This window comes from Pantoea sp. 18069 (assembly GCF_902706035.1).
Lineage (GTDB): Bacteria > Pseudomonadota > Gammaproteobacteria > Burkholderiales > Burkholderiaceae_C > Comamonas.
Genome location: NZ_CACSJA010000017.1, coordinates 56,909 through 111,335, shown reverse-complemented (window position 1 = coordinate 111,335; position 54,427 = coordinate 56,909). Strand labels below are relative to the sequence as shown.

The window sequence follows — 54,427 nt, the reverse complement described above, 5'->3', positions numbered from 1 at the left end:
GCCCCCCCACCCCATCCGCTGGCCCGCCGAGGCCCTGTGGCAGGCCGTGAGCCCGCTGCTCGAAGGCTTTAGCGTCGAGATCCTGCCCGAAGTCGACTCGACCAACACCGAACTGATGCGTCGCGCGCGCGCCGGCCGCTGCGAGCCCATCCTGCTGGTCACCGAGCAACAGACCGCGGGCCGCGGGCGGCTGGGCCGCCAGTGGGTCAGCGAGATCGGTGATTCGCTGACGTTTTCCCTGGGCCTGCCCATGGCCCCGGCCGAATGGTCGGGCCTGTCGCTGGCCGTGGGCGTGAGCCTGGCGCAGAGCCTGCAGCCGCAACTGCCCGCCGCGGGCGAAGACCGCTTGCGCCTGGGCCTCAAATGGCCCAACGACCTCTGGCTCGAAGGCGACCGCAAGCTCGGCGGCATCCTGATCGAAACCGCCAGCGGCATAGGCCTCGCGGGCCCGGACCGCTATGTGGTGATCGGCGTGGGGCTGAACGTGCGCGCGCCCGATGGCCAGGGCCTGTCGACCACGCCGGCCAGCCTGCGCGAAGTCGACCCCGCGCTCGACGCGCCCACGGCCCTGGGCCGTATCGTGCCGCCGCTGGTGCGCGCCTTGCAGGCGTTTGCCCGGCATGGCTTTGCGCCCGTGCGCGCGCAGTTCGCCGAACGCGATCTGCTGGCGCAGCGCGAAGTCAACCTGAGCGACGGCCAACGCGGCCTGGCCCAGGGCGTGGGCCCCGACGGCGCGCTGCTGGTGCAGACCGCCGCCGGCCTGCGCGCCGTGACCAGTTCGGACATCAGCGTGCGCCCCCGGCCCGCGCCTCTTTCCTGACAGAAAGCCTCCCATGCTGCGCATCGCCCTGTTGATCCTGCTGCTGGCCAATGCCGGCTATTTCGCCTGGAGCCAGGGTGCGTTGGCCAGCCTGGGCTGGGCGCCCCAGCAGCACAGCGAGCCCGAGCGGCTGCGCCAGCAACTGCGCCCCGAAACGCTGCAGCTGCAGCAACCCGCGGCGCCCGCACCAGAGACCATGGCGGCACCGGCTGCCCCACCTTCCCCGGGCGCACCGACTGCGGCCCAGGACGGCCCGGCCCAGTGCCTGCAGGCCGGCATCTATGACGATGACGCATCGGACACGCTGCGCCGCGCGCTGGTGCTGCAATTGCCCGAAGGCAGTTGGAACCTGGCACCGTTCACCCAGTCGGGCCGCTGGATGGTCTACATGGGCAAGTTTGCCGACAACCAGGCGCTGGAGAAGAAGCGCGCCGAACTCACGGCGCGCAAGCTCGACCATGACCGCGCGGGCGGAGTGCTGGAGCCCGGGCTGTCCCTGGGCCGCTTCGCGAGCGAGGAAGCCGCCACGCGCGAACTGACCCAGCTCGTGCGCCAGGGCGTGCGCAGCGCGCGCGTGGTGCAGGAGCGCCCCGACAAGCACGGCTTCGTGCTGCGCCTGCCCGCGGCCACGCCCGCGCTGCGCGCGCAGCTTGAAGCGCTGCCGGCGTTCGCGGGCAAGCCCTTGCGGGCTTGCACCCCCTGAGCGGCTTACGCCGGATGGCCGGCCCCCGCGCCCCACGGCAGACGAAAAAAAGCCCGGAGAAACCGGGCTTTTTTGCATGCGCAGGGGCCGCTCAGGCGCGTGGATCGAGGACCATCAGGTCTTCGACCAGGGCCTGCAGATCCTTTGTCAGGCGCAGATAGCCGGCCTGGTCCAGCGCCAGCGTCTGCTCGTCCATGTAGAGCTTGCGGTTGATCTCGATCTGGATGCTGTGGCGGTTGTCTGCCGGGTTGCCGTAGCGGCGCACCAGCTCCACGCCCTTGTAGGGGTGGTTGTAGTCGACGCTGTAGCCGCGCGCGCGCAGGAAAGCGCAGATGCGCTGCGACAGGCGCGTGTCGGCGGTCGTGCCGTCGCGGTCACCGATCACGAAATCCGCATGCACCAGGCCCGGGTGCAGCGTCGCATGGCTGGCCGCGACCGCAGGCATCGAATGGCAGTTGATGTGGATGCTGTAGCCATGGCGCGCATGGGCGGCGTCTATGGCCTTGGCCACGGCCGCGTGGTAAGGCTTCCAGCAGCGCTCTATGCGCGCCAGCAGTTCGTCCACCGACAGCACGCGGTCATAGATCGGCACGCCGGCATCGGTGAACTTCCAGATCAGGCCCTTGCCCAGCCGCACCTTCTGCAGCACCACCTGATCGTCGGTGACAGGCAGGGGCCAGTCGCCATCGATCATGCCGGTGTCGATTTCCGTGGTGTCACGGTTGGCATCGAGGTAGATGCGCGGGAAATGCGCCTCGACCCAGCTCACGCCCAGCGCCGTCGCGAACGCATAGATCTTTTCGACATGCGTGTCTTCGGCCTGGCGCAGGGTGGCCAGCGGCAGGCAGGAGCCGAAGTCGTCGGGGTACCAGGTGCCGCTGTGCGGCGAATCCAGCACCACGGCGCTGGTGCCGGGGACGCTGGTCACCATCTGGGCCGCAGCGGGCGCGTGGGCCACGCCTGCCACTCCGGGCTGGGCGTGCTGGAAACGTTGGCTGATCAATTGCAGGACGGGATGCATAGGCAAGCTGGAAGTAAGGAGAATCAGTCGATTTGAATCTTGGCGTAGGCGGCGACCTGCTTCATCTTCGCGATCTCGGTCTCGATCTGCTTGGTGAATGCCACGGTCGTCGTGCCCGTGGGGTACAGACCCTGGGCAGCCATGCGTTGCTTGACCACGTCTTCCTTGAGCGCGGCGGCCACGGCCTTCTGCACGCGTGCGACCTGGGCGGCGGGCATGGACTTGGGCGCAACCAGACCGAACCACGAAGGATCGTTGATGTCCTTGTAGCCGAGTTCGGCATAGGTCGGCACATTGGGCAGCACGTCCAGGCGCTCCGGCCAGCTCACGGCGATCGCGCGCAGCTTGCCGGAATTGATCTGCGCCAGCGACGAGGCGACCTGATCGAAGTACACGTGAACCTGTCCGCCGAGCACGTCATTGATGGCCGGGCCGGCGCCGCGGTAGGGAATGTGCAGCATGTCGGTGCCGGTGGCACGCTTGAACAGCTCGCCCCACATGTGGCCGATGGTGCCGTTGCCGGGCGTCGCATAGCTGACCTTGCCGGGGTTGGCCTTGAGGTAGGCAACGAGTTCGGCCATGTCCTTGACGGGCAGGGCCGTGGGGTTGACCACGATCACGCCCGGTGCCTTGACCATTTCGGTCACGCCGACGAAGTCCTTGGTGGCGTCGTAGGGCATCTTGGTCAGCACGGCGGGGTTCACGCCATGGGTCGACAGCGTGGCCACGCCCAGCGTCAGGTTGTCGGTGGCACGCGCCACTTCGGCCATGCCGATCGAGCCGCCGGCACCGGCGCGGTTCTCGATGACCACGGGCTGGTTCAGGATGCGACCGAGCACGTCCTGCAGGTTGCGCACGACCATGTCGGTGGAGCCGCCCGGGGGAAAAGGCACCACGATGCGCAGGGGCCGGCTATTGTCCTGCGCAAAAGACATTCCTGGAACGACAGTTGTGGCGGCGATGGAGGCAATAAAGTGACGACGTTGCATGGTGATATTTTCCTTTTCGATAAGAAAGATTAACGGAATTCGCCACGAAGACAAAGCAATACCTGTGCCTGTTATCATTCCAAATTGGAATATATTCAAGCTTTATGAGCATCCCTCGCCATTCTCTGTGATTGATATCCATGACCAGTTTGCGCCGCCTCAATCCTCCCGTACACCTGTTGCGGGCTTTTTCCACCGTGGTGCGTTTCGGCGGGGTTTCGCGGGCGGCCGAGGCGCTGCACCTCACGCAAAGCGCGGTCAGCAAGCAGGTCCAGGAGCTAGAGAAATGGGTGGGCGTGACGCTGTTCGAGCGCAACCGCAAGCGCCTCACGCTGACCCCGGCCGGCGAACGCTATGAACGCAGCGTGCGTACGCTGCTCTCCCAGCTCGAGGCCGCGACGCTGGAGCTGATCACCAGCGATGACCGCAATGGTGCGCTCTACCTGTCGGTGCTGCCCACTTTCGGTGCCAAGTGGCTGATCCCGCGGCTGCCGCAGTTCCAGCAGCGCGAGCCCCAGGTCACGCTGCATTTCGTGCCCTATGTCCACGGCTATGACTTCGAAAGCCCGACGCTCGACTGCTCCATCCTGTTCGGCGACGGCCACTGGCCGGGCGCGCGCGCCCACTATCTGGTCGGGCAGCAGGTCGCGCTGATCGCGCCGCCCGCAAGCAGCCCCGGCGCCTTGCGCCTGCGCACGCCCGAGGACCTGATCGCCTGCACCCGGCTGCGCCATGTGACCATTCCCGACGCCTGGGCGCAGTGGAGCCTGGCCCATGGCGTGACCGGCATGCGCGCGCTCGACGGCCCGCAGTTCGACCAGTTCCAGAGCATCATCCGCGCGGTCATGGCGGGCATGGGCGTGGCGCTGGTGCCGCGTTGCCTGGTGCAGGACGAAATCGCCTCGGGGCTGGTCACCGAACCTTTGCCCGGCCATGGCTACACCAGCCACCTCGGCTACTGGTTCTGCTACCCCGAAGGCCGCTCCCACCATGGTGCGCTGGGCACGTTCCGCAACTGGCTGCTGGAGTCGGCCGCGCAGTCCAGTGCGGCCATGATCGCGGCCAGCGAGGCGGGCCGCGCAGCCTCGGCCCAGGCCGCCGCGTGATGCGCCGCAGCCGGCTCAGCGCGCCGAAAGCAGCAGCGGCAACGCCGCAAAGCGCACGCTGAAGCGCGCGCCGGGCGGCATCTGCTGCGCGCGCGCGGGCTCGAGCGACACCTGGGCGCCATGCAGGCGCGCAATCTCCTGCACGATGGGCAGGCCCAGCCCCGAGCCGTCGGCCTGCGTGCCCAGCGCGCGGTAAAACGGCTGGAACACCAGCGCGCGCTCGGCCTCGGGAACGCCCGGGCCGGTGTCCTCGACCTGCAGCACCAGCATCCGGTCAAAGGTGTCGGTCAGCAACCGCACCGTGACCACGCCGGGCTGCTCGGGCGTCGACGGCGTGTAGTTGATGGCGTTGTCCACGAGGTTGCGCACCAGCTCGGTCAGCAGCGTCGGGTTGCCGTCCATCCAGACGCCGGGCGCACCCGGTTCGGCGCCGTCGTAGCCCAGGTCCACGCACCTGTCGAGCGCACGCGGCACCGAGTCGCGCACCACGTCGATCACCAGCCGCGCGAGATCGCAGCGCTGCTTGGCCAGCGCCGCGCCCGTGCCTTCGACGCGCGCGAGCGCGAGCAGCTGGTTGACGGTATGGCTGGCGCGCATGCTGGCCCGGCCGATCTGCTGCAGCGAGCGCTTGAGCTCCTGCGTGCTCGTGCCTTCGCGCTGCGCCAGATCGGCCTGCATGCGCAGGCCCGCCAGCGGCGTCTTGAGCTGGTGCGCGGCATCGGCCAGAAAGCGCTTTTGCGTCGCCAGCGACTCGCCCAGCCGGCCCAGCAGGTCATCGACGGCATTCACCAGCGGCGCGACCTCGAGCGGCACGTCCTGGAAATTGAGCGGCGACAGGTCATCGGGCTTGCGCGCGCGAATGCGCTCCTCGAGCCGGTGCAAGGGCGTGATGCCGCGCGCCAGCGCCATCCAGACCAGCATCACCGCCAGCGGTAAGACAACGAATTGCGGCAGCATCACGCCGCGGATGATTTCAGCGGCCAGCGCACTGCGCTGATTGCGGGTCTCGGCCACCTGCACCAGCGCCCGCTGGCCTTCGCCCCCCAGTGGCACCCAGACCGCGGCCAGCCGCATGTCCACGCCGCGCAGCTCGGCGTCGTACAGCTGGACTTCGCCATTGTGCCGCTCGGTATCGGTCCACGGCGGCCTGGGCAGATCCGGCTCCCCCCCGACCAGCCGGCCCTGCGGGTCTAGCACCTGGTAATACACATGGTCCGACGCACTCGCGCGCAGGTTATGCTTCATCGCATGCGCCAGATTGAACTGCGGCTGGCCTTGCTGCACCAGCCCGGCGAGTTCGCGCGCGCCATACTCCAGTGCCCGGTCATACGGCTGGTTGGCCAGCCCCTGCGCGACCAGCCAGGTCAGCGCCAGGCTCACGGGCCACAGCAGCAGCAACGGCGTGAGCATCCAGTCCAGGATGCCGCCGAACAGCGAATATTGCTCGCGCTGGAAGACTTTCATGCGCCCGGTCCGCGCATGTTCAATCGCGAATCTTTTCCAGGCAATATCCCAGGCCCCGCACCGTCGCAATCCGTATCGGCCCATGCTCGATCTTCTTGCGCAGGCGGTGGATATAGACCTCGATGGCGTTGTTGCTCAGCTCCTCGCCCCACTCGCACAGGCGCTCGACCAGCTGGTCCTTGCTGACCAGGCGGCCCGCGCGCTGCAGCAGCACTTCGAGCAGGCCCAGCTCGCGCGCCGAGAGCTCGACCATCTTGCCGTCTATCGTCGCCACGCGGCCCGACTGGTCATAGACCAGCGGCCCGTGCTTGATGGTGCTGCTCGCGCCGCCCATGCCGCGGCGCGTGAGCGCGCGCACGCGCGCTTCGAGCTCCTGCAGGCTGAACGGCTTGGCCATGTAGTCATCGGCGCCGAAATCCAGCCCCTTGACGCGCTCCTCGACGCTGTCGGCCGCCGTGAGAATCAGCACCGGCAGGCCGTCGCCGCGCCCGCGCAGCCGGCGCAGCACTTCGAGGCCGTGCATCTTGGGCAGGCCCAGGTCGAGGATCAGCAGGTCGAACTCGCTGCTGGTCATCAGCACCGATTCCGCCTCGCTGCCGCTGGCCACATGGCTGACCACGGCGCCCGACCCGCGCAGGCTGCGCAACAGGCCATCGGCAAAGACCTGGTCGTCTTCTGCAATCAAAATGCGCATGCGACTTCTTTCCTGGATGGGCGCGGCGGTGCACGACCGCCAGGTCCGGGTTTTGTCGCCATTCTAGGGGCGGACCGTGGCGCTACGCCAGGGGGTTTTCGCCTGGATTACGCAGGTCGGCCGTGGGCGCCGGCATAGGCTTCGAGCCCCAGCGCGACCACGGTCGCCACCTCGTCACCCACTTCGGCGCGAAACTCGGCCTCGGCCTGGGCCACGGCCGCTTCGAACGCCTGCAGCCAGCTGAGCCCCGTGGGCGTGAAGCGCAGCCAGCGCGTGCGCCGGTCGCGCGCATCGGCTTCGCGCGTGACCAGGCCCCAGGCGATGCACTGCTCGACCAGATCCGCCATGGCCTGCTTGCTCATGCCCGCGCGTTCGGCCAGGTCGGTCAGCCGGTCGCCGCCCAGCGACAGATGGCGCGTGATATGGATGTGCGCGGCGCTGACCTGGTCGCGCGCCGCCAGGTTGGACAGCGCCAGCGGCACTTCGACCGCATGCGCCATGAGCTGCATCACGCGCGCATCGAAGCGGCGCATCGCATGCCCGAGCAGCCGGCCCAGATGGGTCTGGCGCCAGGCGTCGGACGCCGGCGCAAGAGGCGCCGGCGCGGAGGTGGAATGGGAAGACGAGGCCATGCCTTATTGTCAGGCAAACTGACTAAAAATCATCTATACACGCCGAGACAACGCCCATAAACTACTGTTCAAGCATCCAGCCTGGCAGTAACAACAGACAGACGGTGCTATCCAAATCATTGCTTTCTAGGAGTTTTTCATGGACGTCACCACTGTCAAGGGCACCAACCCCGCCATCGCCGCCAACACCGAAAAGGCCAAGGCCCTGCAAGCCGCATTGGCGCAGATCGAAAAGCAGTTCGGCAAGGGCACCATCATGCGGCTGGGCGAAGGCGAAGTCATCGAAGACATCCAGGTCGTGTCCACGGGCTCGCTGGGCCTGGACATCGCGCTGGGCGTAGGCGGCCTGCCGCGCGGCCGCGTGGTCGAAATCTACGGCCCGGAATCGTCGGGCAAGACCACGCTCACGCTGCAGGTGATTGCCGAAATGCAGAAGATCGGCGGCCAATGCGCGTTCGTCGACGCCGAGCATGCGCTCGACGTGCAATACGCACAGAAGCTGGGCGTGCAGCTGTCCGACCTGCTGATCAGCCAGCCCGACACCGGCGAACAGGCGCTCGAGATCGTCGACAGCCTGGTGCGTTCGGGTGCCGTCGACCTGATCGTCATCGACTCGGTCGCAGCGCTCACGCCCAAGGCCGAAATCGAAGGCGACATGGGCGACGCCCTGCCCGGCCTGCAGGCCCGCCTCATGAGCCAGGCGCTGCGCAAGCTCACCGCGACCATCAAGAAGACCAATTGCATGGTCATCTTCATCAACCAGATCCGCATGAAGATCGGCGTGATGTTCGGCTCGCCCGAAACCACCACCGGCGGCAATGCGCTCAAGTTCTACGCTTCGGTGCGCCTGGACATCCGCCGCACCGGCACGATCAAGAAGGGCGATACCGCGATCGGCAACGAAACCCGCGTGAAGGTGGTCAAGAACAAGGTCAGCCCGCCGTTCAAGACCGCCGAGTTCGACATCCTGTTCGGCGAAGGCATCTCGCGCGAAGGCGAAATCATCGACATGGGCGTCGAAGCCAAGATCCTCGACAAGTCGGGCGCCTGGTACGCCTACCGCGGCGAGAAGATCGGCCAGGGCCGTGACAACGCGCGTGAATTCCTGCGCGAGAACCCCGACCTGGCGCACGAGATCGAAAACCGGGTGCGCGAAGGCCTGGGCATCTCGCTGCTGGCCGGCACCGCGCCCGCCCCGGCCGCCGGCAAGCCGTCGAAGGCCGACAAGGCCGCGGACAAGGCCGAAAAAGCGGACAAGGCAGAGAAGGCCGCCGCTGCCGGCGAGTAAGCAACGCCAGCGCGCAGCCTGCCGCTGCGCGCCGGTGGCTGACCGGCATCCACTGACTCCAGACCCATGGGCTTTGCCACTCTTTCCCTCAAAGGCCGCGCGCTGCGCCTGCTGGCCCAGCGCGAGCACTCGCGCCTGGAGCTAGAGCGCAAGCTCGCCGGCCATGTCGCCGAAGGCGACGACCTCGCGGCCGTGCTCGACGAACTCGAAGCCAGGGACTTCATCAACCCCGAGCGCGTCGCGCAGTCCGTCGCCTACCGCCGCGGCAGCAAGCTGGGCACGGCGCGCGTGGTCCAGGAAATGCGCAGCAAGGGCCTGGACGACGATACGGTGCGCGCCGCCACGCAAGAGTTGCGCGCCACCGAATGGCCGCGCGCCCACGCCATCTGGCGCCAGCGCTTCGGCGCGCCGGCCGACAGTCCGCAGGACAAGCTCAAGCAGATGCGTTTTCTCGCCAGCCGCGGATTCTCCGGCGAGATCGTGCGCAAAGTGGTGGCCGGCCAGGTGCCCGAGGACATCGCCGACCAAGGCTGAAGAAACGCGTCCGCAGCATGCCGGATAAGGCCGTGCACTGCCGGCGGGTTTTCTTTTCAGCGCTTGTATCGCCATACCCGACGAAACTGGCACGGCCCAAGCCAGGGGCAGCGAGCAAGGGCCGCCCCGCAGCGATGCTGCCGTCCCCCTCCACCGCAGGTTGAGAGGGGGAAGCGGCGAAGCCGCTCAGGGGGTGAATTCTTATATTCCCAGCATCAACTGCAGATTCTGCACCGCCGCGCCGCTCGCGCCCTTGCCCAGGTTGTCCAGGCGGGCGATCAGCACCGCATGGCGGTATTGCTCATTCGCAAACACGCGCAGTTCAAGCTTGTTGGTATTGGCCAGCGTATCGGCGGCGAGCTTGCCGTCGTCGGTGGGCGGCAGCACCGACACCCATTGCTCGGGCGTCGCGGTGCGCGCGTAATGGCTGGCCAGCGCGTCGTGCAGGTCGGCGGCCTTGGGCGCGCCGGGCAGCAGGTCGAGGTGCAGGGGCAGCTGCACCAGCATGCCCTGGGCGAAATTGCCCACGGCGGGAATGAACAGTGGACGGCGTGTGAGGCCCGTATAGCGCATGATTTCCGCGATGTGCTTGTGCGCCAGGCCCAGGGCGTAAGCCTCATAAGGCGCGGCGGTGCCGGCCTCGTAGGCTTCTATCATCGGGCGGCCGCCGCCCGAATAACCCGACACCGAAGGCAGGCTCACGCCGAAATCCGCAGGCAACAGGCCCGCATCGACCAGCGGGCGCAGCAAGGCAATGGCGCCGGTCGCGTAGCAGCCGGGGTTGGACACGCGCGTCGCGGTCTTGACGGCCTCGAGCTGGCCGTCGCACAGCTCGGGAAAGCCATAGACCCAGCCCGGCGCGGTGCGGTGGGCCGTGGAGGCATCGATGATCTTGATGCTGCGGCCGGTTTCCTGGGCGATGGCATCGACCATGGCCACGGTCTCTCGCGCGGCGTCATCGTGCAGGCACAGGATCACCAGGTCCACGCCGGCGACCAGGGCGCGCTTGGCCACCGGGTCCTTGCGCAGTTCTGGCGCGATGCTGATCAGCTCGACACCCGGCATCGCCTGCAGCCGCTCGCGGATCTGCAGACCCGTGGTGCCGGCTTCGCCGTCAATGAACACTTTGGACATGGAAGAACTCCTGCAATCGTTCCCGGCCTTGCGCTACGCGGGCAGCGCAAAAGCCAGTATATAGGTTAGTAGTTTTACACCAGGGATGGTGCATCGCAGCATGATACATTTCCGGATTGCCATGTCCCACGCCCGCGGCCAGACAGCATTATGGCAACCGGGTAAACCACCATTCCTGAGAGAGAGACAGCTCATGAAGATTCATGAATATCAAGGCAAGGAAATCTTGCGTACGTTCGGCGTGCCCGTTCCGCGCGGCATTCCTGCATTCACCGTACAAGAAGCCGTCGAAGCGGCGCAGAAGCTCGGCGGCCCGGTTTGGGTCGTGAAGGCCCAGATCCACGCGGGTGGCCGCGGCAAGGGCGGCGGCGTCAAGGTCGCCAAGAGCATTGAAGACGTCAAGCGCATCTCCGGCGAAATCCTCGGCATGCAGCTCGTGACGCACCAGACCGGCCCCGAAGGCCAGAAGGTCCGCCGCCTGTACATCGAAGACGGCGCTGACATCCAGCAGGAATACTACCTGTCGGCCGTGACCGACCGCGCCACGCAAAAGGTGGCATTCATTGCCTCCAGCGAAGGCGGCATGGACATCGAGGAAGTGGCCCACGCCACGCCTGAGAAGATCATCACCGTGATGGTCGACCCCCTGCAAGGTTTCACCCAGGCCAATGGCGAAGAACTCGCCAAGGGCATCGGCATGCCTGAAGATTCGGTGGCCTCGTTCATCGACATCTGCCAGAAGATCTACAAGTGCTACATGGACACCGACGCGTCGCTGGTTGAGATCAACCCGCTGAACCGCGACGGCAAGGGCACCATCACCGCCCTGGACGCGAAGTTCAACTTCGACCCCAACGCGCTGTTCCGCCACCCCGAAATCGTTGCCTTCCGCGACCTGGACGAAGAAGATCCGGCCGAAGTCGAAGCCTCGAAGTTCGACCTGGCCTACATCTCGCTCGACGGCAACATCGGCTGCCTGGTCAACGGCGCCGGCCTGGCCATGGCGACCATGGACACCATCAAGCTGTTCGGCGGCGAGCCGGCCAACTTCCTGGACGTGGGCGGCGGCGCCACTCCCGAGAAGGTCACCGAAGCCTTCAAGATCATGCTGAAGAACCCCAAGGTCGAAGGCATTCTGGTCAACATCTTCGGCGGCATCATGAAGTGCGACACCATCGCCACCGGCGTGATCACGGCCTGCAAGGCCGTGAACCTGCAAGTGCCGCTGGTGGTTCGCATGAAGGGCACCAACGAAGTGCTGGGCAAGAAGATGCTGGCCGAATCCGGCCTGCCCATCATCTCGGCCGACACCATGGCTGAAGCTGCCACCAAGATTGTTGAAGCCGTCAAGTAATAGACCCTGGAGATAGCAATATGTCGATCTATATCAACAAAGACACCAAAGTCATCACCCAGGGCATCACCGGCAAGACAGGCCAGTTCCACACCGAAAAGTGCCAGGAATACGCGAACGGCAAGAACTGCTTCGTCGCGGGCGTGAACCCCAAGAAGGCCGGCGAGTCGATCTTCAACATCCCAATCTTCGGTTCGGTCAAGGACGCTGCACAGCAAACCGGCGCCACCGTGTCGGTGATCTACGTGCCGCCCGCAGGCGCCGCTGCCGCGATCTGGGAAGCCGTCGAAGCCGACCTGGACCTGGCAATCTGCATCACCGAAGGCATTCCAGTCCGTGACATGCTCGAAGTGCGCAACCGCATGAAGGCCAAGGAAGCCGCTGGCGGCAAGCGCACGCTGCTGCTGGGCCCCAACTGCCCCGGCCTGATCACGCCCGACGAGATCAAGATCGGCATCATGCCCGGCCACATCCACAAGAAGGGCCGCATCGGTGTGGTCTCGCGCTCCGGCACGCTGACCTATGAAGCCGTGGCCCAGCTGACCGAACTGGGCATTGGCCAGTCGTCCGCTGTCGGCATCGGTGGCGACCCGATCAACGGCCTCAAGCACATCGACGTGATGCAGGCCTTCAACGACGATCCGGACACCGACGCCGTGATCATGATCGGTGAAATCGGCGGCCCCGATGAAGCCGAAGCCGCCCTGTGGTGCAAGGCCAACATGAAGAAGCCCATCGTCGGCTTCATCGCCGGCGTCACGGCTCCCGCAGGCAAGCGCATGGGCCACGCCGGCGCGCTGATCTCCGGCGGTGCCGACACGGCCGATGCCAAGCTCGCCATCATGGAAGAGTGCGGCTTCACGATCACCCGCAACCCGTCCGAAATGGCGCGTCTGCTCAAGGGTCTGATCTGATCCACGGCGCCTGACGCCCCCTGGGGCCGCGCTCTCGCAGCGCAGCCCGCAGGACAAAGGATGGATGCTTTTCGCGCTGCAATGGCGCGCAGGGCACCATCCTTTTTTTCGTTGGGCTGCGCAACAAGTGGAACCATTGCTGCACACAACAGCCTAAGGGTCATTGCCTGCCCCGGGACAATCGCCACAATGCCCACCACCCGGCTGCATCCTTTCCTGCCTTCTTTACCCATCTGCCCGTGCTTCTGCGCTTTTGCCGCCCCTCCCCGCCACCGCCACAGTGGTGCTACGCATTTGCGCAGCGCAGCGACTGCGGCATGGTGCGCACCAACAATGAAGATGCCGTGCATGTCGAGGTAGCGCCCGCCTGGTCCGTGGCAGTGCTTGCCGACGGCATGGGCGGCTACCGGGCCGGAGAAGTCGCCAGCGCACTCGCGGTGCAATCCATTGCGCAGTCGCTGCAGCGCAGCGCGCTGAAATCCGCGACGCCGGCCCGGCCGCCGCGCATGGCGGCGGTGCACCGGGCGCTCGAGCATTGCGTGCAGGCCGCGAACACCGCAGTGCGCGCGCATGCAAGCCACCACGCCGAGTGCCAGGGCATGGGCACCACGGTGGTCGCGGCGGTGTTCACGCAGGGCCGGCTGGTCCTTGCCCACCTCGGTGATTCGCGTGCCTATCTGTGGCGCCGCGGCACGCTGGCGCAGCTCACCAGCGACCACTCCTGGCTGCAGGAGCAGCTCGATACCGGCCAGATCAGCGCCGATGCGGCGGCGCAGTCCGGGCTGGGCCATCTGATCACGCGCGCGCTCGGCGTCTCCGATAGCGCGCAACCCACGCTGCGCGAAGAGCCGCTGGAAGCCGGCGACCGCATCCTTCTTTGCTCCGACGGACTCAGCGACCTGCTCAGCGCAGGCGAGATCGCAGCGCTGCTGGCCATGCCCGAGCCGCTGGCGCGCCAGGTGGAGCAGCTGATCGCGCGTGCCAACGCGCTGGGCGGGCATGACAATATCAGCGTCATCCTCGCCAGCGTCGAGGCCGCGCCCGCGGACTGATCCACAGGCCGGCGATTCCCGGAAAAACCCTCTAAACTCCCGTGTTGGCTGCCGCCTTCGCCCAAGGCTGCGCGCGCCAATCACCCGCAGGAGTCCCGTGCATGCCCAGCCTGGTCATTTCAATTGACGGAGCCGTCATCAAGGAAGTCGCGCTGACCAAGGAGCGCACCACGCTCGGGCGCCGGCCTTACAACGACATCGTGATCAGCAACCTGGCCGTCAGCGGCGAGCATGCGCTGCTCCATTGCACGGCCGGCCGCGTATCCATCGAAGACCTGCACAGCACCAACGGCACCTATGTGAACCAGCAGCGCATCACGCGCCAGGAAATCCACCACGGCGATCTGCTGCATATCGGCCAGTACCAACTAAGCCTGCAGTTCACGCCGCAGGAATACGCGGCCTGGGGCGTGGCCGCCGCGGCCGCCCAGCCCGCCTGCCTGCGGCTCGAAGGCGACACCGGCCGCGAAGTCGCACTGGTCAAGCCCGTGACCACACTGGGTAAACCCGGCGTCGCCGTGGCCGCCATCACCCGCAAGGCCATGGGCTTTACCGTCGCACGCACCGAAGGCGCGGACGGCAGCCTGTGCCTCAACGGCCTGGCCGTGGGCACCGAGCCCCGGCCGCTGCAGCATGGCGATCTGATCGAGCTTGCGGGCAGCCGCTTGCAGTTTTTGCTGCTACAGACCAGCGCCTGAGATTCCATGCGGCGCGGGAATGACATGTTTTGGCAATAGACGCGCGCAATTGACAAATTTGTCATACGCATACGGCAAACTTGTCAGAAAATGTTGAAACGTCGCTGGATTTGCAACCAAACCTTATGGCGACGCAAGACCGTTGACTCAACCCGCATTGGCACAACACTTGCTGATGTGGGTTACCTATTTTTTACCCCAGGAGCTTTAGATGAAGCGCACTATCCAGCAAGGTTTTACCTTGATCGAACTGATGATCGTTGTGGCGATTATTGGCATTTTGGCGGCTGTGGCATTGCCGGCTTATCAGGATTACACGGTCCGCGCACGCGTCACCGAAGGCCTGGGCCTGGCAACCGCTGCCAAAACAGCTGTTTCTGAAGGTGTGGCCAGCATCAATACAGGTACCATCGAGGCCTATTCTGGCACTGGCGCGCCTCCGGCCCCTGCGGCCGGCAATGCTTCCTATGGTTTTGAATTTACCGCTGGCACCAACGTGACGTCTATCGCCATTGCTGCAATGCCTCCCACGCCTATCGCCGGCAGCGGGCAAATTGCTATCACTTATGGCGGGAACGTAGCTACGTCACTGACCACTCCTTTGCTTCTGACTCCTGGCAGCGGCACGGTAAACAACACGGGTACTCCTAGCGGTCTCGTGGTTCGTGCACAGCCTATCGTGTGGGGATGCGGCACTGTCACAACTACCGCCTACAAATTTTTGCCTGCAAACTGCCGCTTCCCTGCGGTAGTGGCTGCATCTGGCGACTAATTTCCATCCTCGCTCCTCACGCCAATGAACTCCAGAATATCTATATTCTGAAAACGATAGCGCCGGACGTTGTTAAAAGGGCCGTTCATCGGCCCTTTTCTATTGAAAAATCAATACAGAGATGAAAAATTGTATCTCCAATGAAAGAGTTAAAGCCACAGTCATTCACATTGCATTTTCTCTAAGCATTGCGATCATTATCTCAGCCGTTATTTTTCAGCTCTGGTTTACCGCCCCCCTTTCCAATATCACCGGCAGCACCTCGCTCTACTGGTTGATCGTCACCGTTGACATAATTTGCGGCCCCCTGCTTCTGTTTGTCATCTGGAACCCCAAGAAGCCTGGCCGGGTGTTGGCCACCGACGCAGCCATCGTAATAGTCATCCAACTGGCGGCGCTTGGCTATGGCGTCTGGACCATCTACCAGATTCGCCCGGTCTATATCGTGTTTGAAACTGACCGCCTGCGAATGATCAACGCCACGGAAATCGACTCCGATGATCTGGAAAAGGCGCCGGACCATTGGAAAAATCTGCCACTGCTGGGCCCGAAGTTGCTGAGTACCCGCATCCCCAAAGATGGCCCTGAGATGTTACGTAGCATAGAGTTGTCCATTGCCGGCAAGGAGCCTTCGGTACGCCCGGAAATGTGGGAGGAATATGCACCCGCCAAAGAAAAAGTCAGGGTAGCTAGCAGAAGCCTGCCCGAACTGCTTGCGGTCTATCCGGACAAGCATGCGGAAATCACCCGCCTTGCGGAAAAATTCAACGTACCCTATCCGTCCATTATTTGGCTGCCCCTCACCAGCGCTCGATCCATGGACTGGGTGGCGTTGATCGATGCGCGAAACATGGAGCCTTTTACCTATATTCCGGGTGATGGATTCATTCCGCGCTGATAAACCGTTTTGGCGCTGCCTTGAGGACTGGCCGTTCATCCTTCGACAGGCTTAGGACGAACGGAGGAGCCATTTGCGGTGAGCTTGTCGAAGCGTAAGAACTCGCAGATTTCGACGCATTGTCCATCTATCCTTGGAAAATTTCCTTACGCTAGGCTGAGTACGAGTGGATTCAGAAATCGGATCAACTACACCTGAGATGACCCCACCGTCCTACTGCGTTTTTCAGCGCGAATACTGGCAAATGGGCTACCGAATATTTTCCAAGGAGCTTTCAATGAAGCGCATCCTCCAACAAGGTTTCACCTTGATCGAACTGATGGTGGTCGTGGCAATCATTGGGATTTTGGCGGCCGTAGCGCTGCCCGCGTATCAGGATTACACGATTCGCGCGCGGGTCAGCGAAGGGCTGGGTCTGGCGACTGCCGCCAAAGCTGCAGTGGCAGATGCCTTCTTCACCGTCAACACGGCGGGTGTTGCTGCTTATGCCGGCACTGGCGCTCCCACTGCAGCCAGCGAAAACTTGGCATCCTATAACTATGAATATGCCGCTGGCTCGCATGTTGCAGCGATTGCCATTGCCGGCGTTCCTGTACTCGCGGCGCCCATAATGGGTGATGCTCGAATCACGATCACCTATGCAGGCCAGGTAGCCACGGCACTGGGCGCGCCTCTTTTGCTGACGCCTGGCAGCGGCACCGTGACCAACTCGGCACTGCCCTCCGGTCCCATGCGTGCGGCCCAGCCCATGGTCTGGGGCTGCGGCATTGCCACACAGTCCGCGTTCAAGTATTTGCCGGCAAATTGCCGCTATGTGATGCCTTGATGCGCATTGTGCTGCTGGATTCTGAGCGCACGCCGTTTATCCGTCGACAGGCCCTGGGCGAACAGGGAAACCGTTCGTGGTGAGCTTCGCTCGGCGCGCCCGTCGCACCATGAACGGCCTGTCCTCATTCCACGCTGTTTCTTGATAACGCATGGCGAGACTTCGTCTCGCCTACCTCGCCCAGGATGAACGGAAGATAAAGTCAGCTATCTCTGGCGCTCACGCCACCCACAGCCCATGAAACCGGCGTGCCCCAGCACAGGGGCTCCGAGCAAGGGCCGCCGCGTAGCGGCTGATGGGGTGCTTCAGGTGCTCTGCCACGACCCCGACTTCCCCCCATGCTTTTCCAGCACGCGCACGCCGGTCATGGTCATTCCCCGATCCGCGGCCTTGCACATATCGTAAATGGTCAGCAGCGCAATCTGCACCGCCGTCAGCGCTTCCATCTCCACACCCGTGGGGCCCACCGTTTCCACGGTGGCGCGGCATGCGACGGCGTTATCGGCATCAACCAATTCAAACTCCACGGCCACGCGCGTCAGCGCCAGCGGATGGCATAGCGGAATCAGATCACTGGTCTTTTTCGCGGCCATGATGCCCGCGATACGCGCAATGCCCAGCACATCGCCTTTTTTCGCGCTGCCCGAGGCGATCAGCGCCAGCGTCGCGGGCAGCATTTCTATGCGGCCCTCTGCAATCGCTATGCGGTGGGTCGCGGGTTTGGCGGCGACATCGACCATATGGGCCTGGCCCTGGGCGTCGAAATGGGTGAGCGGTGAAGTCATGAGGGGGTGGTGTCCGACGGAACATTACGACAATGCGGGCATCATAGTGGGGTGTACCACTGCCACCGCCGGCCGGGCCGGCGATGCCCCCAGGTTCCAGACAATGCCTTCATTCCCACAAAATCCCTTGCGCGCGCTGCTGGCGGTCGTGCTGGCCGGCGCAACGCTGCTGCCGCCGCCGCTCGCGGCCCAGCTGCAATTGCCCACGCTGGGCGATGGCGCGAGCATCACCACCAGCGACGAGCGTCGCATGGGCGACCGCATCATCCGCTCCTTGTTCCGCGACCCCGACTACCTCGAGGACGCGCCGCTGCAGGAGTATGTCGAGGGCATATGGAAGCCCTTGCTGGCCGCGGCGCGCGCGCGCGGCGAGCTCTCGCCCGAGCTCGACGAGCGCTTTGCCTGGCAGATCCTGCTGGGCCGCGACCGCTCGGTGAATGCGTTTGCACTGCCCGGCGGCTATTTCGGCGTGCACCTGGGGCTGATTGGCGTGGTCGGCACGCGCGACGAACTCGCCTCGGTACTGGCCCATGAACTGAGCCACGTGAGCCAGCGGCACATCGCGCGCATGATTTCCCAGCAAAGCCGGCATACGCCGCTGGTGATAGGCTCGATGATCCTGGGCGCGCTGGCCGCGGCCAAGAGCCCCGACGCGGCCCAGGCGCTGATGATAGGCGGCCAGGCGGCGATGGTGCAGAACCAGCTCAACTTCTCGCGCGACATGGAGCGCGAAGCCGACCGCATGGGCTACAGCCTGCTCGCGCCCGCAGGCTTCTCGCCCCAGGGCGTGGTCGGCATGTTCGACCGGCTGCAGCAGGCCAACCGGCTCAACGACAACGGCAGCTGGCCCTACCTGCGCAGCCACCCGCTGACCAGCGAGCGCATTGCCGACATGCAGTCGCGGCTGCCCGCGGGCCAGTCGCTGGCCCAGCCCGCGCCGTCGCTAGAGCACGGCATGATGGCCGCGCGTGCGCGCGTGCTCTCGCGCCCAGGCGTGGACGTGCTGCGCCAATGGGCGCGCCTGCCCGAATCGAGCGGCTTTGCGGCCCAGCCACAGGCCCAGCGCGTGGCGGCGCTGTATGCGGCGGTGCTCGCGCATATCCAGCTGCAGGACTACGGCCCCGCGCGCGCCGGCTTGCCGGCGCTCACGCAGGCGCTGGCGGGCGATGCCCAGGGCCTGCGCCAGGCGGGCCTGCTTGCGGCCGAACTCGAGCTCGCCGCGGGCCAGCCGCAGGCGGCGCTGCAGGCGCTGGCTCCGGTGATCGAAGCCGACGACACGGCCGACAAGCCTTCGCGGCCCGTGCTGCTGCTGCGCACCCAGATTCTGCTGCGCCTGGGCCAGGCACAGTCCATGGCCAGCCCGTTGCAGACCTGGGTCACGCTGTATCCGCGCGATGCCGCGGCCTGGCAGGCGCTGGCACAGGTCTGGCAGGCGCAGAACCAGCCTTTGCGCGCGCTGCGCGCCGAAGGCGAAGCCCAGGCCGCGCACTACGACTATGCGGCGGCGGTGGACCGCTTCCGGGCCGGGCAGGAACTCGCCCGGCGCGGCGGCACGCAAAACGACCACTTCGAGGCATCGATCATCGACACCCGGCTGCGCGCGACCCAGGAACTTTTACGGGAACAGACGGCGGAGCGCTGAATCGATGACCAGGCCCAGCGCCGAGTAGATCAGCGAGCCCAGGAAGGCCGCGCCAAAGCCGCTCACATGCACGCCCTCGAGCACGCTGGCCGCAGCCCAGAACATCAGCGCATTGACGACGAACAGGAACAGCCCGAGCGTGACCAGCGTGACCGGCAGCGTCAAGACCACCAGCACCGGCCGGACGAAGGCGTTGAGCAGGCCTATGACCAGCGCCGCGATCAGCGCCGTGCCGAAGCTGCGGATTTCCACGCCACCGTAGACCGCCGCCACGGCAAGCAGCGCAGCGGCGTAGAGGAACCATTGGATGAGGAGTTTCATGGCGCCAGCATAGCAGCGCCATGAAACTGGCGCACCCCATCTCAGGGCTTGCGGCCCATCAAGCCAAAGACTCGCCCAAAGTCCACGCCAGCAGGCTGCCCATGCCCGCGATCAGGCCCGACGGACCCCAGCGCTGCGGTGCGGGTTCCTCGCGCTTGGGACGGCGTGCGTCGACGACCTGCACCTGGCCATAGGTCTGCTGCAATTCGGCCAGCAACTCGGGCAGGGGCTGACGCGCCAGCAGCTGCGTCACATCGGCCTGCCCATCAGGCCGCTGCAGGCTCGGAGCGAGCTGGGCAAACAGCTTGTCGGCCCATTGGTTGCGCCAGTTTTCCCGGCTGCGGTGGCTGGCCCACTTGCTCGCGCGGTGGGTGATGCGCGGCGCGCAGGCGACCAGCAGCCAGCGGGGGTTGCCGGCCTCGAACGAGGAGGCCAGCGACGTGAGCAGCGGCAATGCATGGGGCGCATCGTCCACATAGACAATGAAGGTAGTGCGGGTCAAGAGAACTCCGGTCTGGCTGCGCCAATGAAAAAGGCAGGCCTTGAAGGGCCTGCCTTGGCAAGAGGGAAGGCCTGCGGCGCCGGCTTGTGCCGGCGGGCCGCAAACCCTGCCGCATCAGGCGTGGCCGGAGCCGTGGGCGACCTTGGGCTTGCGCGAGGCGACGTACTTGCCGACAGCCAGCACCAGCAGCGCACCCACGATCTGGGCACCGTACTGCAGGACCTTGGTCTGCTCGAGCTTGGGCATCCACAGCCACTTGTCGGTGTTGGCGAAGACCGGATCGGACACCAGCATGCCACCCGCGATCCAGCCCAGCAGCATGCCGCCGGCGACGATGATCAGCGGGAAGCGGTCCATCAGCTTGATGACCAGCTGCGAGCCCCAGACGATGATGGGGATCGAGATCAGCAGACCCAGCGTGACCAGCAGCATCTGGTGTTCGCCCGAGCTCTGTGCGGCGCCGGCGATGGCAATCACGTTGTCCACGCTCATCACCAGGTCGGCGACGATGATGGTCTTGATCGCGGCCAGCAGCTTGTCGCTGCCCTGGATGCCGTCATGGGCGTCTTCATCGGGAGCGATGAGCTTGACACCGATCCACACCAGCAGCAGCGCGCCGACGAACTTCAGGAAAGGCAGGGCCAGCAGTGTCATCGCGAAAGCGATCAGGATCACGCGCAGGATGATGGCACCCGCCGTACCCCAGATGATGCCCTTGCGGCGCTGCGCCGGCGGCAGCTTGCGGCAGGCCAGTGCGATCACCACCGCGTTGTCACCACCGAGCAGAATGTCGATGATGATGATCTGACCCAATGCGACCCAGAAGGGCGCATGCGTGAGGAAGTCCAAATCCATAAAAACCTCGTAGTCGAATGCCAAAAAGCGGCAGGAATCCGGCGGCACAAAGCCATAGCCAGGATACCCCCGCGTCGGAAGGAAGCGGATGCGCGAACTCTCAAGCACCTTCCTGCGACAGCCAGAACCAGGAAGCTGGGCCGAAGGGAAATGCTTTGACAGACCGTCACACCGGTCTCTCAAAGGTCTTGCTCGGCACCGTTCAGCACGGAACCCGCGAGGCCGGAAGCTTGCGCTTCGTATTGACGACCTCGACGTACGTGCGATTTACCGGCAGATGAGCGCCGGGCATCGCAACGAGAGCTACTCCCCTTCGAAGCTGGCGATTTGAACACATTTGGCAATGCGTAGGCATAAATCCGGGTTTTTTGCCAGCCACGGCCGACAGCAAAAGCCATGGCGGCGTCGCGCCGCGGGCCCGGCGCTATCATCCAGAGCCCTATTGTTCGCACCCCCCATGGCAGGAATCCACATCACCGACATCGAGGCAGCCATCAACTACTGGCGCCAGAAAAAGCCTTCTCCCGACGGCGTGCTGCTCGCGCCCGAAGCCCGGGCCCTGGCCGATGTCTACGCGCTGATGATCTTCCGCCATGCCAGCGAAGTCGACGCCGCCGACGTGCCCTCGCATGCGCAGGCCGCCTGGCTCGCCTGGTACGACACCACGCCCGATACGCCCTGCATCGCCATCTGCTCGACCAGCCAGGGCGATGACCTGTGCAAGGGCTGCGGGCGCACGTTCGAAGAGGTCCAGCACTGGCCGGCGTTCGACGCCGTCGAGAAACGCAGCGTCTGGCGGCGCATCACCATAGAGAACTCCGCCTGGCGCTTCAACCGCTACGCTGAACGCGCCGCAGAAAACCCGCCCGAGCAGCGGCGCTGAGGGCTGCGCAGCCCCCCGATACCGCACCTTGCCCGTGCGATGTTCGGGTTTTGTAAGATGCCGGGCTGTTTTCACTCCCGCGCGCGCTCTTGCCCCTGTCCGCCCCGCTGCCCTCCCTGCTGGCCCTGCACTGCCGTCTGGCGCGCCTGCGCACCAGCGGCGTGCTGCGCCGCACGGCCTGGCCCGCAGCGGCGGCACGCCTGCGCGAACGGGACGCTGCGCGCCTGAACATCGGCCCGCGTCAGGCCGCACGGGCACGGCGCGCCGGCCTGCGTGGAACAGGCCGGCGCATGCTTTCGACCGGCGGCGTCACGCTGCCCGTCTGACTCCACACCCCCTTGGTTTGCCGCCCTGGTGGCGGCGATTGCGCCTGTCTGCGCCTGCGCGGACGGGTGGACCTGCGCCCGCGCAGGCCCGCCCATGGCAATGCACACATGGGAGAGCGATGTGTCCGGTCTTGTCTTGTCTCCTGCCGCGCCGGCGGCCTTTTTGACGTCACACAATGGGCTTTCTGGCTGGAGCGCCCTGACGCAATGGCTGCGTCGCCCGCGCCAGCCGGCGCGGCCGATTTGCACCGAACTGCGCATCGACGTGCAACTGCCGCTGATAGCCGGCGAACTCGAAGCCCTTTACGAGCGCCTGTACACGCCGGGCAGCAAGCTCTGGGGAATCGACAGCCTGGCGCTGCCCACGCCCGGGCGCAACCCGGGGTTGGTGATGCGCCAGCGCATCGTCGACGGCAACTGCTTCATCTATGTCGAAGACCGGGCGCGCGGCTGCCTCGCGGGCTACACCATGTTCCAGCGCATGTGCGAAGTGGACCGGCATGCGGGCCGCTGGATACGCTCGCCGCACTCGCGCTTTGCGCCGGCCTACCAGCGCCGCGGCATTGCGAGCGCGGTCTATCGGCACATGCTGCGCCAGGGCATGGTGCTGGTCAGCGGGGCGCGCCAGTCGCCGGCCGCGCATGGCCTGTGGGAGCATCTGGCGCGCAGCCATGGCCAGGGCTATCTGCGCCTGGCCGACAAGCGCCTGCACTATCTGGGCCAGCAGGTGGACAGCGCCACGCTGGACCAGCTGGCCACGCGGCGCATGCTGCTGCCGCCGGGCTGGGCCTTGCAGGACCTCGCGCAGGCGCTGCGCATGCAGGGGCTATCCTCCTGACCCCGCCAAGGGACAGCCGCGAGAAATCACTTCCAGCGAATCGGCTCGACGACCACGCTGCCGAGCTTGCTGCTGAGCGTGATGCCGCCTTCCTGGATAGTCGCCTGCAACTGCATGCTGCGCTCGGCGAGCTGGGCCAGTTCGGGGCCGGCTTCGGACGGCAGGCGCCAGACCTGCAGCTTGGGCAGGCGGCTGAATTTGCTTTCAATGCCGCGCCACCAGACATCGGCCGAGTGGCTGAACGGGTAGAGCAGCACCTGGTCCGACTTGCTGCAGGCCTTGGCGATGGGCTTGTCCTCGGGCTGGCCGACTTCTATCCACAGGCGCTTGCGGCCCGTGTAATCGGTCAGCGACACGTCCGGGTCTTCGGGATCGGACAGGCCGGCGCCAAAGGACAGCGTCGCGTCGCCGTTGCACAGGTCGTTGAGCTGGTGGGCATTGAGCGCCAGCGCCACCAGGCGCGCCATCATGCGCTCGTCCGTCTCGCTCGGGTGGCGGGCCAGAGTCAGCGCATGGTCGGCGTAGTAGCCATGGTCGATATCGGCAATCTGCAGATTTGCCTTGAAGATGGTGGATTTGAGGGCCATGGGCGGGGGGTGCTCGGAAAAAAGAAAAGATTCCACAAGGGAATCAAAAAGAAATGCTGCAGCTGATGGCGGGAGCCACGCCCTGAAACGCCCTTCGACAGGCTCAGGGCGAACGGGGTTTGGATAGCTTGAGCCTATCCAGCCGTTCGTCCCGAGCTTCCCTCGGCGGGCCCGTCACAGAAGGGACGGGCTAGCAGAACAACTCAAACTCGGCGGGCAAGTTCGGCGGCCTTGCCGACGTAGGAAGCGGGCGTCATCGCCAGCAGACGGTCCTTGTCGGCCTGGGGGATTTCCAGGCCGTTGATCAGGCGGTGCAGGTCTTCGGCCTGCACGGTCTTGCCGCGCGTGACTTCCTTGAGCTTCTCGTACGCGCCCTGCACGCCATAGCGGCGCATCACGGTCTGTATGGGCTCGGCCAGCACTTCCCAGGCGTTGTCCAGGTCTTCGGCCAGCTTTTCCTCGTTGAGTTCGAGCTTGTTCAGGCCGGTCATCAGCGAGGTGTAGGCCAGCGTTGCGTAGCCCAGCGCCACGCCGATGTTGCGCAGCACCGTGGAATCGGTCAGGTCGCGCTGCCAGCGGCTCACGGGCAGCTTTTCGGACAGGTGCTTGAGCACGGCGTTGGCCAGGCCCAGGTTGCCTTCGGCGTTCTCGAAGTCGATGGGGTTGACCTTGTGCGGCATGGTCGAGGAGCCGATTTCGCCGGCCTTCAGACGCTGCTTGAAGTAGCCCAGCGAGACGTAGCCCCAGATGTCGCGCGACAGGTCGATCAGGATGGTGTCGGCGCGCGCCACGGCGTCGAACAGCTCGGCCATGTAGTCATGCGGCTCGATCTGGATCGAGTAGGGCTGGAACGTCAGGCCCAGGCCGTTGGGTTCGGGGCTTTCGATGACCTTCTTGCTGAACGCTTCCCAGTCGAAATCGGGCCAGGCCGACAGGTGGGCGTTGTAGTTGCCCACGGCGCCGTTCATCTTGCCCAGGATCTTGACGCTGGCGATGCGGTCCACGGCGGCCTGCAGGCGCACCACGACGTTGGCGATTTCCTTGCCGACGGTGGTCGGGCTCGCGGTCTGGCCGTGGGTGCGGCTGAGCATGGGCACGTCGGCGTACTGGTGGGCCATTTCGCGCAGCTTGAGCACGATGCGGTCCAGCGCCGGCAGCACGACCATGTCGCGGCCCACGCGCAGTTGCAGTGCGTGGCTGGTATTGTTGATGTCTTCGCTGGTGCAGGCGAAGTGCACGAATTCAGCGGCTTTTTCCAGTTCGGGACGGGCTTCGAACTTGGACTTGATCCAGTACTCCACGGCCTTGACGTCGTGGTTGGTGGTCTTTTCGATTTCCTTGATGGCCTCTGCGTCGGCTTCGCTGAAGTGCTTGACCAGGCCCAGCAGGTAGGCACGCGCGCCTATGGACAGCGGCTGGAATTCTTCGAAGCCGGCGTCGGACAGGGCAATGAACCAGGCGATCTCCACCTGCACCCGGCGGTGCATGTAGCCCTGTTCGCTCATGATCGGGCGCAGGGCGGAGAGTTTCGCGGCGTAACGGCCGTCGAGCGGAGAGAGGGCGGAAATGGTGGAAAAGCTCATGCCCTCAATTGTAGGGGGCATGCCAAATCCCATGCCGCGCATGGCTGCCGATAGAATCGTCCGGCCGGCACTTGCCGGGTCCCGCGCCATGGAAGTTCGCCCTATGAAATTGATCGGTACCACCAGCAGTCCCTACGTGCGCAAAGTGCGTGTCGTGATGGCCGAGAAAAAGCTCGACTACCAGTTCGAGATCGACAACGTCTGGGCCGCCGATGCCGCGGTCAGCGCCGCCAACCCGCTGGGCAAGGTGCCCCGCCTGATGATCGAAGGCCATGAATCGGCGCTCTTCGACTCGCGCGTGATCGTCGAGTACCTCGACACGCTGTCGCCCGTGGGCAAGCTGCTGCCGCCCAGCGGCCGCGAGCGCGCCGACGTCAAGGCCTGGGAAGCGCTGGCCGACGGCCTGCTCGATGCCGGCGTGCTCGCCCGCCTCGAAGCCACCTGGCCCGGGCGCAGCGAGGGCGAACGCAGCCAGGCCTGGATAGACCGCCAGCTGGGCAAGGTCGAGGCCAGCCTGCAGGCGATGTCCAAGGCCCTGGGCGACAAGCCGTTTTGCTGCGGCATCCATATGACGCTGGCCGACATCGCCACGGGCTGCGCGCTCGACTGGCTGGCTTTTCGCTTCCCGCAGCTGGCCTGGCGCGATGACCACCCCAACCTCGCACGCCTGGCCGACAAGCTGGCCCAGCGCGCCAGCTTCAAGGACACCGTGCCGGCCTGACGCCGCGGTGAAGACAAGAAAATGGCTTCCTTGCGGAAGCCATTTTTCATCGAAGAAAAAAGTTGCGAAGCATCCCGAAACGAATAAAGAGAGGGAGGGAGGAGAAGCGTTTCAGGGGGTCTATAAGGATCGCGTCCTCAAAGGCTTCGCAACAGTAAACCGTTCGTCGCACCGGGCCCTGCCCGTGCAACCTCATTGATTGAGGGCGAGTCTGCGCCAAAGTTCAAGCCGGCGCAGCGCCAAAATGTAACCAACTGCTAACCCCTGCCCACCTTTCTCACGCCGGCAACAGGTCGCCAAAGGGTTGACAACGCGCTCGGCCACCACGGCCCAGAGGCGGCAAGGCAAGCGCCCAAGCGGGCTAGCGGCGCTGGTCCAAGGCGAGCGGTGTCGATGATTTAACGTTTGTTTTCAAATATGCGCGCTCAGGCCGGGCGCCAGATCGCCGCTGTCCAGCGTGCCGAACACCGCGCGCCACAGGGCCAGCACCGCATCGCGATGGGCCACAGCAGTCTGCAGGTCGATCTGGCCGCTGGACTCGTCGAGCCGCGCCTTGTGCTGGATGCGGCGCAGCGCGCGGTAGGCGTCGGCCGCGGCCTGGCCCACGCCCTGGGGCAAGAGCCCGACCTGCTCGGCGCTGCGCAGCAGCGCGATATTGCCCACGTTGCCCAGCAGCTGCGGGTGCTCGCCCGAGCACAGCAGCACCAGGTATTGCACCGCAAATTCCGCATCGACCATGCCCCCCGGGCTGTGCTTGACGTCGAACAGCTGGCCGCGCACCGGATGGGCAGCGCGCACGCGCGCACGCATGGCGACGATTTCGGCGCGCAGCAGCTCGGGGTTGCGCGGCGCGGAAATCACGGCTTCGCGCACCGCATCGAAGCGCGCGCGCAAGGCCTCGCTGCCGAGAACGAAGCGCGCCCGCGTCATGGCCTGATGTTCCCAGGTCCAGGCGGTGTTGCTGCCGCGCTGCTGCTGGTATTTGGCATAGGCCTCGAAACCCGTGACCAGCAGGCCCGAGCTGCCGTTGGGGCGCAGCGCGGTATCGATCTCGAACAGGTCGCCTTCGCCGGTCTTCACCGTGAGCCAGTTGATCAGCTTGCGCACGAAGGCGGCGTAGACCTCGGGCGCGCGCTCGTCGTCGTCGTCGAAGACGAACACGATGTCGAGGTCGCTGCCGTAGCCGAGTTCCTTGCCGCCGAGCTTGCCGTAGCCAATGATGGCGAACTGCGGCTCCTCGCGGTGGCGGCCCTTGAGGCGTGACCAGCACCATTGGCCCGTGACGCGCAGCACGCTGTCGGCGAGCGCGCTCAGGTCGTCGGCGACCTGCTCGACCGTGATCCGGCCTTCGACATCGCGCGCCAGCGTGCGGAAGATTTCCGCATGGTGGGCACGGCGCAGCAGGTTGAGCAGGGTTTCGTCGTCGTCTTCGCCCGTGGTCTGCAGCGAGGTCAGGCGCAGCGCGAGTTCGCGCTCGAAATCGGCGGCGACGAAGCGGTCGGTCAGCAAGGCATCGCTGGCGAGCTCGTCGATCACGCCCGGGTGCTGCAGCAGGTAGCGCGCCGGCCAGCGCGCCGCGCCCAGCAGGTGCAGCAGCCGCTCGTGCACGGCAGGCCGCTCGAGCAGCAGCGCCAGATAGCTTTCGCGGCGCAGCAGCGGCTCGAGCCAGTTGATCAGGCGCACCGCCGCCTCTTCGTCGACGCTGCCGTCCGCGACCCACTGCGCGGTGCGCTGCACCAGACGGAACAGCCGCGCGCGGGTTTCCTCGCGCAGGCTGGTGACGCGCGGGTGGTCGCGCCACTCGGCCACGCGCGCCGACAGCTGGGCCGGCAGGTGCGAGATCAGGTCTTCGATTTCCTGGGGCGTGGCCGCGGTCAGCGCGCGCGGGCCGTTGCACTGGCCGTTGCTGCACTGCTGGGGCGCATTGCCGCCGAGCAGGGTATCGAACTCCTCGGCGACGAGCTCGCGGTGGGCATCGAGCTGGTGCAGGAAACGGCTGCAGTCGGGATAGCCCATGGTCTGGGCGATCCACAGCAGGTCGTCGTCGCGCGTGGGCAGCACATGGGTCTGCTGGTCGTCGAGGTACTGGATGCGGTGCTCGACCTGGCGCAGGAAGGTGTAGGCCTGGGCCAGGGCCTCGGCGGTCTCGGCCGACATCAGGCCCGAGCGCGCCAGGCGCTGCAAGGCTTCGAGCGTGGGCCGGCAGCGCAGCTCGGGGAACTGCCCGCCGCGCACCACCTGCAGCAGCTGCACGGTGAATTCGATTTCGCGTATGCCGCCGCGCGAGAGCTTGACGTCGTTGGCGCGCCCCGGATGGCCGGCGCTGCGCTTGGCCGCGTGCTCGCGGATCTGGCGGTGCAGCGAACGCAGCGCATCGAACACGCTGTAGTCGAGATAGCGGCGAAACACGAACGGCAGCACCACGCCGCGCAGCGCCTGGACTTCGGGCGAGCGCACGCTGTCGCGCGGCGCGACCACGCGGCTCTTGAGCCAGGCGAAGCGTTCCCACTCGCGGCCCTGGGTCTGCAGGTATTCCTCGAGCGCGGCCAGCGATACCGCCGGCGGCCCGGAATTGCCGTTGGGCCGCAGCGCCAGATCGACGCGGAACACGAAGCCGTGCTCGGTGACTTCGCCGATCAGCGCATAGATGCCCTTGACCGCGCGGCCGAAATATTCGTGATTGGACAGACGCCCGCGGCCGTCGGGCAGGCCCGCGGTCTCGCCTTCGTGCTCGTAGACATAGATCAGGTCGATGTCGCTGGACACATTGAGCTCGCGCGCGCCGAACTTGCCCATGCCGATGATCCACAGCGGCACGGCCTGGCCGTCGGGTCCGGTCGGCGCGCCGTGGCGGCTGTCGAGATCGGCTCGCACCTGGCTGCAGGCGCGGTCCAGCGCCACTTCGGCGAGCTGGGTCACGGCCTGCGTGATCACCGCCAGCGGGGCCTGCTGCGCGCAGTCGAGCTGCAGCAGGCGTTCCATCACCAGTTGGCGCAGCACGCGCAGCGCGGCCGACAGGTCTAGCCCCTGGCGGCACAGGGCGTCGAGCGCCTGCTCCATGCCCGCGCGCTGCGGCACGCCTTCGGGGAAAAGGCCAAGTTCCGCAGCGTAGCGCCGGTGTAAACGTTGGTAAAAACGGGAATGCGCAAGGCGCGATGGGGCCTCGGGGGCGAGCTCGGAAGGAGAATAGTCAACGGTCTGCATGCGCAATACAGGAATAACGGTGGACCGGCTGCCAACCCTCGGATCCCCCGGGATGCCCAGCGGGTGATAATTCCTGGCACTGACCTGCCCACCAATGATCGAACCTCAACCGCACCCCTCACGCCTGCTCCGCTGGACGGCTGGCATTGCGCGGTGGTCACTGGGGTTGCTGCTGGCCTTCTGGCTGCTGCTCGCCACCATGTGGGGGGTGCTCCATGGATTCATTGTGCCGCGAATCAGCGAGTACCGTCCGCAGCTCGAAAGCCTGGCCGCGCGCACCCTGGGGGTACCCGTGCGCATCGGGGCCATCACGGCGCGCAGCGAAGGCCTGATGCCGGTCATCGAACTGGGCCAGGTGGCCCTGCTCGACGCGCGCGGCCAGCCCGCGCTGGAGCTGCCGCGGGTCGTGATCGGGGTATCTCCGCGCTCGCTTTTGCGCCTGGGCGTGGAGCAGCTCTATATCGACGCCCCGCTGCTCGAGGCGCGGCGCGACGGCGCGGGCCAGCTGTGGATTGCCGGTCTGGCCCTGCCCACGGCCAGCGAAGGCAACAGCCCCGCGGCCGACTGGCTGTTCTCGCAGACCGAAATCGCCATCCGCAGCGGCCAGCTGCGCTGGACCGACGAACTGCGCCAGGCGCCGCCGCTGTCGCTGCGCGACCTCGACCTGGTGGTGCGCAACCAGGGCCGGCGCCACCAGATCCGGCTCGATGCCACGCCCGACAGCGAATGGGGCTCGCGCTTCACGCTGGCCGCGCGTTTGCGCGCGCCGCTGCTGTCCGTGCACGAGGGTGACTGGCGGCGCTGGAGCGGCCAGGCCTACGCGCATTTCGCCCAGCTCGATGTGGCCCGGCTCGGGCAATACATCGACCTGCAGGGCGCGAGCGTCTCCCAGGGCCGCGGCGCGCTGCGCGCCTGGGTCGACGTGCAGCGTGGCCAGATCCAGCAGGTCACGACGGACCTGATGCTCAGCGCCGTCGAGACCCGGCTGCGCCCCGACCTGCCGCCGCTCACGCTGCACGCGCTGCAGGGGCGGCTGAGCGTAGCGCGCCTGCCCGGCGGCTATGCGCTGCACGGCCAGTCGCTGGCGTTCGAGACCGGCGACGGCCTGCGCTGGCCCGCGGGCCGGTTTTCGCTGCGCCACATCCAGGCCGACGCCGCGGCCGCCGAACACGGCGCGCTCGGCGAGCTCGGCGAGCTGCGCTTCGAACAGTTCGATCTGGCGATCGCCGCCCAGCTCGCCAGCCGCCTGCCCATAGCCGACGCCGCGCGCAGCAGGCTGCAGGCGCTGGCGCCGCGCGGCCAGGTCAAGGCGCTGCAGGCCCACTGGCGCGGGCCCATAGACAAGCCGCTGCAGTATGAAATCAGCGGGGAAGTCCAGGACCTGGCGCTGTCCGAGCAACCTGCAGCGCAGGGCACGGGCGTTCCCGGCGTCGAAGGCCTGCAGGCGAAGTTCTCGCTCAACCAGCTCGGCGGCTCGGCCCAGCTCGGCATGACCGGTGGCACGCTGCGCCTGCCGGGCGTGTTCGAGGAGCCGGTGCTGGCGCTCGACCATCTGAGCGGCGCGCTGCGCTGGCAGTTGCAGGGCGAGCAGATCGAAGTGCAGGCCCGCGACCTGCGCTTTTCCAATGCCGACGCCGAAGGCCAGGCCCAGGCCAGCTGGCACACCGGCCGCGACGCGGCGACGCGCTTTCCCGGCGTGCTCGCGCTCACCGGCACGCTGCGCAATGCCGACGGCAGCCGCGTGCACCGCTACCTGCCGCTGGAAATCCCCGCCGACGCGCGCCACTATGTGCGCGACAGCGTGCAAAGCGGGCGCGCCAGCCGCGTGCAATTCAAGGTCCAGGGCGATCTAGCCAAGCTGCCGTTCGAGCGGCCCGGCGAGGGCGAGTTCCACATCGCCGCCGACGTGCATGACGTCAACTATGTCTACGTGCCGCCCGGGCTGCAGTCCGCGGGCGACAAGCCCTGGCCCGCGCTGACCCAGCTGTCGGGCGAGCTGGTGTTCGACCGCGCATCGATGGCCGTGCGCAACGCCCAGGGCCGCGTGGCCGGCCACCCGCGGCTGCAGCTGCAGCAGATCCAGGCGCGCATTCCCGACCTCTCGCATACGCGCGTCGACGTCCAGGCCCGCGCGCAGGGAGAACTCGCCGAGATGCTCGGCTTCGTCGCCGGCTCGCCCGTGGCCGCGCTGACCGAGCAGGTGCTAGACCATGCCCAGGGCAGCGGCACGGCCCAGTTGCAGTTGCATCTGGACCTGCCCATAGACCACCTCGAGCAGTCGAAGGTCCAGGGCAGCGTCGCGCTGGCCGGCAACAGCCTGCGGCTGATGCCCGAAGTGCCGCTGCTCAGCCAGATCCGCGGCAGCGTGCAGTTTTCCGACACCGGCTTTTCGCTGTCCGGCGTGCAGGCGCAGGCGCTGGGCGGGCCCGTGCGCTTCGAGGGCGGCATGCAGGTGCTGCCCCCATCGGCCCCCGCGAGCCAGTCGCCGCTGGCGCTGCGCGCGAGCGGCACGGCAAGCGCCGAAGGGCTGCGCGCGGCGCCGGAGCTCGGCCTTCTGGCCGACATCGCGCGCGCAGCCCAGGGCCAGGCCGACTATGTGCTGGACCTGGGCGTGCGCCGCGGCACGCCCGAAATCACCGTCACCAGCAATCTGCAAGGCCTGGCGCTCGATTTGCCCAGCCCGCTGGGCAAGACTGCGCCGGCGGCGCTGGCGCTGCGCTTCGCGCACACGCTCGCGCCGTCGGCCCTGGCCACGCCCGCCGCGCATGCTGCCAACACCGACCTGCCGCCGCTGCACGACGAAATCGCGCTGCAATGGGGCGAGCTTGCCAGCCTGCGCTACCTGCGCGATGCGGGCAGCACGCCGGCGAAAGTGCTGCGCGGCGCGCTGGCCATCGGCAGCCCGCTGCCAGCGATCGACATGCCCGAGCGCGGCGTGCACGCCCAGGTGGCGCTCGCGGCCGTGGACATCGACGCCTGGCTGCAGGCGCTGCAGCGCCTGGCGCCCGTCGAGCCTTCTGCCCCGGCCGAAGCGGCGACGACCGCGTCGCTGCAAAGCTATCTGCCGGACACGGCCACGCTCAGCGCCCGGAGCCTCACGATAAACAGCCGCACGCTGCATGCGCTCAGCGCCAGCGGCACGCGCAACGGCGGCCTGTGGAATGCGAGCGTCGAGGCGCGCGAACTCAGCGGCCAGATCGAGTACCGCGAAGGCCATGCCGCCGACCCCGCAGGTCAGGTCCATGCGCGGCTCGCGCGACTGGCCGTGCCGCAAAGCGCGGCCGGCGCTGTCGACGCCCTGCTCAGCCCGCAGCCGCGCAGCCTGCCCGCGCTGGACATCGCCGTCGAAGCGCTCGAACTGTTCGGCCGGCCCATGGGGCGCTTTGAAGTCCAGGCGCGCAACCGCCAAAGCCCCACCGACCCCGCGCTGCGCGAATGGCAGCTGACCCAGTTCAACATCACCAGCCCCGAAGCACGGCTGCAGGCCAGCGGCAGCTGGGCGCTGCAGCCGGGCCAGCCGGCGCAGCCGCGCACGGCGCTGCGCTTCGCGCTCGAGATCAACGACACCGGCGCGCTGCTGAGCCGCTTTTCCATGCCCGGCGTGATACGCAACGGGCGCGGCCGGCTCGACGGCCAGGTCGCCTGGAACGGCTCGCCGCTGGCGCCCGACTACCATTCGATGAACGGCCAGATGCACCTGGACATGGCCTCGGGCCAGTTCCTGCAGGCCGAGCCCGGCCTGGCCAAGCTGCTGGGCGTGCTGAGCCTGCAGGCCCTGCCCCGGCGCCTGACGCTCGATTTCCGCGACGTCTTCAGCAAGGGCTTTGCGTTCGACTTCGTGCGCGGCGATGTGCAGATCGCGCAGGGCATAGCCCGCACCAACAACCTGCAGATGAAAGGCGTCAACGCCGCCGTGCTGATGGAAGGCGAAGCCGACATGCACCGCGAGACCCAGAACCTGCACGTAGTGGTCGTGCCCGAGATCAATGTCTGGACGGCCTCGCTGGTCGCCACGGCCATCAACCCGGTCGTGGGCCTGAGCAGCTTTCTCGCACAGATGCTGCTGCGCGGGCCGCTGATCGCGGCCACGACCAAGGAATTTCGCATCGACGGCTCCTGGTCCGACCCGCAGGTGAACCCCATCCCATCCACTCCCGAATCACGCGCCAGCGTCCCGCCCCCCACCACCACAGGAGTCACCTCGCCATGAAAGTCGCCGCCCTGCAAATGGTGTCCACGCCCGACGTGGCCGAAAACCTCGAAGTCGCCTGGCAACTGCTGCAGCAGGCGCGCGACGCGGGCGCGCAGCTCGCGGCCCTGCCCGAATACTTCTGCGCCATGGGCCTGCGCGACACCGACAAGCTCGGCTACAGGGAAGCGTTCGGCCAGGGCCCTATCCAGGAATTCCTGGCGCGCGCGGCGCGCGAACTCGACCTGTGGATCGTCGGCGGCACCCTGCCGCTCGAGGCCGATGACGAGCAGCATGTGCGCAACAGCACGCTGGTGTTCTCGCCCGGCGGCGAATGCGTGGCGCGCTACGACAAGATCCACCTGTTCCACTACGACAATGGCCGCGAGCGCTACGACGAGGCGCAGGTGATCGCGGCCGGGCAGACGCCGGTGCGGCTAGACATCACCGACCGCAGCGGCGCGCACTGGCGCCTGGGCCTGAGCATCTGCTACGACCTGCGCTTTCCCGAGCTGTACCGCGCCCATGCCCAGCGCGGCTGCGACCTGCTGCTGGTGCCCAGCGCCTTCACCCACACCACGGGCCAGGCCCACTGGGAAGTGCTGCTGCGCGCCCGGGCCATCGAGAACCAGGCCTATGTGCTCGCGCCGGCCCAGGGCGGCATTCATCCCAATGGTCGCCAGACCTGGGGCCACAGCATGGCGGTAGACCCCTGGGGCCAGGTGCTCGCCGTGCGCGACCAGGGCGCTGGCCTGGCGCTGGCGCAGCTCGACCGCCAGCACATCGCCCATGTGCGCGCCCAGCTGCCCGCCCTGCAACACCGTATTCTGTAATGCCCTGCCGATGAGTTCCCCGCCGCCCCTGCCCGACTCGATGTCCTTCCTGAGCTTCCCCGACAGCACGCCGGCCGGAGCGGAGCCCGCGCCCCCGCGCTGGCCCTGGCGCCGCTGGCGCAGCGCCTGGCGCCGCTGGTCGCTGTGGACGGTGCTGGTGGTACTCGTGGTCAGCATGCTCATCACCCTGGTCTGGCTCGCGGGCCGCTACGAGGCGGTGCAGGTGCAGGACCGGCTCGAGCGCGACGCCGCGAATGCCGTGGCCGACGTGCGCGCCGCGCTCAATCGCAACCTGCAGGACCTGCAGGCGCTGAGTGCCCATTCCAGCGATCCGCAGGAGTGGCGGGCACGCGCCGCCGAAGTCCTGCAGGTGCGGCGCGAAATCCTGCGCATCGAATGGCGCGACGCGCGCGTGCAACTGCAGGCCTACGCCGAAACACCCTACCGGCCCATGCAGTGGGAAGAAGGCCAGCGCGACGACAGCCAGTCGCACGCCCAGCTGACCTGCGCCAATGCGCGCCGGCTCAACGGCCCGGCGTATTCGCCCAGCTACTTCCAGTTGCTCAATGAAGGCCTGGGCTCGGAAATGATGGAAGTCTGCCTGCCGCTGTCACACAATGGCCGGGTCGACGGCTTCATCATCGCGACCTATTCGCTGCAAAGCATTCTGGTCAACCAGGTCAGCAAGAACCTCGCCCACAGCCAGGAAGTCTCGTTCACCGAGCCCGACGGCACGCGGCTGGCGCTGGTCGGCGCGGCCTGGCGCGGCACGCGCGTCTTCACCGCCCAGCAGATCCTCGACCTGCCGGGCAACATGCTGGTGCTGCGGCTGGACCACTGGCACCGCGCGCCCAGCGTGTTCCCCAACGTGCTCACGGCCCTGGTCACGACCATGGCGATTGCGCTGGGCACGGTGCTGGTGATCCTGGTGCGCGACAACCGCCGGCGCCTGCGCGCCGAGCGCGATCTGGGCGAGGCCCTGGCGTTTCGCAAGGCCATGGAAGACTCGCTGATCACCGGCTTGCGTGCGCGCGACCTCAAGGGCCGCATCAGCTACGTGAACCCGGCGTTCTGCGAAATGGTGGGATTCACCTCCGAAGAGTTGCTCGGGCTGAACTTCGCCCCGTATTGGCCGCCCGAGCTGTCCCAGGAATACCACCAGCGCCAGCTCAAGCGCCTGGCCGGCAAGGCGCCGCCGTCGCGCGAAGGCTATGAAACGGTGTTCATGCGCAAGGACGGCACGCGCTTTCCGGTACTGATCTTCGAAGCCCCGCTGATCAGCGCCCAGGGCCGGCATACGGGCTGGATGAGCGCCTTCCTCGACATCAGCGAGCAGCGCCGCATGGAAGAGCTGTCGCGCGCCTCGCAGGAGCGCCTGCAGGCGACGGCGCGGCTGGCGACCGTGGGCGAGATGGCCTCGCTGCTGAGCCACGAGCTGACCCAGCCGCTGATGACCATCGCGAGTTATGCCACGGGCTCGCTCAACATGCTGGCCCAGCAAGACCCGGCGGGCGACAACCCGGCTGCGCTGCGCCAGCAGTTGCAGGACCTGCGCACCGCGATGCAGCGCATCGCCCACCAGGCCGAACGCGCGGGCCGGGTGATCAAGAGCGTGCGCGACTTCGTGCGCCGCCGCGACCAGTCGCGCGAGCAGGTGCATGCCAGCGAGCTGATCGACGCCGTGCTGCCGCTGGTACGCATGCAGGCGCGCAAACTCGGCGTGCGCGTCATCACCCAGCTCGACAGCGACCTGCCGCCCGTGCTGTGCGACCCGACCATGATCGAGCAGGTGCTGCTCAATCTGGCGCGCAACGGCACGCAGGCCATGGACGGCATCGAGACCCACCCGCGCGAGTTGACGCTGCGCGTGCGCCACACGAGCACCAGCGCGCATGCGAGCTGGCTGGAATTCTCCGTGATCGACTGCGGCAGCGGCATCGACGAGGCCGTGTCCGAACAGCTGTTCACGCCGTTCTTCACCACGCGCGAGGAAGGCATGGGCCTGGGCCTGAGCCTGTGCCGCACCGTGATCGAGCAGCACGGAGGGACGTTGCGCCACAGCCCCAACCTTCCGCGTGGTACGGTATTCGGTTTTACGCTGCCCGCTCCACCTCAGAATTGATCCCATGGAACCCGTACAAAACGCCACCGTCTACATCGTGGACGACGATGCCGATGTGCGCGAAGCCCTGGCATGGCTGCTGCGCTCACGCCGCCTGCTCAGCGAGTCCTTCGACTGCGCCGAATCGTTTCTGGACATGCTGCAGTCGCAGTCGCCCGCGCGCCATCCCTGCTGCCTGCTGCTCGACATGCGCATGACCGGCATGAGCGGCCTGGCGCTGTTCAACCAGTTGCTGGCCGAAGGGCAGCTCGCGGCCATGCCGGTGATTTTCCTCACCGGCCATGCCGACGTGCCCACGGCCGTCGACACCGTCAAGCGCGGCGCCTTCGATTTCTGCGAAAAGCCGTTTTCCGACAATGCGCTGGTCGACCGCATCGAGCAGGCGCTCGCGGCCTCCGACCAGCACCTGTCGCGCATGCGCGAGCGCGACGCGCTGCGCTCCCGCCTGACCGACCTGACCGAGCGCGAGCGCGATGTGATGCGCCTCGTGGTCGAAGGCATTCCCAACAAGCTGATTGCCGACCAGCTCGACATCAGCGTGCGCACCGTGGAAGTGCACCGCTCGCGCGTGTTCGACAAGATGCAGGTCAAGTCGGCCGTCGAACTGGCCAATCTGCTGAGAACGGATATATAGCCCCCATGCCCTGTAAGCCAGGATGAGGGTATTTTTTCAGAGCTCCCATCGCTCACAGCCCATGAAACTGGCGCGCCCCAGCAAGGGGGCAGCGAGCAAGGGCCGCCCCGCAGCGAGGCTGCCGTCCCCCTCCACCGAAGGTTGAGAGGGGGAAGCCGCGTAGCGGCTCAGGGGGTGCTTCTTATTACCGTGGACGTTCGCCCACGTAGATTTCAACGCGGCGATTGCGTGCGCGGCCATCGTTGGTGCTGTTCGAGGCAATCGGCTCATACGAACCGCGGCCTTCGGTCTGGATGCGCGTGCCACCGATGCCGCGGCTGGTGAGGTAGTTGCGCGTGCTGTTGGCGCGCTGCAGCGACAGCGGGTTGTTGATCGCGTCCGAACCCGTGCTGTCGGTGTGGCCCACGATGCGCACATCGGTGTTCACATTGTTGCGCAGGCCATCGGCAAAGCGGTCGAGCACCGGAGCGAAGTTGCTCTTGATGTCCGAGCGGCCGGTGTCGAACGAGATGTCGCTGGGAATGTCGAGCTTGAGCTGGTTGTCCTGCGTCTGCGTCACGGCGATGCCCGTGCCCTGCGTCGCGGCTTCCATCTCCTGCTTTTGCTTTTCCATGTTCTGCGACCAGATGTAGGTGCCCAGGGCGCCCACACCCGCGCCCACGAGCGCGCCCGTGCCGGCCTTGCCGCCCGTGGCCGAGCCGAGCACCGCGCCCGCGAGCGCGCCCACGCCCGCGCCTGTGGCGGTACGGCGCTGGGTGTCGGACATGCCGGTGTTGGCACAACCTGAAATCAGCAGAACTGCAGCCGTTGCGGCCACCACGATATTTTTGCGCATATGAACTCCTTCACGTAAATGATCCGGGCGCTACCTGTCACGCAGAACGCCTGCCGGGCAGGCAGCCCCTTGTGCAAGACGAATTATCAACCAGCGTATCAGCCTCGCATCTGCAAGCCCGTAGGACAGACACCACAGCGCGCCGGTGTGCGTCAGGAGCGCGGCCCCGGCGGCGGTGGATCGTCTTCGGGCGGCGCAGGAAGTTCCCCGCGTTTGCGCCCGGAAAACATGGTCCACCAGACAATTGCGATCAAAACGATCAATGCCAGCAACGCTTCAAGCAAAATCAGCCCCATGAATCTCAACCTCCTGCGCCTTGCGTCAATGGCGTTGATTGTAGGAACGCTTGCCGCGTGTTCCACCGCCCCCGTTTCAACCGTCGATCCGTCGCCCATTCCGGAGCTGCTCCCCCAGGGCATCCAGGCCACGCCGGCGCCCATCACGGCCGCGCCGGTGGCCTTCCCCAAGAGCCGCTGGCTGCCCGTGCCCTGGAGCGATCTGCCGGGCTTCGAAAGCGACGCGCTGCACGAGGCCTGGAATGCCTGGGTGAAGAACTGCGAGCGCCCGACGCCGGCCTTTGCAGGCCTGTGCAGCGAAGTGCGCCGCCTGAGCATTGCCAACGGCGACGAACAACGCGCCTGGATGCTGGCCAAGTTCCAGCCCTACCGTGTCGAAGCGAGCAACGGCAGCCCCGAAGGCCTGCTGACCGCCTACTACGAGCCCCAGCTCGACGCCGCGCGCCTGCCCGGCAATGGCTACAACGTGCCACTGTACCGGCTGCCCGCAGGCTTTGGCACGCGCAAGCCCTGGTACTCACGCCAGCAGATCGACACCCTGCCCGAAGCCCAGGCCGCACTCGCCGGCCGCGCGATCGCCTGGCTGCGCGACCCGGTCGATGCGCTGGTGCTGCATATCCAGGGCTCGGGCCGGCTGCGCCTGACCGAGCCCGACGGCCAGGTGCGCCAGGTGCGCGTGGCCTATGCCGGCACCAACGACCAGCCCTACAAGAGCGTGGGCCGCTGGCTGCTCGACCAGAACCTGGTGCGCGACGCGACCTGGCCCGGGATCAGCGCCTGGATTGCGGCCAACCCCGGACGCGTCAACGAAATGCTGTGGAGCAATCCGCGCTACGTGTTCTTCCGCGAGGAAACGCTCGAAGGGCTGGACGCGGAATTCGGCCCCAAGGGCGCCCTGGGCGTGCCGCTAACGCCGGGCCGCTCGATCGCCGTGGACCGCCAGAGCATCCCCTATGGCACGCCGGTCTGGCTGTCGACGCCGGGCCCGACGGTTGCGCTCAACCGCATGGTGTTCGCCCAGGACACGGGCAGCGCCATCCTCGGCGCCGTGCGCGCCGACTACTTCACCGGCTGGGGCGTCGAAGCCGGCGAAATTGCAGGCCGGCTCAAGCAGAATCTGCGCCTGTGGACTTTCTGGCCACGCCATCTGACGCCGGGCAGCGCCGGCCGCTGATCCCGCGCGCCGGTGAGGGGGCGCACATGCCCGCCACAAAATAGAATTTAACTATTTCAAATAATATTTGATAGACAAAATATTACACGCACCCATCCTTGGCACCGACCCGCGCAGGCGCGCACCGCCGACCACGGGTCCATGGAACAGCGTCGGAAAATGAAAGCTGCTTTCTGCAGTCTTCCATTCACCCTTCGCATTTCCATATCCACATGCCCGTCTCTCCGAACAACACCACATCGACGCAGGCCAAGGCCCGGGATCAGGCCCCTGTGCCCAGCTCCCTGCACCTGCTGGATATTGAGCGTATTTTCATTGATGGTCGGATCAGTGAAATTGATGTGGAGGAGGATGAAGCGAGCATTCGGTCGCTTGAACTGACTTATGCCGTCCGCGAGCAGCACCCGCAGGATCCGGTGGTCCTTACGATCCCGCAGCCGCACAAGACACATTACGAGATCACGTCGCAGGCGTGCGGCGAATACACCGGGGCAGACCATCCCCCTGAAAATCGCGAGAGCGATCAGGTACTCACCCCTATCCACCTGCGCCGCACGGGCGATCCCGGCGTGCCCATGCACCTCTCTCCGAGATATTTCCCCGACCTTGACGATATCGCCGGCACTGCCCAGGCCCACAGTTTTTCCGACACTTTCGATTCGCGATTCAATTTCGAGACCGGCATCTTTTCCCATGCCGACCATTCCGACGAAACGCTGCAGCTGAGCTCCTTCAACAGCGATTACTCGTTCCTGCCGCTGGCTTCTCCGGAATTCGACAGCACCCATAGGGTCATGCGAATCCCCTTGCAACGCAATGAAAGCGAGTCGCGGCCCGCGCCGGTAAATGGCGTTGAGCCGCTTTACGCAGAGGTGGGCGATGATCCATTGCCCACTGAAAGCCATGGCGCCGGCGCCATCACCGGCCCGCAGGAATGGGTGGAGCGGCTGTCGACGCCCTTCGCCACCCCCCATCCCCTGGCCCCGACGCACGCTGCTGCCTCCTTGAACCCTGCGCAGCATTCATGGAACATCGCCTCGCCAGGCACGCAACATTCCGAAGCTTGCGAAGAAAACCCGGTGAATTTCCAGAGCCCGGGCTACGCGCAGACGCTGTCTCTTGCGCTGGGCAGCGCCTGGCAGACCCAGACCCAGACCCCCATCCCGCCCGTGCCCGACAGCGCACCGCCCATCTTGCACAGGTTGCCCGCTGCCCAGCGCGAGGTTCAAATCCAGCAGCTCCTGGAGGACGCCGATGCGGATTCTGTCAGCGGCGACACCGCTGCGGTGCAACTGGTGGGCAGCCAGGACGACCTGGTCATGTAATCACGCCCGGGCGCCGCAGGGAGCCTGGGGATATCCAACTGCACGCTGTCGCTGCCTGCCAGCCCCAAGGCCCGGGAGCAGCGTGCACTCTTGCGCCTGGACCTTCACACCATGCCGACCTTTCACGACACCGCTGAAACCCCCTGCGCGCAGGGCGAATCGCCATTCCACGCTCCACCTCTGGCATCGCCAGTCGACCGCTTCCATCTCCCGGGATTCCTGAACGGCACGCTGGCGCTGAATCCGGCGAATCCTTTCTACGCGCAGATCTGCGCGCTGGATGCACCCGCCTTGCAACGCTATTACCGCTTGGGAATTCCAGAGCGCCCGGGGGAACAAGGAAACATCGCGGAAATCCTGACGCTCGGCGAGCCTGAATTCGAGCGGATTGCCTCCATTCGCGCCTACATTGCCCATGAAACGGGCCGCGGCTTCGATGGCGAAGCCGGGGAAAACGACAGCCTGCCCTGGCCCGCGCTACACCTGCCGGGCTGGCCCGGGGAAACCACAGTGCACACGACCGAGGGCGTACATCCGCCCCCTGCCATGGACGCGATGCTGGAGCAGCAGGCCTTTGCCAGCGCCCGCATCATCATCCATACCCCGACGTACCCTGCGCAGCCGTCACCGCCCAGCTACGTCAGGTGGCTGGGCCACCCGGAAGAATCCGCGGCGTCGTTTGCCGATGGGAACGACCTGGCCCTGGTGCTCTGTGGCACGAACGCCGACCACATGCCGCCGCCGTGGTGGGCGCTGGGCTGAAGCGCTGCACGCCAGCGCTCAGAACGTGTTCACGAACTCAGGGCGACTCGGCGAAATAGCGCGTCACGCGCGGCGGGCCCTCGCCCACATGGAACGCCAGCTTGCGGTCGCGCAGCGAGACGTCATAGGCGGTGACGCGGTCGAAGCGGCGCAGGTGCTCGGTCCACGACTCGTCGATGATCTGTTCGACGAAGCGCTCGGGCTGGCTCATGCTGTGCAGCAGGGTCCAGCCCAGCGCCCCCTGGCGCATGCGGCTGCGGCGGCTTTCCTGCATCAGCTGGCGAAACTCCTTGGTCTGCGCCGGCTGGATGATGTATTCGATGGTCACGACCACGCGCCCGGCTTCGGGCGCCATCGTCGCCTCGGGCGCCTTGAATGCCTGCGACGGGCTCAGGTCCTCCTCGATCTGCCGGTCGGACGACAGGCGCTGCACCAGCAGCATCGCCACCACACCACAGACGGCCGCGATGATCAGGCTGGTCGGGACCGAGGTGATCGACGCCACCTGGCCCCAGAGCGCCGCGCCCAGCGCCGTGCCGCCCATGATGGACATCTGGTAGATCGACATGCCGCGTGCGCGCACCCAGTTGGGCAAGGCCATCTGGGCGGCAACGCCCAGCGTATTGGCGGTCGCGATCAGCGCCATGCCGGCCAGCAGCATCGCCGCCACGGCCACCGCCAGGTGCGGCGCCAGCGCCACGGCCACGGTGGCCAGCGCCTGCACGCTGACGCCGGTGAGCACCAGCCGCTCACGCGGCAGTGCCTGGCGCAGCCGCGGCAGCAGCGTGGCGCCTATGATCGCGCCCGCGCCCATCGAGGCCAGCAGCAGCGTGAACGTGCCCGCGCCGCCTTCTTCGCCGACGTGCAGGCGCTGCGCCACCAGCGGCATCAAGGCCATGACGGCCGTGGACTGGAAGAAAAAGCAGACCGTGCGCAGCAGCACCGCGCGCATGCGCGGCGACTCACGCACGAACTGCACGCCCACGCGCATCGCGCTGGGCAGGCGCTCGCGGCCCAGCGGGCTGTCGGCATGCTTGCGCTTCCAGCGGATCAGCACCAGCGCCGAAATCACCGACAGCGTCGCATTGAGCACGAATACCCAGGCGCTGCCCAGGCTCGCGATGATCGCGCCCGCGACCAGCGGACCGATGATGCGCGAGGCATTCATCGCCACCGCATTGAGCGCCATCGCCGACGGCAGCTGCGGCTTGGACACCAGTTCGGGAATCAGCGCCGAGAACACCGGCCAGCGCATGGCCAGGCCTATGCCGTTGGCAAACGTCAGCACCAGCAGCAAGGCGGGCGTCATATGGCCCGACAGCACGGCCAGGCACAGCACCACGGCCACGGCCGCGACCCAGAACTGGGTGACGATGAAGTAGCGCCGGCGGTCGAGGATGTCGGCCAGCGCGCCGCTGGGCAGGCCCAGCAGGAACACCGGCAGCGTGGAAGCCGACTGCACCAGCGCCACCAGCACCGGCGACGTGGTCAGCGAGGTCATCAGCCAGGCGGCGGCGACGTCGTTCATCCACATGCAGGTATTGGCCGCCATCCAGATCAGCCACAGCATGCGGAACGTGGGCCGGGTCAACGGCGCCCAGACGGACTGGGCGGCCTTGGCCTGCGCTGCCTGGCTGGCCGCGGCCTGGGCACTGGCCCGGTCCGCATCCGCCATGCCGGAAGGGTCTTCGAGCAATCCCCCCCCAGAGGCCCCCGGCGGACGGCCCGCCGGGGAAGGTGGGCGGGCGCCCTCGCCTGGCGGCGATACACGGGCGGGGGGCGATGGGGGCGAAATCTCGTCTGGCATGTGGCGTGATTTTGCGACCAAAGCGGGCTTCCTGCTTGAAAGCCTGCGTGTTCCAGTTAACGGCCGTAGCCGTTGCCCGTGCCCTGGCGCAGCAGATGCTCGAGCGGCAGCGCGGCGCTGGCCTTGATTTCGCCCAGCGAAAAGCTGGTGTGCACGTCCTTGACGTTGGGCAGGTTCAGCAGCACATGGCGCGCGAGCTGCGCGAAGCTGTCGAGGTCGCGCGTCACGACCTGCAGCTCGAACGTGCCCGAGCCGCTGATGTAGTGGCAGGACACCACTTCGGGAATCTTGCGTATCGCTTCCTCGGTCTCCAGCGTCAGCGGCCCCGAAGTGCGCACCGCGTCCAGCCGCACGAAGGCCAGCACGCCCAGGCCGATCTTGTGGCGGTCGATCTCGGCGTGGTAGCCCTTGATGAAGCCGGCCTCCTCGAGCGCGCGCACGCGCCGCCAGCAGGGCGCGGCCGACAGGCCCACGCGCTGCGCGAGCTCGGCGTTGGTCAGGCGCGCATCGGCTTGGAGCTGTCCAAGGATGGCGACGTCAAATTTGTCCAATGTATTCAAAATCACTCCATTTAGAGCAAGAATCTTTCCAAGAATAGCCAAAACAGCGCATACAACGCAATCACTTATCGCTGACTCAGGAATACACTGAACGGGAGATCAAGCAAAAACAAAGTGCCTGCGCCGCAAGCTTTCCGGCGCAAGAAATGCACCTTTCCACCTCGATGGAGACAAGTTATGAATGCCCCCCTGCCCGAGCACCTGCGGCGTGCACTGGAGACCGTCACCCTCGATGACAAATACGCGTTGGCCCAGGGCCGCGCATTCATGAGCGGGGTGCAGGCGCTGGTTCGCCTGCCCATGCTGCAGCAGCAGCGCGACGCCGCCGCCGGGCTGCGCACCGCCGGCTTCATCAGCGGCTACCGCGGCTCGCCGCTGGGCACCTATGACCAGGCGCTGTGGGCCGCGCGCAAGCACCTCGCCCAGCACGACATCGTGTTCCAGCCCGGCGTCAACGAAGAGCTCGGCGCGACCGCGGTCTGGGGCACGCAGCAGCTCGACCTCTACCCCGAAACGAAGAAGTTCGACGGCGTGTTCGGCATCTGGTACGGCAAGGGCCCGGGCGTGGACCGCTGCTCCGACGTGTTCAAGCACGCCAACATGGCGGGCACGGCCAGGCATGGCGGCGTGCTGGCGATTGCCGGCGACGACCACATCAGCAAGAGCAGCACGGCCGCGCACCAGAGCGACCACATCTTCAAGGCCTGCAGCACACCGGTGTTCTTCCCCAGCAGCGTGCAGGACATCCTCGACATGGGCCTGCACGGCATCGCGATGAGCCGCTTCTCGGGCCTGTGGTCGGGCATGAAGACCATCCAGGAAGTCGTCGAGTCCTCGTCCAGCGTCTCCATCGATCCCGACCGCGTGAACATCGTCGTGCCCGAGGATTTCGTGATGCCGCCCGGCGGCCTGCATATCCGCTGGCCCGACGCGCCGCTCGAGCAGGAAGCGCGGCTGATGGACTACAAGTGGTACGCAGCCCTGGCCTATGTGCGCGCCAACCGGCTCAACTACAACGTGGTCGAAGGCGCCAACGACCGCTTCGGCCTGATCGCCAGCGGCAAGGCCTACAACGACATGCGCCAGGCGCTGGTCGACCTGGGCCTGGACGACGACGTCTGCCGCCAGCTGGGCATACGCGTGCACAAGGTCAACGTGGTCTGGCCGCTGGAAGCCACGATCACGCGCGAGTTCGCGCGCGGCCTGCAGGAAATCCTGGTCGTCGAGGAAAAGCGCCAGGTCATCGAGTACCAGGTCAAGGAAGAGCTCTACAACTGGCGCGCCGATGTGCGCCCCAACGTGCTGGGCAAGTTCGACGAAGGCGAAGGCGATACCTCGGGCGGCGAATGGAGCCAGCCCAATCCGAGCCAGAACTGGCTGCTGCGCGCCAAGGCCGACCTCACGCCGGCGATCATCGCCAAGGCCATCGCCAAGCGCCTCAAGAAGCTCGGCGTGCCCGATGACGTCGTGGCGCGCATGGACCAGCGCCTGGCCGTCATCGATGCGCGCGAGCGCGCGCTGGCCGCGCCGCTGGTCGAGACCGGCGACCGCCAGCCGTGGTTTTGCAGCGGCTGCCCGCACAACACCAGCACGCGCGTGCCCGAAGGCTCGCGCGCCGTCGCCGGCATAGGCTGCCATTACATGGCCAGCTGGATGCCGGACCGCAGCACCTCGACCTTCACCCAGATGGGCGGCGAAGGCGTGACCTGGGTCGGCCAGCAGCCGTTCACCACCGAGCCCCATGTATTCGCCAACCTGGGCGACGGCACCTATTTCCACAGCGGCCTGCTCGCGATCCGCCAGAGCATTGCCGCGGGCGTCAACATCACCTACAAGATTCTCTACAACGACGCCGTGGCGATGACCGGCGGCCAGCAGGTCGGCGAACGGCCCGAAGGCCATTCGGTCGCGCAGATCGCCCACAGCCTGCGCGCCGAAGGCGTGGTGAAGCTGGTGGTGGTCACCGACGATCCCGCCAAATACGAAGGCCGCACCCACCATGTCAAGGGCAGCGCGGCGCGCGCCGGCCACCCCGAACTGCTCGACGACCTGCCCGCGGGCATCGAAGTCTTCCACCGCGACGAACTCGACCGCATCCAGCGCGAGCTGCGCGCCACGCCCGGCTGCACGGCGCTGATCTACGACCAGACCTGCGCCACCGAAAAGCGCCGCCGCCGCAAGCGCGGCACGCTGGCCACGCCCGACCGCGTGGTGGTCATCAACGAGCTGGTCTGCGAAGGCTGCGGCGACTGCTCGGTGCAGTCCAACTGCCTGTCGGTCGAACCCGTGGAAACCGAATTCGGCCGCAAGCGCCGCATCAACCAGAACAGCTGCAACAAGGACTACTCCTGCCTCAAGGGCTTTTGCCCGAGCTTCGTCACGGTCGAAGGCGGCACGCTCAAGAAGCCGAAGCGGGAGAAGAAAGGCCAGCTCGATCTGCTGCCGCCGCTGCCCGAACCTGTGCTGCCGCTGGCCGAAAGCGCCTGGGGCATCGTTGTCGGCGGCGTCGGCGGCACAGGCGTGATCACCATTGGCTCGCTGCTGGGCATGGCCGCCCACCTCGACGGCAAGGGCGTGGTCACCCAGGACGCGGGCGGCCTGGCACAAAAAGGCGGTGCGACCTGGAGCCACATCCAGATCGCGCTGCGGCCTGAAGCTATCTACACCACCAAGGTCGACACCGCCAAGGCCGACCTGGTGATAGGTTGCGACCCCATCGTCGCGGCGCACAAATCGACGCTGGCGGTCATGCAACCGGGCCGCACCTATGTCGCGCTCAACAACCACGCGACGCCCACGGCGGCGTTCGTGCACGACCCCGACTGGCAATTCCCCGGCGGCAACTGCGCCAGCGCCATCGAGAGCGCGGTCGGGCCCGGCCTGGTCGGCAGCTTCGACGCCGAACAGGCCGCCGTGCAACTGATAGGCGACAGCATCTACGCCAACCCGCTGCTGCTGGGCTACGCCTGGCAAAAGGGCCGCGTGCCGCTGTCGCACGCCGCGCTAATGCGCTCCATGGAGCTCAACGGCGTGCAGATCGAGAACAACAAGGCGGCGTTCGAATGGGGCCGCCGCTGCGCCCACGACCTGGCCGCAGTCCAGGCGCTGTACCAGGCCACCCAGGTCATCCACTTCGCCAAGAAGCCGGGCCTGGAGGAAATCGTCGCCAAGCGCGTGGAGTTCCTTACCGGCTACCAGAACGCCGCCTATGCGGACAGCTACAAGGCGCTGGTCGACCAGGTGCATTTCGCCGAACAGGCGCTGGGCAAGGGCACGCGCCTGTCGGAAGCCGTGGCGCGCTACCTGTTCAAGCTGATGGCCTACAAGGACGAGTACGAAGTCGCGCGGCTGCACACCGACGCCGCGTTCACGGCCAAGCTGGCGAACATGTTCGACGGCGACTACAAGCTGGTGCACCACCTCGCGCCGCCGCTGCTGTCGCAAAAGGACGAGCAGGGCCATCTGCGCAAGAAGACCTTCGGCCCCTGGGTGCGCAGCGCGTTCGGGGTACTGACCCGCCTGCGCGGCCTGCGCGGCACGGCCTTCGATGTGTTCGGCTACACCGAGGAGCGGCGCAGCGAGCGCGCGCTGATCGCCGAATACCGCCAGGACATCACCGCGCTGCTGGCAGGCCTGACCCACGAGCGCCTGGCGCTGGCCGTGGAAATCGCGAGCATTCCCGAAGGCATTCGCGGCTACGGCCATGTGAAGGAGCGCCACCTCGAGGCGGCCCAGGCCAAGCGTGCGGCGCTGCTGGCGCAGTGGAGCGCGCCAGCAGCAGCCGCTGCAAGCGTGGCACAGGGCAGTGCGGTGGCGCACTGAAGGGTTTGTCAGACAGGCCGTCCAGTAACTCACTGACCGTCCCTCAAGGGAACTTGTCACGCCCGCCCGGCCCAAAGCCTGGGCGGGTGCGGTGTTTTTGGCGGCCGCCCCCCCGGCTCCGCCAAATACCCAAACGCCCGCGGGTCGGGCCCATGTCCGACGAGAAACACCCGCATACAATGTTCCGTTACCCATCCGGCGCGCAGCCCGCGGCCGGAGAGGAATTCTTTTTTGCCCATCCATCTGTGGAGTCTTCGCCGTGTTTATTTCTTCCGCCTTTGCCCAGACCGCTCCTGCCGCCGCTGCCGAGGGAGGCGGCATGATGGGTTCGCTCACCGGCATGCTGCCGCTGGTGCTGATGTTCGTGGTGCTGTACTTCGTGATGATTCGTCCCCAGATGAAGCGCCAGAAGGAACACCGCGCGATGATCGACGCGCTCGCCAAGGGTGACGAAGTCGCCACCGCCGGCGGCCTGATCGGCAAGGTCACGGGCCTGTCCGATGGCTTCGTGCAGGTCGAGATCTCGTCCGGCGTCGAAGTGCAGCTGCAACGCAGCGCCGTGACGCAAGTGCTGCCCAAGGGCTCGGTCAAGTAATTTTTTCGCTGTCGAAGACGCTGTCTTCACCCTGGCCCGGCGCCTGACCACAGGCTGCCGAGCCCATTGTGCTTTCTGAGAGATACGAGCGCGATCATGAACCGATATCCGGTCTGGAAATACGCGATCATCGTGATCGCGCTGCTGGTAGGTGTGCTTTACACCCTGCCCAATTTTTTTGGTGAAGCGCCTGCAGTCCAGGTGTCTTCGGCCAAGGCCACCGTCAAGGTGGACGCCGCTGTGCTGCAGCGCGTCGAAGAAACGCTCAAGGCCGCGAACCTCGCGCCCGACACGCTGACGCTCGAAGGCACGTCGATACGCGCGCGCTTCAACACCCCCGACCAACAGCTGCAGGCCAAGGACGCGATCCAGCGGGCCTTGGTTCCCGATGCGAACGATCCCGCCTACATCGTCGCGCTGAACCTGGTGTCGCGTTCGCCGGGCTGGCTCACCGCCATCGGTGCCCAGCCCATGTACCTGGGGCTGGACCTGCGCGGCGGCGTGCATTTCATGCTGCAAGTCGACATGCAGGCCGCGCTGACCAAGAAGGCCGAGTCCTTCACCGGCGACCTGCGCACCAGCCTGCGTGACAAGGGCATCCGCCACGGCGGCATTTCGCGCGAAGGCCAGTTCATCGAGATCCGCCTGCGCGACGAAGCGTCGGTGACGGCCACGCGCAACCTGATCGCCGACCAGTATCCCGATCTGCAGACCACGAGCCAGCCTGACGGCAACGACTTCCGCCTGCGCGCCTCGATCAAGCCCGAAGCCGTGCGCAAGGTGCAGGAACAGGCGCTCAAGCAGAACATCGTGACCCTGCACAACCGGATCAACGAACTCGGCGTGGCCGAGCCCGTGATCCAGCAGCAGGGCCTGGACCGCATCGTGGTCCAACTGCCCGGCGTGCAGGACACGGCCAAGGCCAAGGACATCCTGGGCCGCACCGCGACGCTCGAAGTGCGCATGGTCGACGAATCCAGCGAAGCGCGCGCGGCCGAAATGGGCTCGGGCCCGGTGCCGTTCGGCGCCGAGAGGTACCTGGACCGCAGCGGCCAGGCGGTGATCGTCAAGAAGCAGGTCGTGCTCACGGGCGAGAACCTGACCGACGCCCAGCCCGGCTTCGACGGCCAGACCCAGGAGCCCACGGTGAACCTGACGCTCGACGCCAAGGGCGCGCGCATCTTCAAGGACATCACGCGCGAGAACGTGGGCAAGCGCATGGCCATCGTGCTGTTCGAAAAGGGCAAGGGCGAAGTCGTGACGGCACCCGTGATCCGCGCCGAAATCAGCGGCGGGCGGGTGCAGATTTCCGGCCGCATGACGACCATGGAAGCCAACGACACCTCGCTGCTGCTGCGCGCCGGCTCGCTGGCCGCGCCCATGGAAATCATCGAGGAATACACCATCGGCCCCAGCCTGGGCGCCGACAACATCGACCGCGGCATCAACTCCGTGGTCTGGGGCATGGTCGCGATCGCCGTGTTCATGTGTGTCTACTACATGATATTCGGCGTCTTCTCGACGATCGCGCTGTCGATCAACGTGCTGCTGCTGCTGGCCATCCTGTCGATGCTGCAGGCCACGCTGACCCTGCCCGGCATTGCGGCCATGGCGCTGGCGCTGGGCGTGGCCATCGACTCGAACGTGCTGATCAACGAGCGCATCCGCGAGGAGCTGCGCGCCGGCGCGTCGCCGCAGGCCGCGATCAGCGCGGGCTACCAGCACGCCTGGGCGACCATTCTGGACTCTAACGTCACCACCTTGATCGCGGGCCTGGCGCTGCTGGCCTTCGGCTCGGGTGTCGTGCGCGGCTTTGCCGTGGTGCACTGCATAGGCATCCTGACCAGCATGTTCTCGGCGGTGTTCGTTTCGCGCGGCCTGGTCAACCTCTGGTACGGCAACCGCAAGAAGCTCAAGCAAATTTCTATCGGTCAAATCTGGAAGCCCGAAGACGCATCTGAGCTGCGTTCGGTGGCGGCCAAGAAGTAAGGAGGAAGACCATGGAATTCTTCCGCATCAAAAAAGACATCCCGTTCATGAAATACGCGTTGATCCTCAACGCGATTTCCCTGCTGACCTTTGTCCTGGCAGTCTTCTTCCTGCTCACGCGCGGCCTGCACCTGTCGGTGGAGTTCACCGGCGGCACGGTGATGGAAGTCGCCTATGTGCAAAGCGCCGACGTGGGCAAGATCCGGGAAACGGTCTCGGGACTGGGCTACGCCGACGTGATCGTGCAGAACTTCGGCACCTCGCGCGACGTGATGATCCGCCTGCCGGTGCAAAAGGGTGCGACCTCGGCGCAGCAAAGCGAGCAGGTGCTCACTGCGCTCAAGGCCGCCGACCCCGAAGTCACGCTGCGCCGCACCGAGTTCGTCGGCCCGCAGGTCGGCGAAGAGCTGGTGCACAACGGCCTGATGGCGCTGGGCATGGTGATCCTGGGCATCGTGATCTACCTGGCGTTCCGCTTCGAGTGGAAGTTCGGTGTCGCGGCAATCATCGCCAACCTGCACGACGTGGTGATCATCCTGGGCTTTTTCGCCTTCTTCCAGTGGGAGTTCTCGCTGGCGGTGCTCGCCGGCGTTCTGGCCGTTCTCGGCTACTCGGTCAACGAATCGGTCGTGATCTTTGACCGGATCCGCGAAACCTTCCGCAAGTTCCGCAAGCTCAGCACGCCCGAAGTCATCGACCATGCGATCACTTCGACCATGAGCCGGACCGTCATCACCCATGCTTCGACCGAAGCCATGGTGCTGTCGATGTTCTTCTTCGGTGGCCCTAGCCTGCACTATTTCGCGCTGGCGCTGACCATCGGCATCCTGTTCGGCATCTACTCCTCGGTGTTCGTCGCGGCCGCCATCGCCATGTGGCTGGGCGTCAAGCGCGAAGACCTGATCAAGACGCCGAGGAAGGACCACGACGCCAACGACCCTAACGCAGGGGCGACAGTGTAATCACGGGGACCAATGGCTTCCCCGCCCCCACCTCCCGCCGCGCCCGCCACCGGGCTCGTGCGCCAGGCGCGCGAGCAACTGGCGCAGTTGCTGACCCGGGCCCTGCCGGACCTCGCGGCGCGGATGGAGGCATTTCTCGAGCACCTCGCCGACCAGGTCGGCACCCAGCGCGAAATGCAGGCCCATCGCGCGGCCCTGGAGCGCTACCGTGCGCACCAGGCTGCCTGGGTGGATGCCTGCCGCAACGCGCTCGCGGCCGCGCTTGCCGCCTCTGGCCAGCCCGCGCCGGCCGTGCGCAGCAACGCCGCGCTGCCCGGCACCTTCGAGCTGCTCAGCGACGAAGCGATTGAAAACCAGATCCAGGCAGCCCGGCTGGCGCTCGCGACCGACGAGCTCTCCGGCAGCAGCTTTGAAGCCCTGCGCCTGCGCAGCCAGTGGCTGCAGCACCGCGAACTCGCGGCCTGCGATCTGCTGCGCCCCGAAACCTTTTGCGAACTGCTGGTCAACCAGTGGCGGGCCTCGGGTCTGCCGCGCACCGACCTGCACAACCTCACGGCACCGCTGCAATCCGCGCTGGGCGAGTTGCTGCAAGGCGCTTCCGAGGCGCTGCACCAGCTCTACGACGACCATGGCGTGCCGCAGGCCGAGGCGCTCGCCGTGCTGCGCCGCAACCCCGACACCGGAATGGCGCCGCTGCAGACGCCTGCAGGCCAGAGCCCGGCCAAGCCGGCCGGACCCATGCACCCCTTGCTGCGTGCGCGCCACCGCGCCCAGGAAGTGGTGCAGCAGCTGCGCCATCTGCTCGCGCCGGTCACGCGCCTGACCGGCAGCGGGACGGGCGCTGGCGCTGCGGCGCATGCAGCGGCTTCGCAAAGCCTGCTCCAGGCGCTCGCCGAGCAGGGGCCGGGCGAGGCCCGGTTCTATGCAGACCTGCCCAGCGCCCCGGGCATGGGAGGCAATCGCGTCGACCTCGACCAGCTCGCACGCACGCTGCGCCAGCGCTCCAACGCCTGGAAGCTGCAGGCCACGGTGCCCAGCGACCGCGCCGCGATCGAAGTCGTGGCCCTGATGTTCCAGAGCATCCTCGCGCAGGACCGCATTCCGCCTTCGGTGCGCGTCTGGTTCGCGCGCCTGCAGCTGCCGGTGCTGCGCGTGGCGCTGGCCGAGCCCGAGTTCTTCAGCAACCTGCAGCACCCCGCGCGCCTGCTCATCGACCGCATGGGCGCCTGCGTGCTGGGCTTCGACGCGACCAACATGGGCGGCAGCGTGCTCGAAGCGGAGATCGCCCGCCTGGTGCAGACCATAGAGCAATTCCCCGAAACCGGCCAGCGCGTGTTCCTGCTCGCCCACCAGGAGTTCGAGAAGTTCCTGGCCGGCTACCTCACGCAGGCGCAGTCGAAGGCGCGGATCATCTCGCTGGTGCAGCAGGTGGAGGAAAAGGAAACGCTGACCATCCAGTACACGATAGAGTTGCGCCGCCTGCTCCAGGACATGCCGGTACGCGCTGAGCTGCGCAACTTCCTGTTCCGCGACTGGGCCGAAGTGCTCGCGCTGTCGGCCGTGCGCATGGGCGCAATGCATGCCCAGACGCAGGCATTCAAGCAGGCGGCGAGCGATCTGGTCTGGGCGGGCAGCGCCAAGCCCACGCGCGAGCAGCGCGCGCAGTTGATCCGCAGCCTGCCTCAGTTGCTGCAGTGCCTGCGCGAAGGGCTGACGCTGGTCGGCATGCCGGCGAGCGTGCAGGCCGAGCAGCTCAAGCGGCTCACCGACACCCTGGCCGAAGCCTTCATCGCCAAGACCGCGGCGATTGCGCCCGAAGACCTCGAAGCCATGGCCCGGCGCCTGAGCCATCTCGAAGACTTCATGACCAGCGACGGCCTGCCGGCAGACACGCCGCTGTCGGCCGAGAACATCGAAATGCTGCTGGGCGTGGACATCGCCGGCCTGCAGGTGCTCAGCGGCACGGCCCAGCCGGTCGACCCGACGATGCACGAATGGGCGCGCGCGCTGCAACCCGGCAGCTGGTTCACGCTCGACCACAACGGCGCGAGCGTGCAGGTGCAATATGCCTGGCACAGCCGCCAGCGCCAGCTGCATCTGTTCGCCACGCTCGACGGTCAGTGCTATCTGATGCCGCTGCAGCGCCTGGCCAGCTACCTGCAATCGGGCCTGCTGCTGTGGCACGACGCCGAAGGCGTGACGCTGCGCGCTACGCGGGATGCGCTGGCCAGGCTCGAGGCGAATCCGGAACGGCTGCAAGCCGAGATTCTGTAGAGGCTTTTGCAGTACGCCCTCAAACGCCCTTCGACCGGGCCGGCCCAGGACGAACGGGATTTTGAGGCCGTGCTTTAACTTGAGCACGCTGTTTCTTGTTAACGCCTGGCGAGACTTCGTCTCGCTTACCCCGCTCAGGGCGAACGGTAGTGGAAGCGCTAGACGATTCAGCCCCGCTCCAGCCGCTGAAACAGCCCCCCAGGCAAGCGCGCCACGCGCCCCGCGAGCTCGAGCTCGAGCAGCGCCGCCTGCAGCTGCGCCGCGCTCCAGCCGGTGCGCGCGACCAGTTCATCGAGCCCCAGCGGATCGAAGCCCAGCGCCGCGAGCAGTTCGGATTCAAGCGCCGTTTCGGGAGCGCTGGCCGGTGTTTTCGCGGGCCTGGCGCGCTGCGGCAGGCCCTGGAGTTCGCCCAGCACATCCTGCGCCGTCTCGACCAGCGTCGCGCCCTGGCGCAGCAGCGCATGGCAGCCGCGCGACTGCGGCGCATGGATGGAGCCGGGAATGGCAAACACTTCACGGCCCTGCTCCGCGGCCAGCCGCGCCGTGATCAGCGAGCCCGAAGCCAGCGCCGCCTCGACCACCAGCGTGCCCTGCGCCAGGCCCGAAATGATGCGGTTGCGCTGCGGGAAATGCGCGGCCAGCGGCGGCGTGCCCAGCGGGTATTCGCTGACCAGCAGGCCCGCGCGCGCAATGCGCTGCGCGAGCGCCGCATGGCGGCGCGGATAGGGCTGGTCCAGCCCCGTGCCCCAGACGGCAATCGTCGCCGGGCCGGCGTCGCCCTCACGTCCAGCCTGCGCGGCCTGCAGCGCGCCTTCATGCGCCGCGGCATCGATGCCCAGGGCCATGCCCGAGACGATGCACAGGCCGGCCGCGCACAACTCGTGCGCAAAGCGCTGCGCGTCGATCAGGCCCTGGGCGCTGGGGTGGCGGCTGCCGACCACGGCCAGCGCGCGCTGTGCGGGAAACAGCGCTGGCGCACGCGTGAAAGCCTCGGCGGGACCGGCGACATACAGCAGCAGCGGCGGGTCCTCGGTGGCCAGCAGTCCCTCGGGGTAGCGCGGATCGCCCAGCGTGATCACCGCGTGCATGAGCCCTTCAGGAG

At 66.6% G+C, this 54,427-nt stretch carries 47 protein-coding genes (1 of these 47 only partly in view); 29 read left to right on the top strand and 18 right to left on the bottom strand.

Going from position 1 to position 54,427, the window contains the following annotated elements:
• Together GVL12_RS14950 and GVL12_RS14945 are read left to right on the top strand one after the other, a co-directional pair.
• Positions 1-820: biotin--[acetyl-CoA-carboxylase] ligase (locus GVL12_RS14950; protein ID WP_200843775.1), on the top strand; the 820-nt coding region annotated here is incomplete at its 5' end.
• Positions 821-833: 13 nt separating this feature from the next.
• Complete coding sequence (locus tag GVL12_RS14945; RefSeq protein ID WP_159915352.1) at positions 834-1,523, top strand: SPOR domain-containing protein; 690 nt, start codon at positions 834-836, stop codon at positions 1,521-1,523.
• A 91-nt stretch (positions 1,524-1,614) separates the two neighbouring features.
• On the opposite strand, the gene GVL12_RS14940 is transcribed toward GVL12_RS14945, so the two are convergent.
• Both GVL12_RS14940 and GVL12_RS14935 read right to left on the bottom strand, forming a co-directional pair.
• Positions 1,615-2,544, bottom strand: a complete 930-nt coding sequence (locus GVL12_RS14940; protein ID WP_159915350.1) for an N-formylglutamate amidohydrolase — start codon at positions 2,542-2,544, stop codon at positions 1,615-1,617.
• 23 nt (positions 2,545-2,567) lie between these two features.
• Entirely contained in the window at positions 2,568-3,533 is a 966-nt protein-coding gene (locus tag GVL12_RS14935; protein ID WP_159915348.1) for a tripartite tricarboxylate transporter substrate binding protein, read from the bottom strand.
• 140 nt (positions 3,534-3,673) lie between these two features.
• On the opposite strand from GVL12_RS14935, the gene GVL12_RS14930 reads away from it, so the two are divergent.
• A complete protein-coding gene (locus tag GVL12_RS14930) occupies positions 3,674-4,639 on the top strand; it encodes a LysR substrate-binding domain-containing protein (RefSeq protein ID WP_159915346.1) in 966 nt (321 codons plus the stop codon).
• A gap of 15 nt (positions 4,640-4,654) precedes the next feature.
• Here the strand turns inward: GVL12_RS14930 and GVL12_RS14925 are convergent, their stop codons facing one another.
• The 3 genes from GVL12_RS14925 to GVL12_RS14915 all read right to left on the bottom strand — a co-directional run bounded on the left by GVL12_RS14925 (position 4,655) and on the right by GVL12_RS14915 (position 7,429).
• Positions 4,655-6,103, bottom strand: coding sequence for a sensor histidine kinase (locus GVL12_RS14925; protein ID WP_159915344.1), 1,449 nt, complete (start codon positions 6,101-6,103; stop codon positions 4,655-4,657).
• Positions 6,104-6,122: 19 nt separating this feature from the next.
• A complete protein-coding gene (locus GVL12_RS14920) occupies positions 6,123-6,797 on the bottom strand; it encodes a response regulator transcription factor (RefSeq protein WP_159915342.1) in 675 nt (224 codons plus the stop codon).
• A 107-nt stretch (positions 6,798-6,904) separates the two neighbouring features.
• Positions 6,905-7,429: a MarR family winged helix-turn-helix transcriptional regulator gene (locus GVL12_RS14915; protein WP_159915340.1), complete on the bottom strand. Its 525-nt coding sequence runs from the start codon at positions 7,427-7,429 to the stop codon at positions 6,905-6,907.
• Positions 7,430-7,604: 175 nt separating this feature from the next.
• Between GVL12_RS14915 and recA the strand changes: the two genes are divergently transcribed.
• Together recA and recX are read left to right on the top strand one after the other, a co-directional pair.
• Positions 7,605-8,717 (top strand): recombinase RecA, encoded by a 1,113-nt coding sequence (recA, locus tag GVL12_RS14910; protein WP_235033873.1) that lies wholly within the window; start codon positions 7,605-7,607, stop codon positions 8,715-8,717.
• Positions 8,718-8,783: 66 nt separating this feature from the next.
• On the top strand, positions 8,784-9,251 hold the full coding sequence (gene recX, locus GVL12_RS14905) for a recombination regulator RecX (RefSeq protein ID WP_159915336.1): 468 nt from the start codon (positions 8,784-8,786) through the stop codon (positions 9,249-9,251).
• A 201-nt stretch (positions 9,252-9,452) separates the two neighbouring features.
• Here recX and argC read toward each other — a convergent pair whose 3' ends face one another.
• On the bottom strand, positions 9,453-10,385 hold the full coding sequence (gene argC, locus GVL12_RS14900) for an N-acetyl-gamma-glutamyl-phosphate reductase (RefSeq protein WP_159915334.1): 933 nt from the start codon (positions 10,383-10,385) through the stop codon (positions 9,453-9,455).
• 193 nt (positions 10,386-10,578) lie between these two features.
• On the opposite strand from argC, the gene sucC reads away from it, so the two are divergent.
• The 7 genes from sucC (at position 10,579) to GVL12_RS14865 (ending at position 16,899) form a co-directional block, all read left to right on the top strand.
• Entirely contained in the window at positions 10,579-11,739 is a 1,161-nt protein-coding gene (sucC, locus tag GVL12_RS14895; RefSeq protein WP_159915332.1) for an ADP-forming succinate--CoA ligase subunit beta, read from the top strand.
• Between the two features lie 20 nt (positions 11,740-11,759).
• Positions 11,760-12,653, top strand: a complete 894-nt coding sequence (gene sucD / locus GVL12_RS14890; RefSeq protein ID WP_159915330.1) for a succinate--CoA ligase subunit alpha — start codon at positions 11,760-11,762, stop codon at positions 12,651-12,653.
• 317 nt (positions 12,654-12,970) lie between these two features.
• A complete protein-coding gene (locus GVL12_RS14885; RefSeq protein WP_159915328.1) occupies positions 12,971-13,705 on the top strand; it encodes a PP2C family serine/threonine-protein phosphatase in 735 nt (244 codons plus the stop codon).
• A 101-nt stretch (positions 13,706-13,806) separates the two neighbouring features.
• Positions 13,807-14,403, top strand: a complete 597-nt coding sequence (locus tag GVL12_RS14880; RefSeq protein ID WP_159915326.1) for an FHA domain-containing protein — start codon at positions 13,807-13,809, stop codon at positions 14,401-14,403.
• Positions 14,404-14,614: 211 nt separating this feature from the next.
• Entirely contained in the window at positions 14,615-15,175 is a 561-nt protein-coding gene (locus GVL12_RS14875) for a pilin (protein ID WP_159915324.1), read from the top strand.
• A gap of 121 nt (positions 15,176-15,296) precedes the next feature.
• On the top strand, positions 15,297-16,073 hold the full coding sequence (gene tfpZ, locus GVL12_RS14870; protein WP_159915322.1) for a TfpX/TfpZ family type IV pilin accessory protein: 777 nt from the start codon (positions 15,297-15,299) through the stop codon (positions 16,071-16,073).
• Between the two features lie 277 nt (positions 16,074-16,350).
• Positions 16,351-16,899 carry a pilin gene (locus GVL12_RS14865; RefSeq protein WP_159915320.1) on the top strand — a complete coding sequence of 183 codons (549 nt, stop codon included), beginning with the start codon at positions 16,351-16,353 and terminating at the stop codon, positions 16,897-16,899.
• A 305-nt stretch (positions 16,900-17,204) separates the two neighbouring features.
• Here GVL12_RS14865 and moaC read toward each other — a convergent pair whose 3' ends face one another.
• Positions 17,205-17,684 carry a cyclic pyranopterin monophosphate synthase MoaC gene (moaC, locus tag GVL12_RS14860; RefSeq protein ID WP_159915318.1) on the bottom strand — a complete coding sequence of 160 codons (480 nt, stop codon included), beginning with the start codon at positions 17,682-17,684 and terminating at the stop codon, positions 17,205-17,207.
• Positions 17,685-17,787: 103 nt separating this feature from the next.
• On the opposite strand from moaC, the gene GVL12_RS14855 reads away from it, so the two are divergent.
• Positions 17,788-19,326 carry a M48 family metalloprotease gene (locus GVL12_RS14855; RefSeq protein ID WP_159915316.1) on the top strand — a complete coding sequence of 513 codons (1,539 nt, stop codon included), beginning with the start codon at positions 17,788-17,790 and terminating at the stop codon, positions 19,324-19,326.
• Here GVL12_RS14855 and GVL12_RS14850 read toward each other — a convergent pair.
• From GVL12_RS14850 to GVL12_RS14840, 3 genes are all read right to left on the bottom strand, one after another.
• Positions 19,300-19,647, bottom strand: coding sequence for a phage holin family protein (locus tag GVL12_RS14850; protein ID WP_159915314.1), 348 nt, complete (start codon positions 19,645-19,647; stop codon positions 19,300-19,302). The genes GVL12_RS14855 and GVL12_RS14850 overlap by 27 nt on opposite strands.
• A 58-nt stretch (positions 19,648-19,705) precedes the next feature.
• Positions 19,706-20,149, bottom strand: a complete 444-nt coding sequence (locus GVL12_RS14845; protein WP_200843774.1) for a hypothetical protein — start codon at positions 20,147-20,149, stop codon at positions 19,706-19,708.
• 114 nt (positions 20,150-20,263) lie between these two features.
• The gene (locus GVL12_RS14840) at positions 20,264-21,004 is read right to left on the bottom strand and encodes a TerC family protein (RefSeq protein ID WP_159915312.1); all 741 of its coding nucleotides are present in this window, start codon (positions 21,002-21,004) and stop codon (positions 20,264-20,266) included.
• A 457-nt stretch (positions 21,005-21,461) separates the two neighbouring features.
• Between GVL12_RS14840 and GVL12_RS14835 the strand changes: the two genes are divergently transcribed.
• The 3 genes from GVL12_RS14835 (at position 21,462) to GVL12_RS14825 (ending at position 23,051) form a co-directional block, all read left to right on the top strand.
• Positions 21,462-21,887, top strand: coding sequence for a DUF3717 domain-containing protein (locus GVL12_RS14835; RefSeq protein WP_159915310.1), 426 nt, complete (start codon positions 21,462-21,464; stop codon positions 21,885-21,887).
• Positions 21,888-21,976: 89 nt separating this feature from the next.
• Complete coding sequence (locus GVL12_RS14830) at positions 21,977-22,213, top strand: hypothetical protein (RefSeq protein WP_159915308.1); 237 nt, start codon at positions 21,977-21,979, stop codon at positions 22,211-22,213.
• A 163-nt stretch (positions 22,214-22,376) separates the two neighbouring features.
• On the top strand, positions 22,377-23,051 hold the full coding sequence (locus tag GVL12_RS14825) for a hypothetical protein (RefSeq protein WP_200843773.1): 675 nt from the start codon (positions 22,377-22,379) through the stop codon (positions 23,049-23,051).
• Between the two features lie 26 nt (positions 23,052-23,077).
• Here the strand turns inward: GVL12_RS14825 and GVL12_RS14820 are convergent, their stop codons facing one another.
• A complete protein-coding gene (locus GVL12_RS14820; RefSeq protein WP_159915306.1) occupies positions 23,078-23,638 on the bottom strand; it encodes a YaeQ family protein in 561 nt (186 codons plus the stop codon).
• Positions 23,639-23,841: 203 nt separating this feature from the next.
• Positions 23,842-25,221 carry an adenylosuccinate lyase gene (gene purB / locus GVL12_RS14815; protein WP_159915304.1) on the bottom strand — a complete coding sequence of 460 codons (1,380 nt, stop codon included), beginning with the start codon at positions 25,219-25,221 and terminating at the stop codon, positions 23,842-23,844.
• 103 nt (positions 25,222-25,324) lie between these two features.
• Here purB and GVL12_RS14810 point away from each other — a divergent pair, with 103 nt between their 5' ends.
• Entirely contained in the window at positions 25,325-25,942 is a 618-nt protein-coding gene (locus GVL12_RS14810; protein ID WP_159915302.1) for a glutathione S-transferase family protein, read from the top strand.
• Positions 25,943-26,353: 411 nt separating this feature from the next.
• Here the strand turns inward: GVL12_RS14810 and glnE are convergent, their stop codons facing one another.
• Entirely contained in the window at positions 26,354-29,146 is a 2,793-nt protein-coding gene (gene glnE / locus GVL12_RS14805; protein ID WP_159915300.1) for a bifunctional [glutamate--ammonia ligase]-adenylyl-L-tyrosine phosphorylase/[glutamate--ammonia-ligase] adenylyltransferase, read from the bottom strand.
• A 94-nt stretch (positions 29,147-29,240) separates the two neighbouring features.
• Here glnE and GVL12_RS14800 point away from each other — a divergent pair, with 94 nt between their 5' ends.
• From GVL12_RS14800 to GVL12_RS14785, 4 genes are read left to right on the top strand one after another with little or no spacing between them, the layout of a single operon-like run.
• On the top strand, positions 29,241-33,356 hold the full coding sequence (locus tag GVL12_RS14800; protein ID WP_159915298.1) for a YhdP family protein: 4,116 nt from the start codon (positions 29,241-29,243) through the stop codon (positions 33,354-33,356).
• Complete coding sequence (locus GVL12_RS14795; RefSeq protein WP_159915296.1) at positions 33,353-34,168, top strand: carbon-nitrogen hydrolase family protein; 816 nt, start codon at positions 33,353-33,355, stop codon at positions 34,166-34,168. Before GVL12_RS14800 ends, GVL12_RS14795 begins: the two co-directional genes overlap by 4 nt.
• 10 nt (positions 34,169-34,178) lie before the next feature.
• Entirely contained in the window at positions 34,179-36,290 is a 2,112-nt protein-coding gene (locus GVL12_RS14790; RefSeq protein WP_200843772.1) for a PAS domain S-box protein, read from the top strand.
• A gap of 4 nt (positions 36,291-36,294) precedes the next feature.
• Positions 36,295-36,924 (top strand): response regulator transcription factor, encoded by a 630-nt coding sequence (locus tag GVL12_RS14785; protein ID WP_159915294.1) that lies wholly within the window; start codon positions 36,295-36,297, stop codon positions 36,922-36,924.
• A 184-nt stretch (positions 36,925-37,108) separates the two neighbouring features.
• Here GVL12_RS14785 and GVL12_RS14780 read toward each other — a convergent pair whose 3' ends face one another.
• Complete coding sequence (locus GVL12_RS14780; RefSeq protein WP_159915292.1) at positions 37,109-37,759, bottom strand: OmpA family protein; 651 nt, start codon at positions 37,757-37,759, stop codon at positions 37,109-37,111.
• Positions 37,760-37,911: 152 nt separating this feature from the next.
• On the bottom strand, positions 37,912-38,055 hold the full coding sequence (locus GVL12_RS26305) for a hypothetical protein (protein WP_200843771.1): 144 nt from the start codon (positions 38,053-38,055) through the stop codon (positions 37,912-37,914).
• Between GVL12_RS26305 and GVL12_RS14775 the strand changes: the two genes are divergently transcribed.
• From GVL12_RS14775 to GVL12_RS14765, 3 genes are all read left to right on the top strand, one after another.
• A complete protein-coding gene (locus GVL12_RS14775) occupies positions 38,054-39,229 on the top strand; it encodes a murein transglycosylase A (RefSeq protein WP_200843770.1) in 1,176 nt (391 codons plus the stop codon). The genes GVL12_RS26305 and GVL12_RS14775 overlap by 2 nt on opposite strands.
• A 212-nt stretch (positions 39,230-39,441) precedes the next feature.
• A complete protein-coding gene (locus tag GVL12_RS14770) occupies positions 39,442-40,554 on the top strand; it encodes a hypothetical protein (protein ID WP_159915288.1) in 1,113 nt (370 codons plus the stop codon).
• 111 nt (positions 40,555-40,665) lie between these two features.
• Positions 40,666-41,316, top strand: a complete 651-nt coding sequence (locus GVL12_RS14765) for a hypothetical protein (protein WP_159915286.1) — start codon at positions 40,666-40,668, stop codon at positions 41,314-41,316.
• Positions 41,317-41,353: 37 nt separating this feature from the next.
• Here the strand turns inward: GVL12_RS14765 and GVL12_RS14760 are convergent, their stop codons facing one another.
• Positions 41,354-42,991 carry an MFS transporter gene (locus GVL12_RS14760; protein WP_159915373.1) on the bottom strand — a complete coding sequence of 546 codons (1,638 nt, stop codon included), beginning with the start codon at positions 42,989-42,991 and terminating at the stop codon, positions 41,354-41,356.
• A 188-nt stretch (positions 42,992-43,179) separates the two neighbouring features.
• The gene (locus GVL12_RS14755) at positions 43,180-43,683 is read right to left on the bottom strand and encodes an Lrp/AsnC family transcriptional regulator (protein WP_159915284.1); all 504 of its coding nucleotides are present in this window, start codon (positions 43,681-43,683) and stop codon (positions 43,180-43,182) included.
• A 177-nt stretch (positions 43,684-43,860) separates the two neighbouring features.
• Between GVL12_RS14755 and GVL12_RS14750 the strand changes: the two genes are divergently transcribed.
• From GVL12_RS14750 to GVL12_RS14730, 5 genes are all read left to right on the top strand, one after another.
• A complete protein-coding gene (locus GVL12_RS14750) occupies positions 43,861-47,505 on the top strand; it encodes an indolepyruvate ferredoxin oxidoreductase family protein (RefSeq protein ID WP_159915282.1) in 3,645 nt (1,214 codons plus the stop codon).
• Positions 47,506-47,764: 259 nt separating this feature from the next.
• Positions 47,765-48,100, top strand: a complete 336-nt coding sequence (gene yajC, locus GVL12_RS14745) for a preprotein translocase subunit YajC (protein WP_159915280.1) — start codon at positions 47,765-47,767, stop codon at positions 48,098-48,100.
• Between the two features lie 96 nt (positions 48,101-48,196).
• On the top strand, positions 48,197-50,089 hold the full coding sequence (gene secD / locus GVL12_RS14740) for a protein translocase subunit SecD (protein WP_159915278.1): 1,893 nt from the start codon (positions 48,197-48,199) through the stop codon (positions 50,087-50,089).
• A gap of 11 nt (positions 50,090-50,100) precedes the next feature.
• Positions 50,101-51,051: a protein translocase subunit SecF gene (secF, locus tag GVL12_RS14735; RefSeq protein ID WP_159915276.1), complete on the top strand. Its 951-nt coding sequence runs from the start codon at positions 50,101-50,103 to the stop codon at positions 51,049-51,051.
• Positions 51,052-51,063: 12 nt separating this feature from the next.
• Positions 51,064-53,325, top strand: coding sequence for a DUF1631 family protein (locus tag GVL12_RS14730; protein WP_159915274.1), 2,262 nt, complete (start codon positions 51,064-51,066; stop codon positions 53,323-53,325).
• Positions 53,326-53,492: 167 nt separating this feature from the next.
• Here GVL12_RS14730 and dprA read toward each other — a convergent pair whose 3' ends face one another.
• On the bottom strand, positions 53,493-54,427 hold the 3' portion of the coding sequence (gene dprA / locus GVL12_RS14725) for a DNA-processing protein DprA (RefSeq protein ID WP_200843768.1). 256 nt of this gene lie beyond the right edge of the window; the window shows 935 of its 1,191 coding nt (coding positions 257-1,191); the start codon falls outside the window, past its right edge; its stop codon occupies positions 53,493-53,495.

Coding starts and splice junctions, on each gene's coding strand:
- GVL12_RS14880 (WP_159915326.1), top strand. CDS start 13,807: ATGCCCAGCCTGGTCATTTCAATTGACGGAGCCGTCATCAAGGAAGTC.
- GVL12_RS14945 (WP_159915352.1), top strand. CDS start 834: ATGCTGCGCATCGCCCTGTTGATCCTGCTGCTGGCCAATGCCGGCTAT.
- GVL12_RS14940 (WP_159915350.1), bottom strand. CDS start 2,544: ATGCATCCCGTCCTGCAATTGATCAGCCAACGTTTCCAGCACGCCCAG.
- GVL12_RS14750 (WP_159915282.1), top strand. CDS start 43,861: ATGAATGCCCCCCTGCCCGAGCACCTGCGGCGTGCACTGGAGACCGTC.
- GVL12_RS14835 (WP_159915310.1), top strand. CDS start 21,462: ATGGCAGGAATCCACATCACCGACATCGAGGCAGCCATCAACTACTGG.
- glnE (WP_159915300.1), bottom strand. CDS start 29,146: ATGCAGACCGTTGACTATTCTCCTTCCGAGCTCGCCCCCGAGGCCCCA.
- GVL12_RS14780 (WP_159915292.1), bottom strand. CDS start 37,759: ATGCGCAAAAATATCGTGGTGGCCGCAACGGCTGCAGTTCTGCTGATT.
- GVL12_RS14865 (WP_159915320.1), top strand. CDS start 16,351: ATGAAGCGCATCCTCCAACAAGGTTTCACCTTGATCGAACTGATGGTG.
- GVL12_RS14800 (WP_159915298.1), top strand. CDS start 29,241: ATGATCGAACCTCAACCGCACCCCTCACGCCTGCTCCGCTGGACGGCT.
- GVL12_RS14760 (WP_159915373.1), bottom strand. CDS start 42,991: ATGGCGGATGCGGACCGGGCCAGTGCCCAGGCCGCGGCCAGCCAGGCA.
- GVL12_RS14765 (WP_159915286.1), top strand. CDS start 40,666: ATGCCGACCTTTCACGACACCGCTGAAACCCCCTGCGCGCAGGGCGAA.
- GVL12_RS14730 (WP_159915274.1), top strand. CDS start 51,064: ATGGCTTCCCCGCCCCCACCTCCCGCCGCGCCCGCCACCGGGCTCGTG.
- GVL12_RS14850 (WP_159915314.1), bottom strand. CDS start 19,647: ATGAAACTCCTCATCCAATGGTTCCTCTACGCCGCTGCGCTGCTTGCC.
- GVL12_RS14770 (WP_159915288.1), top strand. CDS start 39,442: ATGCCCGTCTCTCCGAACAACACCACATCGACGCAGGCCAAGGCCCGG.
- moaC (WP_159915318.1), bottom strand. CDS start 17,684: ATGACTTCACCGCTCACCCATTTCGACGCCCAGGGCCAGGCCCATATG.
- GVL12_RS14795 (WP_159915296.1), top strand. CDS start 33,353: ATGAAAGTCGCCGCCCTGCAAATGGTGTCCACGCCCGACGTGGCCGAA.
- GVL12_RS26305 (WP_200843771.1), bottom strand. CDS start 38,055: ATGGGGCTGATTTTGCTTGAAGCGTTGCTGGCATTGATCGTTTTGATC.
- GVL12_RS14930 (WP_159915346.1), top strand. CDS start 3,674: ATGACCAGTTTGCGCCGCCTCAATCCTCCCGTACACCTGTTGCGGGCT.
- sucD (WP_159915330.1), top strand. CDS start 11,760: ATGTCGATCTATATCAACAAAGACACCAAAGTCATCACCCAGGGCATC.
- GVL12_RS14855 (WP_159915316.1), top strand. CDS start 17,788: ATGCCTTCATTCCCACAAAATCCCTTGCGCGCGCTGCTGGCGGTCGTG.
- GVL12_RS14935 (WP_159915348.1), bottom strand. CDS start 3,533: ATGCAACGTCGTCACTTTATTGCCTCCATCGCCGCCACAACTGTCGTT.
- GVL12_RS14920 (WP_159915342.1), bottom strand. CDS start 6,797: ATGCGCATTTTGATTGCAGAAGACGACCAGGTCTTTGCCGATGGCCTG.
- recX (WP_159915336.1), top strand. CDS start 8,784: ATGGGCTTTGCCACTCTTTCCCTCAAAGGCCGCGCGCTGCGCCTGCTG.
- GVL12_RS14840 (WP_159915312.1), bottom strand. CDS start 21,004: ATGGATTTGGACTTCCTCACGCATGCGCCCTTCTGGGTCGCATTGGGT.
- secF (WP_159915276.1), top strand. CDS start 50,101: ATGGAATTCTTCCGCATCAAAAAAGACATCCCGTTCATGAAATACGCG.
- argC (WP_159915334.1), bottom strand. CDS start 10,385: ATGTCCAAAGTGTTCATTGACGGCGAAGCCGGCACCACGGGTCTGCAG.
- GVL12_RS14820 (WP_159915306.1), bottom strand. CDS start 23,638: ATGGCCCTCAAATCCACCATCTTCAAGGCAAATCTGCAGATTGCCGAT.
- GVL12_RS14885 (WP_159915328.1), top strand. CDS start 12,971: ATGGTGCGCACCAACAATGAAGATGCCGTGCATGTCGAGGTAGCGCCC.
- purB (WP_159915304.1), bottom strand. CDS start 25,221: ATGAGCTTTTCCACCATTTCCGCCCTCTCTCCGCTCGACGGCCGTTAC.
- GVL12_RS14785 (WP_159915294.1), top strand. CDS start 36,295: ATGGAACCCGTACAAAACGCCACCGTCTACATCGTGGACGACGATGCC.
- GVL12_RS14925 (WP_159915344.1), bottom strand. CDS start 6,103: ATGAAAGTCTTCCAGCGCGAGCAATATTCGCTGTTCGGCGGCATCCTG.
- GVL12_RS14775 (WP_200843770.1), top strand. CDS start 38,054: ATGAATCTCAACCTCCTGCGCCTTGCGTCAATGGCGTTGATTGTAGGA.
- GVL12_RS14875 (WP_159915324.1), top strand. CDS start 14,615: ATGAAGCGCACTATCCAGCAAGGTTTTACCTTGATCGAACTGATGATC.
- GVL12_RS14915 (WP_159915340.1), bottom strand. CDS start 7,429: ATGGCCTCGTCTTCCCATTCCACCTCCGCGCCGGCGCCTCTTGCGCCG.
- secD (WP_159915278.1), top strand. CDS start 48,197: ATGAACCGATATCCGGTCTGGAAATACGCGATCATCGTGATCGCGCTG.
- GVL12_RS14790 (WP_200843772.1), top strand. CDS start 34,179: ATGAGTTCCCCGCCGCCCCTGCCCGACTCGATGTCCTTCCTGAGCTTC.
- tfpZ (WP_159915322.1), top strand. CDS start 15,297: ATGAAAAATTGTATCTCCAATGAAAGAGTTAAAGCCACAGTCATTCAC.
- GVL12_RS14810 (WP_159915302.1), top strand. CDS start 25,325: ATGAAATTGATCGGTACCACCAGCAGTCCCTACGTGCGCAAAGTGCGT.
- sucC (WP_159915332.1), top strand. CDS start 10,579: ATGAAGATTCATGAATATCAAGGCAAGGAAATCTTGCGTACGTTCGGC.